38 protein-coding genes, 3 tRNA genes and 1 pseudogene (1 of these 42 cut by a window edge) are annotated in these 40809 nt (G+C 38.2%); 23 read left to right on the top strand and 19 right to left on the bottom strand.

Annotation, left to right across the window (positions count from 1 at the left end):
• Window positions 1–187: 187 nt before the first annotated feature.
• Window positions 188–709 carry a gamma carbonic anhydrase family protein gene (locus AC27IF_RS14990; protein ID WP_487055147.1) on the bottom strand — a complete coding sequence of 174 codons (522 nt, stop codon included), beginning with the start codon at window positions 707–709 and terminating at the stop codon, window positions 188–190.
• 309 nt (window positions 710–1018) lie between these two features.
• Here AC27IF_RS14990 and AC27IF_RS14985 point away from each other — a divergent pair, with 309 nt between their 5' ends.
• The 4 genes from AC27IF_RS14985 (at window position 1019) to AC27IF_RS14970 (ending at window position 3516) form a co-directional block, all read left to right on the top strand.
• Entirely contained in the window at window positions 1019–1771 is a 753-nt protein-coding gene (locus AC27IF_RS14985; protein WP_487055146.1) for a zinc-dependent metalloprotease family protein, read from the top strand.
• A 98-nt stretch (window positions 1772–1869) separates the two neighbouring features.
• Complete coding sequence (locus AC27IF_RS14980; RefSeq protein WP_487055145.1) at window positions 1870–2040, top strand: DUF3545 family protein; 171 nt, start codon at window positions 1870–1872, stop codon at window positions 2038–2040.
• A 202-nt stretch (window positions 2041–2242) separates the two neighbouring features.
• Window positions 2243–3118, top strand: coding sequence for a DMT family transporter (locus AC27IF_RS14975; RefSeq protein ID WP_487055144.1), 876 nt, complete (start codon window positions 2243–2245; stop codon window positions 3116–3118).
• 233 nt (window positions 3119–3351) lie between these two features.
• Window positions 3352–3516 (top strand): hypothetical protein, encoded by a 165-nt coding sequence (locus AC27IF_RS14970; protein WP_487055143.1) that lies wholly within the window; start codon window positions 3352–3354, stop codon window positions 3514–3516.
• A 73-nt stretch (window positions 3517–3589) separates the two neighbouring features.
• On the opposite strand, the gene AC27IF_RS14965 is transcribed toward AC27IF_RS14970, so the two are convergent.
• The 5 genes and pseudogenes from AC27IF_RS14965 to AC27IF_RS14945 all read right to left on the bottom strand — a co-directional run bounded on the left by AC27IF_RS14965 (window position 3590) and on the right by AC27IF_RS14945 (window position 6236).
• Complete coding sequence (locus AC27IF_RS14965) at window positions 3590–4069, bottom strand: aminoacyl-tRNA deacylase (RefSeq protein ID WP_487055142.1); 480 nt, start codon at window positions 4067–4069, stop codon at window positions 3590–3592.
• Window positions 4070–4192: 123 nt separating this feature from the next.
• Window positions 4193–4624 (bottom strand): thioredoxin TrxC, encoded by a 432-nt coding sequence (trxC, locus tag AC27IF_RS14960; RefSeq protein ID WP_487055141.1) that lies wholly within the window; start codon window positions 4622–4624, stop codon window positions 4193–4195.
• A 190-nt stretch (window positions 4625–4814) separates the two neighbouring features.
• A complete protein-coding gene (locus AC27IF_RS14955; RefSeq protein ID WP_487055140.1) occupies window positions 4815–5327 on the bottom strand; it encodes a hypothetical protein in 513 nt (170 codons plus the stop codon).
• A 356-nt stretch (window positions 5328–5683) separates the two neighbouring features.
• A complete protein-coding gene (locus tag AC27IF_RS14950) occupies window positions 5684–5992 on the bottom strand; it encodes a DUF6172 family protein (RefSeq protein ID WP_487055139.1) in 309 nt (102 codons plus the stop codon).
• Window positions 5993–6006: 14 nt separating this feature from the next.
• Window positions 6007–6236: pseudogene (locus tag AC27IF_RS14945) on the bottom strand (hypothetical protein).
• A gap of 236 nt (window positions 6237–6472) precedes the next feature.
• Between AC27IF_RS14945 and AC27IF_RS14940 the strand changes: the two are divergent.
• On the top strand, window positions 6473–7039 hold the full coding sequence (locus AC27IF_RS14940; RefSeq protein WP_487055138.1) for a hypothetical protein: 567 nt from the start codon (window positions 6473–6475) through the stop codon (window positions 7037–7039).
• Window positions 7040–7054: 15 nt separating this feature from the next.
• On the opposite strand, the gene AC27IF_RS14935 is transcribed toward AC27IF_RS14940, so the two are convergent.
• The 4 genes from AC27IF_RS14935 to cysZ form a co-directional block, all read right to left on the bottom strand.
• A complete protein-coding gene (locus AC27IF_RS14935) occupies window positions 7055–7261 on the bottom strand; it encodes a hypothetical protein (RefSeq protein WP_487055137.1) in 207 nt (68 codons plus the stop codon).
• Window positions 7262–7342: 81 nt separating this feature from the next.
• On the bottom strand, window positions 7343–7654 hold the full coding sequence (locus tag AC27IF_RS14930; protein WP_487055136.1) for a hypothetical protein: 312 nt from the start codon (window positions 7652–7654) through the stop codon (window positions 7343–7345).
• A gap of 3 nt (window positions 7655–7657) precedes the next feature.
• On the bottom strand, window positions 7658–8020 hold the full coding sequence (locus AC27IF_RS14925; protein WP_487055135.1) for a hypothetical protein: 363 nt from the start codon (window positions 8018–8020) through the stop codon (window positions 7658–7660).
• A 78-nt stretch (window positions 8021–8098) separates the two neighbouring features.
• Window positions 8099–8866, bottom strand: a complete 768-nt coding sequence (gene cysZ, locus AC27IF_RS14920) for a sulfate transporter CysZ (RefSeq protein WP_487055134.1) — start codon at window positions 8864–8866, stop codon at window positions 8099–8101.
• Window positions 8867–9052: 186 nt separating this feature from the next.
• Between cysZ and zipA the strand changes: the two genes are divergently transcribed.
• The 3 genes from zipA to AC27IF_RS14905 all read left to right on the top strand — a co-directional run bounded on the left by zipA (window position 9053) and on the right by AC27IF_RS14905 (window position 12972).
• Window positions 9053–10138 carry a cell division protein ZipA gene (gene zipA / locus AC27IF_RS14915; protein WP_487055133.1) on the top strand — a complete coding sequence of 362 codons (1086 nt, stop codon included), beginning with the start codon at window positions 9053–9055 and terminating at the stop codon, window positions 10136–10138.
• Window positions 10139–10217: 79 nt separating this feature from the next.
• A complete protein-coding gene (gene ligA, locus AC27IF_RS14910) occupies window positions 10218–12278 on the top strand; it encodes an NAD-dependent DNA ligase LigA (protein WP_487055132.1) in 2061 nt (686 codons plus the stop codon).
• Window positions 12279–12306: 28 nt separating this feature from the next.
• Window positions 12307–12972: a hypothetical protein gene (locus tag AC27IF_RS14905; RefSeq protein WP_487055131.1), complete on the top strand. Its 666-nt coding sequence runs from the start codon at window positions 12307–12309 to the stop codon at window positions 12970–12972.
• Here the strand turns inward: AC27IF_RS14905 and AC27IF_RS14900 are convergent.
• Window positions 12962–14341, bottom strand: coding sequence for a Na+/H+ antiporter NhaC family protein (locus AC27IF_RS14900; RefSeq protein ID WP_487055130.1), 1380 nt, complete (start codon window positions 14339–14341; stop codon window positions 12962–12964). The two genes, AC27IF_RS14905 and AC27IF_RS14900, sit on opposite strands and share 11 nt — an antisense overlap.
• 153 nt (window positions 14342–14494) lie before the next feature.
• Here AC27IF_RS14900 and bamJ point away from each other — a divergent pair, with 153 nt between their 5' ends.
• The 8 genes from bamJ (at window position 14495) to AC27IF_RS14860 (ending at window position 23081) form a co-directional block, all read left to right on the top strand.
• Window positions 14495–15118: a BamJ family beta-barrel-assembly machinery protein gene (bamJ, locus tag AC27IF_RS14895; RefSeq protein WP_487055129.1), complete on the top strand. Its 624-nt coding sequence runs from the start codon at window positions 14495–14497 to the stop codon at window positions 15116–15118.
• A gap of 65 nt (window positions 15119–15183) precedes the next feature.
• Window positions 15184–15624, top strand: coding sequence for a hypothetical protein (locus AC27IF_RS14890; protein ID WP_487055128.1), 441 nt, complete (start codon window positions 15184–15186; stop codon window positions 15622–15624).
• 32 nt (window positions 15625–15656) lie between these two features.
• Window positions 15657–16463 carry a 4-hydroxy-tetrahydrodipicolinate reductase gene (gene dapB, locus AC27IF_RS14885; protein ID WP_487055127.1) on the top strand — a complete coding sequence of 269 codons (807 nt, stop codon included), beginning with the start codon at window positions 15657–15659 and terminating at the stop codon, window positions 16461–16463.
• Window positions 16464–16817: 354 nt separating this feature from the next.
• Entirely contained in the window at window positions 16818–17990 is a 1173-nt protein-coding gene (carA, locus tag AC27IF_RS14880) for a glutamine-hydrolyzing carbamoyl-phosphate synthase small subunit (RefSeq protein ID WP_487055126.1), read from the top strand.
• Between the two features lie 30 nt (window positions 17991–18020).
• Window positions 18021–21239 carry a carbamoyl-phosphate synthase large subunit gene (gene carB / locus AC27IF_RS14875; RefSeq protein ID WP_487055125.1) on the top strand — a complete coding sequence of 1073 codons (3219 nt, stop codon included), beginning with the start codon at window positions 18021–18023 and terminating at the stop codon, window positions 21237–21239.
• A gap of 153 nt (window positions 21240–21392) precedes the next feature.
• Entirely contained in the window at window positions 21393–21869 is a 477-nt protein-coding gene (gene greA / locus AC27IF_RS14870) for a transcription elongation factor GreA (RefSeq protein ID WP_487055124.1), read from the top strand.
• 156 nt (window positions 21870–22025) lie between these two features.
• Window positions 22026–22871, top strand: a complete 846-nt coding sequence (locus AC27IF_RS14865) for an SPFH domain-containing protein (protein ID WP_487055123.1) — start codon at window positions 22026–22028, stop codon at window positions 22869–22871.
• 21 nt (window positions 22872–22892) lie between these two features.
• Window positions 22893–23081 (top strand): type II toxin-antitoxin system antitoxin, encoded by a 189-nt coding sequence (locus AC27IF_RS14860; RefSeq protein ID WP_487055122.1) that lies wholly within the window; start codon window positions 22893–22895, stop codon window positions 23079–23081.
• Window positions 23082–23232: 151 nt separating this feature from the next.
• Here AC27IF_RS14860 and AC27IF_RS14855 read toward each other — a convergent pair whose 3' ends face one another.
• Entirely contained in the window at window positions 23233–24618 is a 1386-nt protein-coding gene (locus tag AC27IF_RS14855; protein ID WP_487055121.1) for a tryptophanase, read from the bottom strand.
• A gap of 596 nt (window positions 24619–25214) precedes the next feature.
• Here AC27IF_RS14855 and AC27IF_RS14850 point away from each other — a divergent pair.
• The 3 genes from AC27IF_RS14850 to AC27IF_RS14840 all read left to right on the top strand — a co-directional run bounded on the left by AC27IF_RS14850 (window position 25215) and on the right by AC27IF_RS14840 (window position 25686).
• Window positions 25215–25291 (top strand) — tRNA-Met (locus AC27IF_RS14850).
• A 118-nt stretch (window positions 25292–25409) separates the two neighbouring features.
• Window positions 25410–25486 (top strand) — tRNA-Met (locus AC27IF_RS14845).
• A gap of 123 nt (window positions 25487–25609) precedes the next feature.
• Window positions 25610–25686: transfer RNA gene (locus tag AC27IF_RS14840), tRNA-Met, on the top strand.
• Window positions 25687–25915: 229 nt separating this feature from the next.
• On the opposite strand, the gene AC27IF_RS14835 is transcribed toward AC27IF_RS14840, so the two are convergent.
• A complete protein-coding gene (locus AC27IF_RS14835) occupies window positions 25916–26908 on the bottom strand; it encodes a 2-hydroxyacid dehydrogenase (protein WP_487055120.1) in 993 nt (330 codons plus the stop codon).
• 150 nt (window positions 26909–27058) lie between these two features.
• On the opposite strand from AC27IF_RS14835, the gene AC27IF_RS14830 reads away from it, so the two are divergent.
• Window positions 27059–28096: a LacI family DNA-binding transcriptional regulator gene (locus AC27IF_RS14830; RefSeq protein WP_487055119.1), complete on the top strand. Its 1038-nt coding sequence runs from the start codon at window positions 27059–27061 to the stop codon at window positions 28094–28096.
• An 8-nt stretch (window positions 28097–28104) separates the two neighbouring features.
• Here the strand turns inward: AC27IF_RS14830 and AC27IF_RS14825 are convergent, their stop codons facing one another.
• Window positions 28105–28995 carry an AraC family transcriptional regulator gene (locus tag AC27IF_RS14825; protein WP_487055118.1) on the bottom strand — a complete coding sequence of 297 codons (891 nt, stop codon included), beginning with the start codon at window positions 28993–28995 and terminating at the stop codon, window positions 28105–28107.
• Between the two features lie 117 nt (window positions 28996–29112).
• Here AC27IF_RS14825 and AC27IF_RS14820 point away from each other — a divergent pair, with 117 nt between their 5' ends.
• The gene (locus tag AC27IF_RS14820) at window positions 29113–30459 is read left to right on the top strand and encodes an MATE family efflux transporter (protein ID WP_487055117.1); all 1347 of its coding nucleotides are present in this window, start codon (window positions 29113–29115) and stop codon (window positions 30457–30459) included.
• A gap of 57 nt (window positions 30460–30516) precedes the next feature.
• Here the strand turns inward: AC27IF_RS14820 and pgi are convergent, their stop codons facing one another.
• The 5 genes from pgi to xylB form a co-directional block, all read right to left on the bottom strand.
• The gene (gene pgi, locus AC27IF_RS14815) at window positions 30517–32163 is read right to left on the bottom strand and encodes a glucose-6-phosphate isomerase (RefSeq protein ID WP_487055116.1); all 1647 of its coding nucleotides are present in this window, start codon (window positions 32161–32163) and stop codon (window positions 30517–30519) included.
• 42 nt (window positions 32164–32205) lie between these two features.
• Window positions 32206–34221 carry a transketolase gene (tkt, locus tag AC27IF_RS14810; protein ID WP_487055115.1) on the bottom strand — a complete coding sequence of 672 codons (2016 nt, stop codon included), beginning with the start codon at window positions 34219–34221 and terminating at the stop codon, window positions 32206–32208.
• A 122-nt stretch (window positions 34222–34343) separates the two neighbouring features.
• Entirely contained in the window at window positions 34344–35291 is a 948-nt protein-coding gene (gene tal, locus AC27IF_RS14805) for a transaldolase (protein ID WP_487055114.1), read from the bottom strand.
• A gap of 63 nt (window positions 35292–35354) precedes the next feature.
• Window positions 35355–36671 carry a xylose isomerase gene (gene xylA, locus AC27IF_RS14800; protein ID WP_487055113.1) on the bottom strand — a complete coding sequence of 439 codons (1317 nt, stop codon included), beginning with the start codon at window positions 36669–36671 and terminating at the stop codon, window positions 35355–35357.
• 48 nt (window positions 36672–36719) lie between these two features.
• Window positions 36720–38177, bottom strand: coding sequence for a xylulokinase (gene xylB / locus AC27IF_RS14795; RefSeq protein WP_487055149.1), 1458 nt, complete (start codon window positions 38175–38177; stop codon window positions 36720–36722).
• A 435-nt stretch (window positions 38178–38612) separates the two neighbouring features.
• On the opposite strand from xylB, the gene AC27IF_RS14790 reads away from it, so the two are divergent.
• The gene (locus AC27IF_RS14790) at window positions 38613–40205 is read left to right on the top strand and encodes a sugar porter family MFS transporter (protein WP_487055112.1); all 1593 of its coding nucleotides are present in this window, start codon (window positions 38613–38615) and stop codon (window positions 40203–40205) included.
• Window positions 40206–40215: 10 nt separating this feature from the next.
• A protein-coding gene (locus AC27IF_RS14785) for a Gfo/Idh/MocA family protein (RefSeq protein WP_487055111.1) crosses the window boundary here: on the top strand, window positions 40216–40809 show its 5' portion. It continues 369 nt past the right edge of the window; 594 of the gene's 963 nt are visible here — the first part of the coding sequence; the start codon lies at window positions 40216–40218; its stop codon lies beyond the right edge, outside the window.

Below are 40809 nucleotides of genomic sequence, written 5' to 3'. Positions count from 1 at the left end.
TCACCGCGACGCCAAGCAAAACATATAAACTCCAAACACTAGCGTTTAATAAAGCTAATATCATCACCACGACGCCAAGCAGAACAATAAACTCCAAGTCATCACAGTTTATCTCAAAAGAAATATCACCACCGCCACACCAAGCAGAACATATAAACTCCAAGCCTATCAATTTACAATCAATAGATTAATCAATAACCTTCAACTCCTCTTTATACCGCCTCCCATTCTCAACATAATGCTCAGCACCACCGGCTATCATCCTTTGCGTCTTATCATCTAACTCCTTCACAATTTTCGCTGGAGATCCCATCACCAAACTCCCATCAGGAATAACCATATTTTCCGTCACCAAAGCATTAGCACCAATCAAACAATGTTTACCTATGCTCGCACCATTTAACACCACAGCATTCATGCCAATTAAACTGCCTTCGCCAATAGTACAACCATGTAACATCACTTTATGCCCAACAGTGACATTGCGATCAATACGAATAGGAAAGCCTTCATCAACGTGCAAAATAGAGCCGTCTTGAATATTTGAGTTCTCAGCAATGGTAACTTTATCCATATCGGCTCGGATCACCACATTAAACCAAACACTGGCATTATCAGCGATGTCGACATTGCCAATAATATTTGCGCTCGGGGCTATAAAGGTGGTTGGGGAGATAGTGGGAGTATGTGTACCTAATTGAAAAATCATAAAGTAATACCTAAATTGAATATTATTATTAAAAGGGAGAGAGGCTCTCATTATTCGTTATTTAGCAATTACTATGACATTAATAACTAACGCTTTCGAGACAAATAAAAATATTAAAGTTCATCTTATCGCCACTATTAGGGCGCGAAACAATTCAAAACTTCAAAATAGATTTTAAAGAATAAGTCATAATAAATAGTTTATCTTAACTTGTAGATAGCTAATTATTTAGGTAGGCTAAAAAACAACCAAAATTTATTGGCTCTGTTGTACTGCTAAACAAAAATTACATCATAAAAGGGAATTTTAATGATTTATCTATTAAAACTATTCAATGTTTTACTTATCACAGTGCTATTTAACACAGCAAATGCTGCGTTTATCACGCATGAACTTACTGTTAACCCTTATCAAGTTTGCTTCAATGGCGTTGATTGCTCCGATACCAGCATGATAGAAAATGGGGATTTAGAAAGATACTCTGATGATTTCTTTAGTGCTGTTGGCTTAGATATTCAGTTCGGTGAAATAAGCGTTTTAAACTTTGATACTTCAGGAGGAGATAATTCTTATGAACGTTTTGATTTGTATCCAGCGTTAGCAGGCTTAGGAGCTGATCATCAAAGTTACACGAGTGTTCCTGCTTTTTTTGAGTATTCAGACATAGATTCTATATATGGTTTAGGTTGGTTAGGTAGTGCTGGTATATCAGTAAACCTTATCAGTGATTATATTGATAATATGGTGACGTTTATTCATGAAATTGGACATAATTTAGGGCTCGATCATTATTTCGACTTTGGTATTGGAGCAACGAATAATTTCATGGATTACACTGCTTGTGGTCATGAATGTACGATTGCTGATACGCAAATAGAACAAATTAGGGCAAGTTTTGCACAAGGAGAGTTTGCTTTTGTTCATGAAATAGCGGTTGATGATAGTTCAGCTCAAATCCCTGAGCCATCAAGCATATTGTTATTTTTAATTGCTTTGTTGTTTTTACTGGCTCGTTATCTATTTTGGGGTAGAGCAAAAGTATCGCCTTTTTTATTCAATTAAATTTATGAAAGTTCATCGTATTGTCATCTACAGGTAAGAAAAATGTCATAAATATTATTTACATTGTTTAAAGCAAATTATTAACAAGAGTATTTATTATGCAAGATAGCAACTGGTTAGAATTAGACTTTGATGAATTTGAAGAGCACTATGAAAAAAAGAAAAGTACTAAGCAGAAAAAACGTACTTGGCGTGACATAGAGGCTTATAAAGAAAAGCAACGTGAGCGCAGAGAGCTTGATATGAATGAACATTATTATTCAATGTAATTGAGCTAAAGTATGTGCTGCATACTTATTACAGTATTAATGTCTACTAGATAACTGCATCCTATTATTAGTGCCTATTCAGGCTTTAAGATGGCTAGTTGCAGTTATCAGTAACGCATTTCATGTTTTTTACCCGCTTTACTTTCATTTCTCTACTGCCCCGTTAGAATACACCTCTAGATCACCCAACAAAAATCACCTTATGTTCGTTTGGTTAAAAAATACGGTTCCAACCAGTGCTGCTTATATGCTTTTATCGGCATTGGGTTTTGCTTTAATGTCTGCCTGCGTTAAGTCGGTGAGCACTTATGGTATCCCGGTATTAGAAATTGTAGCCGCAAGGGCTGTCGTTTCAGGGTTTATTAGTTATATAGATATTAAACGTAAAAAACTTTCTCCGTGGGGAAACAATAAGCCTATGCTTATTGCTAGGGGAGGCGTTGGCGCTGTGGCATTATTTTTTGTTTATTATGCCGTTACGACGTTACCTCTGGCAGAAGCGACGATATTACAATATTTACATCCCGTATTTACAGCTTTTCTGGCACTGCTGTTTTTAAATGAAATCATTCAACGTTCAACAATTTCTTGTATTGCGTTAAGTTTATTAGGATTGGTGGTTATGGTAGCGCCGAATCTTCAAGAGGAGATAGTTCACTTTTCTTGGTTAAGTATTGGGGCCGGAATACTTGGTGCTTTTGGTAGTGCTGTCGCTTATATCATTATTAAGAAGTTAACGAAAACGGATGACAGCTCAGTAATTATTTTTTACTTTCCCTTAATAGCCTTTCCTCTATCTATGTTGTTACTGGGAAGTGATTTTGTTGTCCCTTCTTTACCGGCATTATTATTATTACTGTTAATTGGAATATTTACCCAAGTTGGACAGGTGGGGCTCACTAAAGCGTTACACTGTGCAGATGCAAGTAAAGCTACTGCTTACTCATACGTACAAGTATTATTTTCTATCGTGATTGGTTGGTTAGCGTTTAATGAAATGGCCTCAATTACAACATTGATAGGTGGTGGCTTAATTGTGATGGGCGCAATGGTAAACATGCTATACAAAAACAAATAGTAAAAGACTTTATTAATCTGTTCTTTGAACACTTTTCTGAGAATTAGCCCCTATTGTTTTGGTTTGCGTATTCATTTGCAATTTGCAATATGAGAATGATGGTATAACTTGATTTTAGTCTAAGGCGACTGTGAAAACCTTCTTTAAATCAGTGTGTTGTGCGGTATTTTTAATCTTGGCATTATTGATGCTTTTGTAACTATGCGAGCACATTTTTTAAAGAGGGTAGTAATATGCTTAATCATTATCATGAAAAAAATAGACGCCTAGTTTACTCAAGTGAGCAATTAAATATATTGCTACAGCAACGTACAGAATATCCAAAATACTTATTTGAAGATTTAGAAGCTGAACGAGAAAAAGAGGATAATAAAGTTTTTGAGCTTGGCTACAATTAATCGAACTTGCTAGCAGAGTGTCACTTAATGGCTTTGAGATTAACAAAGCCATTAATTTTACTCACCAATAATGCTAATGAATTAATTCACTGCTAAACCTAAGATGTTTGCTTTTAGCAGAGATGGTTTTATAACCTTGATGGTTAATTCGCAATAGCCTTCGGTGATCGCCTGCTTCAATAAAGACATAATCTAATGTGTCTAGCACCTCGTCACAAATCATCTGCATATTAAATGCTTCACCAACTGGTGGAATGGCACCATGTTCACAGTCATTGAACATTTGATATACTTCTCGCTCTTTTAGCAAAGTATATTGGCCCCTTAAGTTATCATTGATGGCAGATAAACTAATTTTATTTTTAGCCGGTAACACAGCCATTAATTTTCTGTCCTCATGATCTTTGAGTATGACGGCTTTTGCGATTTGATTTAAGGGGATTTTAGCCATAATGGCTGTACCTACGGAGCTAGAACTATGCTCATGTTCAATGACTTGGTAGGGGATCTGGTTTACAGTTAAATAGGAATCAAGCCGAGTAGAAATAGTCATAATAACCTCCACGTTAAATTGGGCTCATTTAAAGTATAGTGGTTACCGATGTTTTGACCAGTCAGTTAAGCTTATCTATTTCAGGCTAGCATCTCTTATGTGTCAATAGTTTTAAACATTTCACTAAGATATTTTCTGAACGCAGCTGATAATCCATTGCTTCATCTGCCCTTCATTTAACGCTCCTGATATTCTGTCTATCTCTTTACCTTGATGGAAAAATACCAAGGTCGGCAAACTGCGAATGCCGGCGTCAGCCGATATTTGCTGATATTTTTCGGTATCTAGTTTAGTAAATAATAGTGAAGGTGATGATTGAGCAACCTTTGAATACACCGGCGCCATGTTTTGACAAGGGCCACACCATGCTGCCCAAAAATCGACAATAATAGGTAAGTCATTACGTTCAATAGAAGGGTAAAAAGTATTATTTGCTAACTCAAGTGGTTTAGCTGTGTAAATAGCTTGTTGGCATTTACCACACTTGGCTAGTTTATAGTCTTTGTCTTCAGGAATTCGGTTGGTGGTAAAGCAGTTTGAACAGACGATTTTCATTACGAGTCTCAATAGGTAGTCAATTTACATAGTAGTTAGCATGCTCAAGTGGTGCGGTATTAGCCATGCTATTTCTACTCTATAATAAAGGCAGCTAGAGCCTTTATCAACAATCAGTATTAAGTCGTAGACTCATTGAAGATTGAGTAACAAGGAATCATTAATGCAAAAGATGATAGAAGAGTGTTACTTAAACATTTTCGTCTTGAGTAAATGTTTTCTCAGCAACCTCTCTAATTTCAATACTTTCTTCTATGATTTTTTCTCTAATTTCTTCTAGTTGTTTAAGTGCTTTTTCCTTTTCTTCGGGGCTCATATTTTCATTCTCAGCAATCTCTTTCATCATAGCATTGATTTCTTCAAGCTTTTCACGGTCTATCCCTAGTCGTTGATCTAAAATATTTTGCATTAATTCAGCAAAACGATCATCTTTGATTGGAGAGTTTTCAACTGAATTAGCTGCTTGGCTTTTTTCAAGTAAGGCGTTTGCAGTTTCAGGTTTTACATAAGTAGGAGCCGTCTCTTCAATCACCCCTCCATTCATCAAAGCTTTGGCTTGTTCAGATAATGTGAAGGTGTCTTTTTCACCTTTGATTGCCGGCACCGGAGAAACTTCTTGAACACTCGGCTCAAAGTTTACAATGGAAGCACCACTTGCTCTTGCTTTAGAGACAAGTTCAGCATAATTATTGTTTATCATCATAGAACACTTCCTTGGTTATAACTTTTGATGTCTTTATCGTATTAAGTAACACGAGATTTTTGCACATTAGATAAAACGGATTTGCACACTACATGCCAAGTATCAATTTTATTAAGAAGAGTCCAAACGAGCGGTGTTTGTAGGTAATAAGTGACTGTTTTGTTGTCGTAGTTCGATGAGATTTTTACAAGGGTGATTAATAATTAATTTTTTGCCAAGAGGGCGGCAATTCATTGCCGAAATAAAAGCGAAAGCAGTAGAGGAATATAATTATAAAAAGCTAAATATTCATACATTATTATCTTGTTGAACACATCAGGAGAAGTATGAACCCCTGATGTGAAATGATATAGATTTTATTCTTCTTCTAAATCATCAAGTGGTTTTTGGCTTCTATAACCGGGTTTGGCCAAAATCTCTAGGTAAAAGCTAGCAAGCTCATGCTGGGCGGCATCATCAATGCTTTTATTAAGGGCTGAGACGTGGATAACTTCAGCTGCTTCTTCAGTATGACCATATTTACAATCAAAGTCCCAAAAATCAACAGCTTCAGGCAATTGTTTGTTACGTTCTCTTTTAAGGTATTTTTTTACTTCATGCTTAATCGAATCGATAAGTCGTGGCGTTTTAATTTTTTTATGGGTTAGTGAAAATGTTTTTTTCATAGGGTTACCTTACATTAATTTGTCATAACGCGATTAGGGGCTGTTGATCTTTCGAGATTGTTTTTGCAGCGAATTGTTGGGTATTTATACAAGGTAGAGCCTTTGTCATGTGGTTGTTCAGGATAATTGCTCCTGCATTATCTAATAAGTCACATCCATGTGACGTCACATAAAAAGGCGATAACGCCGTAAAAATGTCCAACAAACGCTGTCCGAAGGATTCGGCTAAAAGCGCTTTACTCATTGTTGAGTAGTCTTTGCTTAGAATGACTAGGCTAAAAACTACTCGCCGCGATTAAAACGCTTTTATCTCGAACAAAATTTAACCGCGAAAGATCAACAGCCCCTAGTTAGAGCGCAGCAGTACAGTTATTTATGGCGCTAGTTTAACACAGCATAAAGTTGCTTTTTACTTTATCTTGTCACGAGAGTAGAATAAATTTATCTTATGTCGTACACACCCAAGAAAAGGATTTTCTCATGAGAATAACAACACTATTAATTTCGAGTGTATTTTTACTACTGCCTCTATTAAGTCAAGCTGAACAAGCCCTGAGTAAAGAGTTAATTGTTTCATTTGAACAACTATCAAGGCAATGGCAGTCGTTTGATGAACATTACCCTGAAGTCAGTGCCTCACTAGAGAATATAGATTTATCTCAAGTAGAAAAAGTAGCTGAAACCATTAAGAAATCGAAAGCATATCCTGAAGTTAAAGCCATGTTGGCTGATTCTGAGTTTAATTCAATTGAAGAGTATTATCGTGTTGCGATGAGAATTATGGGAGGCATGATGGCGTATCAAATGCAAAATATGCCCGATGGTATGAATGTTGATTCAATGTCGAAAATGCTAGAAAGCAATATAGAGCAAATGAAAGGCAGTAATGCATCGACTGAAATTATCACTGAAATGGAAAAACAACTAGCCGAAATGAAAAAAAGCATGAACATGATGAAGCAAGCGATGGCGAATGCTAGTCAGGCTGATAAAGTTTTTATCAGCAACAATGCGCAATGGGTCATGTCAATTTTGGATAATGAGTAACTCTCAGCTTATAAATTATGGCGAAGGAATTGATTTTCTAGACACTTGGTAGCCGTGCTTTTGAAAAAAGTCTATTAAGTGTCTAGCCGAGACTATATTAGAAAGAGAGCTTTCAAATTGCTGAGCATTTGGCAAACTTCTATATAACCGACAGCCAAAATGGCGAGCCGCTTTTTTGGCTATTTTAATATCTACTAATTTTTCTACTTTAATTAAAATCACCACTATTCCTAGTTGGATAATGTTGATTTATATTTTATTTTGCTTGGGTGATGATAAGTAGGAGAGAAGTGTTGTTGCTTGTTAGGATTTGTAATTACTTTTTCTAAATTCAAAAGCTTTTACACAGGCAGGTAACTCATAGAACATTGGTGCCCCATTAATTCTATTGCCATTATAGGCATTAGCTTCTTCTGAGCATACTTTTTCGCTTTTCTTAAATTTAGAGAGGCACTCTTGATAAATCTCTTTTTTTCTAGGCTTTAATGCTTTTTGGCGTGCACTTTCACAGGCTTTATCTAACAACGCTTGTTTATCTGCGCTGTTATGAGAAAACACGTTACTACTTGTCAGCGTAAGGAGTAAGAAAGCAAGTGAACAGAAAATCGTTTTCACTTGTTACCCCTGAGATTTTTCAACAATTACATCAACTTGACGTTTATTGTTTTGCTGAGAAATAACCACACGCATTAATTTGTTTTCTTGTTGAAAAGAAAGCGTTAAACGGCCTCGTTTCCTTTCTTGAGAAATGATTTCACCATAGGCCTGCATATAAAAATCAATAACTTGCTCTTCTGTTGCGGTAGTGAAGTAATTTAAAACTGCGGGTATATCATCGGTAAAATCAGCGAATACTTGTGCGTTATCAAGCATAGGAATTGAAACAACTTCATCGGCATTTTTTGCTAAGGTCATTGAACTTAGGGTGAATAAAGCTGCACTAGCTAATAATGCGAATTTACTAGGTTGTGTTGTCGTCATTTCATCAATTCCTGTTGTATTTTCTTAACTACATTAAATATATACGATTTTTAATCATAGTGCGACATTCAATCATTATCATAGGTAATCTTCGCGATATTGATCTATCCATAAGGCCGTTGCACCACATATTGCTACAGGCATAATAACTAAGTTAATTATCGGGATCATGGCAAACAGGGCAACTGTAACACCAAAACTATAACTCAACCCTTGGCGCTGTTTTAGGGCTTGTTTCATAATATGAAAGGGCACTTTATGATTATCAAAAGGATAATCTAGATACTGTATGGCCATCATCCAAGCAATAAACAAGAACCAAATGATTTGTCCAATGACGGGTAATATCCACAGAATAATAAAAAAGCCGATTGCTCTGGGTAAGTAGTAACTTAATTTTCGCCACTCTCTTCCTAATGTTCTAGGAATATCTTTCATGACATCAACCATATTACCGTTTTGTGTCGTTCGCCCTAAAAGGATATTTTCAACTTTTTCTGATAATAATCCATTAAAAGGAGCGGCTAACCAGTTAGCGGCCGTGCTAAATACAAATGAAAATATCACCAGAATTGTAATAACCGCCAGTGGCCATAAAATAGTACTTAGCCATGTTAACCAGTCAGGCAACCAACCCATTAGTATTGCCATATAATGTTCAAGTTCAATAAACATCCAATAAAATGCGCCGCTAAATAGTAGTAAATTAATCAGTAAAGGGATTAAAACAAATCGACGAATTCCTTTTAGTTGAACGAGTTCAAATCCCTTGAATAAATAGCCAGCGCCACTCTGGGCTAATGGCTGATTTGGTGGAGATAAATTATTTTTAGAAGATTGAGACATTTTTTACAGTAACCTATTGATATTAATAGACAGATTGTATAGTTTGTTAAAATATAATTACAGCACTAACTTGTTACAAAATACCACTGTTTCTGTTAGAGTTAGCTTTGTTATAATTTTTCCATGCTTGGTATAAAATACCAAGCAAAAAAACAATAAAAATCTCGAAATACACAGGCATAATAAATGGAAGATAACTTTAGAAACGCATTAATCATAATCAGTGGTGTAGTCATTGCGGCTATTTTCATTCATGGATTATGGACAATTAGAAAGCAAAAAAATCCCTACAAATTAAAAACCAGTAAAGAGCAAGTTAAGCCATTAAGCCGTGACTTTGATGGCAAAGGCTTTGATCAAGATGGCGTTGGGCAAGTAAAAGTATTAAAGCAAGACAACGAACCAGAAGTAAATAGTGAAGAAGATTTTGAGCAAGCCATTAGTCTTGAAGAAATTAGCCACTTAGAGTCAGGGCAAGATGAAGAGTCATACCCAGATTTGACCTCGCAAGAGCAGATACCCGATCATGAAGTGTCGGTGGAAACTGAGCAAGAGCTAAGTGAGCCTAAGCCAGAGCTTGAAGAAATCACCCTGGAGCCAATCTATCAACAACCAGTCACTCAAGCTAAGCCTGAGAAGAAAATCAAAAAGGCACCAGTGAGAAAAAAAGTAGTCAAAGCTAAGTCATCGCAAGCTGAAATCAAGCGAAACCAAATGGAAATCAATTTTGGTGATGGCATTGCAGCAGATGACAGCAGCCAAAATATTAAAGAAGATAAGGCAACTGTTGCACAAAGCAGTGATACTCAACCATCAAAACCCAAGAGGGCTGATATTGAGCCTCAAATTATTGTGTTAAGTGTTGTCATGCCTGCAAATCAGTTAATGTCAGGCGCTGCTTTATTGCCAAGTTTATTAACCTTAGGTTTGAAGTATGGCGAAATGGATATATTTCACCGTCATCAAGACAGCGCTGGTAATGGTGGTGTTAGTTTTAGTTTAGCTAATATGCTTAACCCAGGCTCTTTCGATTTGGACGCGATGGAAACTTTTGCAACCCAAGGTATTAGCTTGTTTATGGCATTGCCTAATGCCGTTGATCCCTTTACCGCGTTTGAACAAATGCTAGCAGCCGCTAAGCAATTAGCCACTGAATTTAATGCTCAAGTACTTGATGACAAACGTAACCTCCTCACTAAACAAGCTGAGCAACATTATGTCAGTAAAATTCGTGAGTTTGATAGACAATATCGTCTAGCAAGTGTTGAATAGCAAATAATCACTATCCACGCCATAGCGCTAAGCTGTGGCTCTATTAAGACTGTTGTCGCCTGTTTTGAGTTAATTATCCATGTCTACTATTGAATCATCAGCAAGCCTAACTGAGCAAGTTAAAGAGCTTCACCGTCAAATTAACCAGTACAACCATCAGTACTATGTTCTAGATGAGCCAAGTGTTCCTGATGCAGAATATGACAGGTTAATGCAAGCTCTGATTCAGTTAGAGCAAAATAACCCTGAGCTAAAAACGGTTGACTCGCCAAGTCAGAAAGTTGGCGGGCAGGCGCTTAAATCATTCAGTCAAGTTACTCATCAAGTGCCCATGCTTTCACTTGATAATGTTTTCTCAGAAGATGAATGGCACGCTTTTGTAAAACGTATTCAAGATAGATTAAACAGTGATAAATCTATCACCATCTGTGCAGAGCCTAAACTTGATGGTTTAGCCGTAAGTTTACGCTATGAAAACGGTATTTTGGTGCAAGCAGCCACACGTGGTGATGGTAGCACGGGGGAAAATATCACTGAAAATATACGTACGATAAAATCTATCCCGTTGAAACTAATTGGTGAAAGCGGCGTAGATTACCCCGCAGTATTAGAAGTACGCGGTGAAGTTTTTATGCCAAAAGCGAGTTTTGAACAACTTAATATCACTGCCAAAAAGAAAGGTGATAAAGCTTTTGCTAACCCACGTAACGCTGCTGCTGGAAGCTTGCGTCAACTAGACTCTAAAATTACCGCTAAACGTAACCTTGCGTTTTATGCCTATGGTTTGGGATTTGTTGGTGATTTATCCGCGGCGCAATCAACATACTTAAAAGCATCTCATTATCAACGTTTATGTCAGGTAAAAGCACTAGGTTTACCTATGTGTCCAGAAGTGCGTCTGTTGGAAAATCAGCAACAAGTTGCAGCATTTTATCAAGATATTTTGACTAAACGAGATGGCTTAAGTTATGAAATAGATGGCACGGTATTAAAAGTTGATGATATCTCGTTACAAGAAAAGCTTGGCTTTGTCGCTCGAGCTCCACGTTGGGCTATTGCCTATAAATTTCCTGCCCAAGAAGAGTTAACACGTGTTGAAGAGGTTGAATTTCAAGTGGGCAGAACTGGCGCAATAACGCCTGTTGCTCGTTTGAAGCCTATTTTTGTAGGCGGTGTTACTGTCTCTAATGCGACCTTGCACAATCAAGATGAAATTGAACGTTTAGGTTTGAAAATTGGCGATACTGTCGTTATCCGCAGAGCTGGTGACGTGATTCCGCAAATTGTTTCAGTGGTTTTAGATAAACGTGATGATAGTGCTGTTGATGTTGTTTTTCCTAAAACTTGCCCTGTATGTGATTCTAGAGTTGCCAAAGCTGAAGGTGAAGCAGTGCTACGTTGTACTGCCGGACTTTTTTGTCAGGCACAGCGAAAAGAAGCGATTAAACACTTTTCTTCTCGTAAAGCCCATGATGTTGACGGATTAGGCGATAAACTCGTTGAACAATTAGTGGATGAAAACTTAATTACCACTCCTGCGGATTTATTTACGCTAACAGAAATTCAAATTAGTACCATGGATCGCATGGGGGCTAAGTCGGCAAAAAATTTAATTACCGCATTGGAAAATGCTAAAAGTACTACGTTAGCTAAGTTTATTTATGGCCTAGGTATTCGAGAAGTAGGTGAGGCAACTGCGGCTAATTTAGCTAATCATTTTTGTACCTTGTCAGCGGTGCAAACAGCCAGTTTTGAAGCGTTACAAACCGTAGATGATGTTGGCGAAATCGTAGCAAAAAATATTGTCAGCTTCTTTAAAGAAGATCATAACCTTAGTGTTGTCTCGGCACTTGATGCATTAATGACTTGGCCTGATATTGTGGTGAAATCGGCTGATGAGCTTCCTCTTTTGGATCAAACTTTTGTTTTAACGGGTACCTTGAGTCAAATGGGGCGCAGTGAAGCAAAAGCACAATTGCAATTATTAGGGGCAAAAGTTTCTGGCAGTGTTTCAGCGAAAACAAACTATCTAGTGGCTGGTGAAAAGGCCGGCTCAAAATTAACTAAAGCACAAGGTTTAGGCGTTGAAGTATTAACAGAAGATGAGTTAGTCGATTTATTAGCAAAACATAATGGCTAAAGTACACTTATTATAGGGGTGAATAACTATGTCTCAGCTCATTGAGAAGCAAGTAAGCAAGGTTGTTTTTTATTTTGTTGTTTTTAGCGTTTGTATAATGACATGGTTAAATTCGAGTCAAGCTAGTGAAAGCTTGCCCGCTATTACTGAACAGCAAGCGAGAGCGTTAAAGATGCTAAATCAACCACAGTCAGACACGCAGCAAGTTAAAAATCTTCGTTTACAGTTGAGTAAGCTTTCAGACAGTCAGGGGCAAGAGTATTTAGGCGCTTTAGTAAGTCGAGCTGAGCTCTTGCCTTATCTAACACAATTAAAAACCATTCTAAAAGATGATTTTGATAACTTTCGCGCTAATCAAGCAGCCCGTGATCATCAAAGTTTTCATATGACATTAATTAACCCTATTGAGTATCAACATGTTGATAAGCAATTGGTTGAAAAGTTATTAAGTCCGACAGTTAATGTTAACTTTTCGTCACAACTACAGGTGAAATTAATAGGGCTAGGAAAAGCAGAGCAGGGCAATAAATCGACTTATTTTGTTGTTGCTCAAAGTAATGATGCACAGCTTATTCGTCAACGATTTTTACTGAGTAATAAAGACTTTCATGTAACGCTAGGCTTTAAACCTAGCGATATTTATGGTGTCAAAAAAGATGCTTCTAGCTTAATTGACCTAACGATTAAGCCTTAGTCATACGCCAAAATGCAAATCCCGCAGCAAAGAATAAGATAGCTGGGTAAAAAGCATGAGAAACAACGGCTAATGGCGATATGCCTAATGTGGTGCCGAGTAATAAAGCTTGAGCACCATAGGGAAGTAAGCCTTGGTTTATACAGGCAAAAATATCTAATAAACTCGCTGATTGCGCAGGTGTTAATTCACCGTCAGTCGCCAAATCTTTTGCAGTCTCACCGGTCACAATAATTGAAACGGTATTGTTGGCGGTAAAAAAGTTACAGCAAAAAGCTAAGCTTGCGATGCCAAAACCAGCTGCACGTTTGTTATTGTTTGGACTGAGTTTTCTAGCCAATGACTCTATAGAATTAGTGAGTGCAGCTAATCCCCCTTGATACCTGATTAATTCACTTAAGCCGCCAATAAAGAGTGATAAAATAAAGATGTCTTGCATACTAGAAAAACCGGCATTGATATCACTGATCCAAGTGGAAAGTTGGTAATCATTACTTAACATGCCAATAACTGCAGCAAGAACAATTCCTAACGATAAGACAACAAAAACGTTCACTCCAGATAAAGCTAAAACTAATATAACGATGTAAGGGATCAGACCAATAAATGCTGACTCGGTCGCCATGTCATAATTGATATCTTGCCCCATGAACGCAAAAATAATTAGGCAAATAATGGCTGCTGGTACAGCAAATTTAAAGTTTACTTTAAACTTATCTTTCATGTGGGCACCTTGGCTTCGTGTTGAGGCAATGGTGGTGTCTGAGATTATTGATAAGTTATCACCAAAGATGGCCCCCGAGATTAAACAGCCAGCCACAAGCGCGGAGTCTAACCCTGCTGACTCAATAAACCCTAAAGCAATTGGTGCAATAGCCGCAATTGTTCCCATTGAAGTACCCATCGCAGTGGATAAAAATGCTGCTACTAAGAATAATCCGGGTAACAACAAATAACTTGGAAAAATGGCTAATCCCAATTGCACACTTGCATCAACACTGCCGGTTGCTTTGGCTACAGTTGCAAAAGCGCCGGCAAGTAAATAAATGACACACATGGTAATTATATTAGCGTGACCAGCACCACTAATGAATTGGCTGATTTGTTTATCAATCGCTGTTTTGTTTCTTACTTTCCCTAAATAGATGGCAACAAAGATAGCTGGAATAATAGCGATACTGGCTGGTAACTGGTAAAAAGCAAAATCAGCCCCTTGCAGGGTAAGGATCACTCCTGTTCCTAAGAATATGCCGAGAAAAACAGCAAAAGGAAGTAAAGCCAGTAGTGAACTTTTGGGTAAAGTGGGTTCAGTAACAACAGTGTCTGTCATGTTGAAAATTCCTATCTCTTTATTAAGCGTGAAGAGCATTATTATTTTCCGATAGCCTACCGCATTATATAGGCAAATAACAGGTTGTTTATGTAGATGTTTAGATGGCTAAATACAAGGTGATCTTGCTAACCACTTATGCTAGAATTGCGCAAAATTTTTAACCGCTCCATTTTTATATAAGTGATAGATATGTCTGAGACTAAATTTGAAACAATTGAACAACGTGTTAGCTACGGTGTAGGTCGCCAATTAGGTGATCAACTACGTAACAACCCTTTTAAAGAATTTGATATTACTGCTGTTCAAGCAGGTATTGCTGATGCACTAGTAAATGCTGAAAGCCAAGTATCTGATGAAGACTTAAATGCAGCATTCTCTGTAGTATCTAAAAAGCTACAAGAGCAAGAGCAAGCTATCGCTAAAGAAAAAGCAGCTGAAGGCGAAGCATTTTTAGCTGAAAATGCTAAGCGTGATGAAGTAACTGTTACTGAGTCTGGATTACAATACGAAGTGATTGCTACAGGTGAAGGTGAAAAACCTAGCGCTGATAGCACTGTACGTGTTCATTATCACGGTACTTTTGCAAACGGTGAAGTATTCGATAGCTCAGTTGACCGTGGTCAACCGGCTGAGTTCCCAGTAGGCGGCGTTATTGCTGGTTGGACTGAAGCTTTACAGTTAATGACTGAAGGAAGTAAGTGGAAATTAACTATCCCTTATAACTTAGCTTACGGTGAGCAAGGCTCACAAGGTGCTATTCCTCCTTATGCAACGTTAGTATTTGATGTTGAGTTACTAAGCATCGCTAGCTAATGATATTATTTTTAAAAGCCCTCAATTGAGGGCTTTTTTTTAACAGTTAATTACTGAGTGACAGTGTGACAATTAAAGTAACCGCAATAGAAAACTTATTTAATAATTACCTTGATGCTTTTAAAAGCTACAATGTGGATGGCGTGGTTAATTGCTATCACTTACCTTGTACCTTAAATACTCCTGATAAAGTTGTATTAATTAAAACTCAAGAAGATTGCCAGCAAGAGTTCACTGATATTTTCACTCAACTTAAACAGGCGAATACCGGTAATATTATTGCTAGCAAAGCCAGTTACCTTGCCATTAACGAAAATCTGTTGCTAGCATGTGTTAACTGGGACTTTATCGATGAACAGGAGCAAGTGTTTGCTGACTTTTGTGCTTATTATCATATACAAAAGTTTGATGACCCCAAGCAGTCTTTGAAAATAATTAACGTAAGCTCTCATGAGTTAACGAATTCGCAGACATTGACAACTCCTTTCTTAATTGGCAATAGATAAAAGCTTAAGTAATAGATAAAAGAGATAAATAAATGAAAGTTAAAGTAGCTATTTTAGGCTGTAGTGGCCGAATGGGACGTAACCTTATTCAAGCAGCTCATGAGCACGAAAGTATCGAGCTTGTTGGTGGCAGTGTTCGAGCCAATTCTTCATTTTCTGGTTTTGATTTAGGTGAGCTTGCCGGAATTGGTGCCATTGGTTTAAGTACATCAACTGAACTTGAACAATTATCAACAGCCGATGTATATATTGATTTTACCTCAATTGAAACCACATTAGAAAATATAAGCTGGTGTCAAAAAAATAATAAAGCCTTGGTCATTGGTACAACAGGCTTTAGTGATGATCAAGTTCAAGTCATAGAAAAAGCAGGTGAATCAATGCCTGTCGTTTTAGCACCTAATACCTCAGTAGGGGTTAATTTATTATTTAAGTTACTTGAAGTAACGGCAAAAGCAATTGGCGACTATACTGATATAGAAATTTTTGAAGCGCACCACAGATTTAAAAAAGATGCGCCTTCAGGTACCGCCGTTAAGATGGGGCAAGTTATTGCTGATACGCTAGGACGCGATCTTAATAAGGTAGCCGTATATGGACGTGAAGGTATTACCGATGAACGTAGCCGAGAAACCATAGGGTTTGCAACTGTCAGAGCCGGCGATATTGTCGGTGAGCACACAGCATTTTTTGCTGATATAGGTGAGCGTATTGAGCTGACACATAAAGCTAGCTCTCGAATGACTTTTGCATTGGGGGCAATGCGAGCAGCATTTTGGTTAAGTAATGCCGATAATGGCTTTTACGATATGCAAGATGTATTAGGTCTTAAAGACTAACCAAAATTCAGCTTGTCGCTGTATAACATCAATTTTGGTGTCAAAAGCACTTACTGGCTAACGCTAAACCGTGCTTATTAAAGATGAAAATATGAATAAAATATTCATATATGTTATTTGTTTTTATTTTGGATAACTGCTGTTTTTGAGGGTTTGATAGTTAAAACTAATTAAATCACATAAAAGAACAGGTTTTTACAATTTTTACTAGACGAAAGAAGCCTACAAGCGTAAAATAAGTGGATTTTGTCAAAAATTTCGCGAAAAGCAGGTTTTTGGCATTTTTTATGTGCAATTTTTGTGGCGATTTTACGAAAAAAAATTTGCGTTTCTTTCTTCTCTTTGGAGGTTACATTGGCTATATCTGCTATTTTGGTACTACAAGACGGTACCGTATTTAAAGGCACCGCAATCGGTGCACAGGGAACGGCTGTTGGTGAGGTAGTATTTAATACTTCAATGACAGGTTATCAAGAAATTCTTACCGATCCTTCTTATGCAGAGCAAATCATCACCCTGACTTACCCGCATATTGGTAACACAGGAACTAACTGTGAAGATAAGGAGTCAGATTCAATTTTTGCTAAAGGTTTAGTGATTCGTGACTTACCGTTACTAGCTAGTAATTTCAGAAGTGAACAAAGTTTAGGCGACTACCTAAAAGCAAATAATATTTTAGGTATTGCCGACATTGATACACGTAAATTAACACGTGTTTTACGTGAGAAAGGCGCACAAAATGGCTGTATATTCACACTTGATGATGACAGCTCTGAAAGCTTACAAGCAGCACAAGATAAAGCTTTAGCACAAGCTAAAGACTTCCCTGGTCTAAAAGGAATGGACTTAGCTAAGGTTGTTTCTACTAAAGAGCAATATCAGTGGACTTCAGGTAGTTGGGCATTAGGAAGTGCGATGGGTGAAGGATTTTCACAACCAGAAAACTTTGACTTTCACGTGGTTGCCTATGATTTTGGTGCCAAAAGTAATATTTTACGCATGTTGGTTGACCGCGGCTGTAAACTTACCGTAGTACCAGCACAAACATCAGCAAGTGAAGTGCTTGCTATGCAACCAGATGGTATCTTCTTATCAAATGGCCCTGGAGACCCTGAGCCGTGTGATTATGCCATTGCAGCAATTAAAGAATTTTTAACAACAGATATCCCAGTGTTTGGTATTTGTTTAGGTCACCAATTACTTGGTTTAGCTAGTGGTGCGAAAACCATCAAAATGAAATTTGGTCATCATGGTGCTAACCACCCAGTGAAAGATATTGACCGTGATGTTGTGATGATAACTTCACAAAACCATGGTTTTGCTGTAGATGAAAGTAACCTACCAGAAAACCTTCGCGCAACGCATAAATCATTGTTTGATGGTTCTTTACAAGGAATCCATCGTACAGATAAGCCAGCGTTTAGTTTTCAAGGCCATCCTGAAGCAAGCCCAGGTCCGCATGATGCTGCCCCGTTATTCGATCATTTCATCGATTTAATTAACGAATATAAAGCAACTCAAGCTTAACGCTAACGACAAGATAAGAGAGAAGAGAACATGGCAAAGAGAACAGATTTAAAAAGTATCTTGATCTTAGGTGCAGGTCCAATAGTTATTGGCCAAGCGTGTGAATTTGATTATTCAGGTGCACAAGCCTGTAAAGCATTACGTGAAGAAGGTTATCGAGTTATTTTAGTAAACTCTAACCCAGCCACTATCATGACTGACCCTGACATGGCAGATGCAACATACATCGAGCCTATTCATTGGGAAGTTGTACGTAAAATAATTGAGAAAGAGCGTCCTTGTGCTGTATTACCTACTATGGGTGGCCAAACAGCGCTTAACTGTGCATTAGAGTTAGAAGCTAAAGGCGTATTAGAAGAGTTTAATGTTGAAATGATTGGTGCAACTGCTGATGCGATTGATAAAGCAGAAGACAGAAGTCGTTTTGATAAAGCAATGAAAGCCATTGGTTTAGAAACACCACGTGCTGAAATTGTTCATACCCTTGAAGAAGCTCATGAAGCCAGTAAGCGTTTAGGCTTTCCGTGTATTATTCGTCCATCATTCACCATGGGTGGAACAGGTGGCGGTATTGCTTATAATATCGAAGAGTACACAGAGATTTGTACACGTGGTTTAGACTTATCACCAACGTCAGAATTATTGATTGATGAATCATTAATTGGTTGGAAAGAGTATGAAATGGAAGTGGTTCGCGACAAAAATGATAACTGTATCATTATTTGTTCTATCGAAAACTTCGACCCTATGGGTATTCATACTGGTGACTCTATTACTGTAGCGCCAGCACAAACTCTAACAGATAAAGAATACCAAATAATGCGTAATGCCTCATTGGCAGTATTACGTGAAATTGGTGTAGAAACTGGTGGTTCAAACGTTCAGTTTGGCATTTGTCCTGATACTGGCCGTATGGTGATTATTGAGATGAACCCACGTGTTTCTCGTTCATCAGCACTAGCTTCTAAAGCAACGGGTTTCCCTATTGCTAAAATTGCCGCTAAGTTAGCGGTAGGTTACACACTTGATGAATTAACTAATGATATTACTGGTGGTAAAACTCCAGCATCATTTGAACCAACCATTGATTACGTTGTTACTAAGATACCGCGTTTTAACTTTGAAAAATTCGCTGGTTGTGAAGATAGATTAACGACGCAAATGAAGTCTGTTGGTGAAGTGATGGCGATAGGCCGTAACCAACAAGAATCTATGCAAAAAGCTTTACGTGGCTTAGAAGTTGGCGTGAATGGTTTTGACCCTATGGTTGATGTTACTCAGCCGGGCGCTAAAACAAGAATCATGCATGAATTACAAGAAGCTGGTGCTGATCGTATTTGGTATGTTGCTGATGCTTTCCGTTTAGGATTAAGTGTTGATGATATATTCCGCTTAACTAAAATAGATCGCTGGTTCTTAGTTCAAATCGAAGACATCATATTAGAAGAGAAAAATGTTTCTGAAGGTGGCTTAAAAGTACTAAACGCGGATTATCTTCGTAAGTTAAAGCGTAAGGGTTTCGCCGATGCACGTCTTGCTGATGTGATTGGTGTTTCAGAAGCTGAAATTCGTAAAAAACGTCATAACGCCGATATCTACCCAGTTTATAAACGCGTAGATACCTGTGCTGCTGAATTTAGCTCAGATACTGCTTACATGTACTCAACGTATGATGAAGAGTGTGAAGCGGCGCCAACGAACAAAGACTCCATCATGATTTTAGGTGGTGGCCCTAACCGTATTGGTCAAGGTATTGAATTTGACTACTGTTGTGTTCATGCGGCATTAGCGCTTCGTGAAGACGGTTATGAAACTATCATGGTTAACTGTAACCCTGAAACGGTTTCTACCGATTATGATACCTCTGACAGATTATATTTCGAATCGATTACTTTTGAAGATGTATTAGAAATTGTTCGTATTGAAAAGCCAAAAGGCGTTATTGTTCAATACGGTGGTCAAACACCTCTGAAACTAGCACGCGCACTTGAAGCGGCTGGTGTTCCAATTATCGGTACTTCTCCAGATGCTATCGATAGAGCCGAAGACAGAGAGCGCTTCCAACAAGCGGTTGACCGTTTAGGTTTATTACAACCTGAAAATGCTACGGTAACTTCACTTGATGAAGCGATGGCAAAAGCTGAAACAATCGGCTTCCCACTTGTAGTTCGTCCATCTTATGTTCTAGGTGGTCGTGCGATGGAAATCGTTTATGATTTAGATGATTTACGCCGCTACATGACAGAAGCTGTAAGTGTATCAAACGATTCTCCGGTATTACTTGACCATTTCCTTGATGACGCTATTGAAGTTGATATCGATGTGATTTGTGACGGCGAGAAAGTGGTTGTCGGTGGTATAATGCAACACATCGAACAAGCGGGTGTTCACTCTGGTGACAGCGCCTGTTCACTTCCTGCCTATAGCTTAAGTCAAGAAATTCAAGATGTAATGCGTAAGCAGGTAACTGATTTAGCCTTTGAGTTAGGTGTTATTGGTTTAATGAATACTCAAATGGCTGTTAAAGATGGCAAGGTTTATCTTATTGAAGTTAACCCACGTGCCGCACGTACAGTACCATTTGTTTCTAAAGCCACATCAGTGCCACTAGCAAAAATTGGTGCACGTGTTATGGCAGGTCGTTCATTAGCAGACCAAGGCATCACTAAAGAAATGATCCCACCATTCTTCTCAGTAAAAGAAGTGGTTATTCCTTTTAACAAGTTCCACGGAAGTGATCCATTAGTTGGCCCAGAAATGCGCTCAACTGGTGAAGTGATGGGTGTTGGCGAAACGTTTGAAGAAGCTTATGCTAAAGCTAACTTAGGTGCTGGAGAGTCAGTACCTAAAGATGGTAGAGCATTAATTTCTGTACGTAATTCAGATAAAGTACGTGTGGTTGAATTAGCTAAGAAAATGGTTGAATTAGGCTATGACTTAGATGCGACACATGGCACAGCGATTATTTTAGGTGAAGCGAATATTCCAGTACGTTTAGTGAATAAAGTACACGAAGGTCGCCCACATATTCTTGATAGAATTAAAAACAGCGAGTATAGCTACATAATCAATACTACCGAAGGTCGTAAGGCTATTGAAGATTCAAAAGTATTGCGTGGTGGTGCATTGCGTTATAAAGTTGCCTATACTACAACGCTTAATGCTGCGTTTGCTGCTTGTCAGGCACATGCTGCGGATGATAGAAACACGGTAACTTCTATCCAAGAATTGCATAATAAATGTAAATAAGGCAACTAACTTGCTATTTTTAGCACTAGCTTTGTTGGAAGTACTCATTGACGTTCGTCAACTCCGTGCTTCCGCCTAGCTAGTACATAAACTAGCTTCGCTATTTACACTTATTTTGTAAAAATATAGATTATAAACAGAAAGAAAATTATTATGAGTCAATACCCAATGACAGTTCATGGCGCCGATGTGTTGCGTGAAGAGCTAAATCATTTAAAAACCGTTAAACGCCCTGAGATTGTTGCTTCAATTGCTGAAGCCAGAGAACATGGTGATTTGAAGGAAAATGCTGAGTACCATGCTGCACGTGAACAGCAGGGTTTCTGTGAAGGTCGAATTCAAGACATTGAAGGTAAGTTGGGCAATGCGCAAATTATTGATGTTTCAAAAATTCCTAATACAGGCAAAGTTATTTTTGGTGTTACTGTTACGCTGTTAAATATTGATACAGAAGTAGAAGTGAAATATCAAATAGTAGGCGATGATGAAGCCGATATTAAGCAAAACCGTATCTCTATTAATTCACCAATTGCACGTGGATTAATAGGTAAAGAGGTAGATAGTGAAATTGAAATCTCTACGCCAGGCGGTTTAGTAGAATATGAAATTATGGCTGTTGATCATATTTAAGGCATTAATTGCCGAGCATTACTAATCCTTATTTATAAAAACCTCAAAGTTCATTGGCTTTGAGGTTTTTTTATGCCCTAGATTTGACATGTAACATTAATAATGTATATTTAAATGATATCAATTTGATGTCACATGTTGTTTTAGGGAGTTATTATGCAAGAGAAAAATGGTTTTTCATTTAACGGCTATGGAATGTTCATCGCTGTGTTGTTATTAATCGCGTTTGTTGTTAGTCAAATAATCAATCAAGATGTTAGTGCATTATTTTTTTCAGCTATAGCGTTAATTATTTGTATATTGCCTGGTTTTTTTATGGTGCAGCCAAATCAGGCTAAGGTGATGACATTTTTCGGTAGCTATGTGGGAACAGTAAAAGATAATGGTTTACGTTGGACAATTCCCCTTTTTGTATTAAGAACTATTTCATTAAGAATTCGAAACTTTGAATCAAGCCAGATGAAGGTTAATGATCATCATGGTAACCCGATAGAAATAGCAACGGTTGTTGTGTGGTCTGTTGATGACACAGCAGAGGCCGTATTTGAGGTTGATGACTATGTTAGCTACGTTCATATTCAAAGTGAATCAGCGCTTCGTAATATGGCTACCAGCTATCCGTATGAGCAACACGAAGGAGATGGTGTTGCACTAAGAAGTCATCCTCAAGAAGTTTCAGAAGCTTTGAAAATTGAAATTCAAGAAAGACTCGCTAAAGCAGGTGTTAAAGTACATGAAGCACGCATAAGTCATTTAGCTTACTCACCAGAAATAGCCAATGCCATGTTACAAAGACAACAAGCATCCGCTATTATTGCCGCCCGAAGTAAGATTGTTGATGGTGCAGTAGGTATGGTTGAAATGGCATTAAGTCAGTTATCAGAAAAAAGTATTGTTGATCTTGATGAAGAGCGTAAAGCGGCTATGGTGAGTAACTTATTGGTCGTATTATGTGGTGATCAAAATACTCAGCCGGTGGTGAATGCTGGCAGTCTTTATTAATAATGTACCTTAGGAACTATCATGGCAGCTAAAAAAAGCTTTCCACTGCGTATTAGTCCTGATGTATTGGCTGCAATGCAGCGTTGGTCAGATGATGAATTGCGTAGCGTCAATGCGCAAATTGAATATGTACTTAGGCAAGCATTGGTTGAATCGGGTCGTGTTAAGTTAACGCAAAAAACGATTACGCTAGTGGAAGATAACGATTAAAACGGTTAAGTACTTAGTGTAATAGCATAACGAATAAAATGACAAACAGATCATTGTTTGTCATTTTTGAAACTAAAGCTTATGGAATATACACACCAATGAAACTGAACTATCGGCAGCTCATTGACACGAGTGTGCATTAGCGCACACTTTATTTAGGAGCGAAGTGACAAGTAAAGTGTCTTAACATTGGTGGCTGCCAGCTAATTGAAACTCCGCGTAGTCGATGCTTATTTTCATTAACCTCAGCTAAACATTCAATACAATAATCAATATGAGATTGCGTATAAACGCGTCTTGGTATTGCCATACGCACTAAGTCCATCGCAGCAAGATTTTCACTACCATCAGGTTGTTGTCCGAACATGACAGTACCTATTTCACAGCCCCTAATACCGCCTACACGATACATTTCAATGGCAAGTGCTTGGCCAGGGTAATTTCTAGGATCAATATGTGGCAGCATAGCTCTGGCATCAATATAGACAGCATGACCACCAACCGGTTTAACAATAGGGATACCGAGTTTATCTAAAGCATTGCCAAAATATGCAGTTGAGCTAATACGGTAGTTTAAATAGTCTTCTTCCACTATTTCTTCAAGACCAACAGCCATGGCTTCTAGATCACGGCCAGATAAGCCACCGTATGTAGGGAATCCTTCAGTTAAAATCAATACATTACGTGCCTTCATTGCTAAGTCATCGTTATTAAGAGCTAACCAGCCACCCATATTTACTAAAGCGTCTTTTTTTGCACTCATGGTCATGCCATCAGCGTAACTAAAAATTTCCTGTACTATTTCTTTAGGTGTTTTGTCTTGGTATCCATGCTCTCTTTGTTTAATAAAGTAGGCATTCTCAGCAAATCGACAGGCATCAAGAAACAAAGGCTTGTTAAACTCATCACATAAAGCTTTTGTTTGTCTGATATTCGCCATTGAAACAGGTTGTCCACCTCCCGAGTTATTGGTGATAGTTAACATAACAATTGGGACTTGCTCTGCTTGAGTTTCGAGTAAATCGCGTAAACGCTTTAAATCCATATCACCTTTAAAAGGTAAATCTGCTTGAGGATCGAGACCTTGTTGTTTGACAAGGTCTAAAGCATGGCTACCAGTTGCTTCTATATTTGCTCTGGTGGTATCAAAGTGGGTATTGTTGGGAATAATTAATGATTCATCAGCTTCTAAAGAAGCGTTATTCGCTAAAATCGAGAAAAGGATCTTTTCTGCGGCTCGTCCTTGATGAGTAGGAATAATATGCTTAAAAGGGGCTAATTCTTTTAATGCTTTTTCAAACCGATAAAATGATGGTGAGCCTGCGTAGCTTTCATCTCCCATTTGAATGCCTGCCCATTGTCTGGTACTCATGGCTGAAGTTCCAGAATCAGTGAGCAAGTCAATCAGTACGTCGTCAGACTTCAATGAAAATAGATTATAGTTCGCATGTTGTAATAACTGCTCTCTTTCACTGACGCTAGTCATTCTCAAAGGCTCTACGGATTTAATTCGAAACGGTTCTATTATAGTTTTCATGGCGTTCTCTTCATTTATATTGGGGCATACGATTGCTCCATATAACATTAAGTTAAGAATAGAGCAGGGAGATAATCAATATAGAGGAGGGGTTAGTAACAAAAACGCGCAAAGGCCAGACGAAAGTCTTGGTTATACCATTTACTAAAATGCAAAGTGCTGCTTGAAATATTTATCTTCATCAATTGATTATGCAAACAAATTTTTAACTTTGTCAATGCCCTAAATATACCTCGCAGAGACATAGATTGATTATATTTAGGACTCAATGTAGAACTATTGAACGAAAAGGTGTTTATTTTAAAAAAGCGCTTGCTTTATGGCGGTGCTATCCTTACTATACGCATCGTTTTCAGGGATAACCTTTTCTGAAGATATTAATACAACAATTTATACTCTGTTGTAGCTTAACTTCAATAGAAGTTCATTCGGCGCGGGATGGAACAGCTTAAAGTTCAACCTCGTCGGGCTGCTCTAATAAACGAATAGCCGAAGGTCGTTGTTTTTGTTTTCAAATCCAATTACCGCATCAATTCTTTAATAACAAGAATTAAAACAGTTATTAGCTTCCTTGTTATTTTAAAGGAACATTCGGACGCGGGATGGAGCAGCTTGGTAGCTCGTCGGGCTCATAACCCGAAGGTCGTTGGTTCAAATCCAGCTCCCGCAACCAATTCGAATATTGTAAAGGTCGTTGTTTTTGTTTTCAAATCCAGCTGCCGCACCAATTCTTTAATAACAAGAATTAAAACAGTTATTAGCTTCCTTGATATTTTAAGGGAACATTCGGACGCGGGATGGAGCAGCTTGGTAGCTCGTCGGGCTCATAACCCGAAGGTCGTAGGTTCAAATCCTGCTCCCGCAACCAATTCGAATATTGTAAAGGTCGTAGGTTCACTTTTCATAAGTCAGTGCTCCCATAACCAATTCTTAAATTTAGAATTTAAACTAATTTAGCTTTCTCTTTAATTTCTTAAAGAGTTCATTCGGACGCGGGATGGAGCAGCTTGGTAGCTCGTCGGGCTCATAACCCGAAGGTCGTAGGTTCAAATCCTGCTCCCGCAACCAATTAAAATATAAAAAAGTCGTAGGTTCACTCTTCATAAGTCAGTGCACCCGAAAACAATTCAAATATAATAAATCGTAGGTTCACTCTTCATAAGTCAGTGCTCTCGCAATCAACCCAAATATAGTAAAAGTCGTAGATTCAGTCTTCATAAGTCAGTGCACCCGAAAACAATTCCAATATAAAAATTACTACTAATCAAGTATATACGATTGTTTAATGTTTATATTTTTAATGATCAACCAAACATGCCTTTGCCAAATTGTTTTGCTCTAGTGCGGTTAAGTTATTGATGGTAACGGTGGCAATTGCATTGAGTGCTTCTTTAGTGAAGAATGCTTGATGACCGGTAACCACTACGTTGGGAAACGTTAATAAACGGGCAAATATATCATCTTGTAATATACTGCTTGAGAAATCTTCAAAAAACAACTCTGTTTCCTCTTCATAAACATCTAAACCTAAATGGCCAACTTGTCCTGATTTTAGACCTTCAATCACTTGTGCGGTGTCAATTAATGCTCCTCTACTGGTATTAATGATCATCACCCCTTGTTTCATTTTTGCTAGGGTGTCTTGATTAATAAGATGGTGGGTGTCTTTCGTTAATGGACAATGTAGTGAAATGATATCAGCAACAGCAAATAACTCATCGAGGCTTTTATAGTCTACACCTAAGGCTTTCACTTCTTCACTTTCATAGGTGTCATAAGCAACTACTTTGCAGCCAAAGCCTAGTAAAATGTTAATTAAGCAGACGCCAATTTTACCTGTACCTATTATGCCAACGGTTTTACCGTGCATATCAAAACCCATTAAACCATCGAGTAAATAATAATTCTCTCTCACTCGAGCATAGGCACGGTGGATATTTCTGTTTAAATCCATTATTAAAGCGACAGCATGCTCAGCAACAGCATAAGGCGAGTATTCAGGCACGCGGACAATTTTTATATCATATTTTTTACAACTGGCTAAATGGACATTGTTATAGCCAGCACAGCGCATGGCAATAAATTTTACTCCTTGCTTTGCAAGTAACTCGATGCACTCAGCATCCAACTGGTCGTTGACGAAACAGCAAACTGCGTTATAGCCAACAGCTAACGAGGCTGTTTGTGGTGATAATCTAGCGCTAATAAAATCCAGTTGATGTTGGTTGTTGTTAAATTTTTCTAAATGAGATTGATCGTAGGGCTTACTACTAAATACAGCGACCTTCATGTTAATTTCCCTATTGGTTAATAAATATCGATAAAATATAACTTTACGATTTTATCTGGCTTATCAAAGACTAATTACGATAAAAGATAATGATATCGCTAACAGTTTTTGCTAAAGTAATGCTAATTAAATTTGTTAAAGATAGGTTATATGGCAACAGCAAAAAGAGCAAGGATACAGGATGTAGCAGAGAAAGCAGGTGTGTCAAATATGACAGTATCTCGCGTGCTTAATCAAGACGGTAAAGTTAGTGATGCTAAGCGAGAATTAGTGATGAAGGCGGTGAAAGCCTTAAACTATCGCCCAAACGTTGCAGCGCGCCGATTAGCCAGTAATAAGTCTTTTTTTATCGGTTTACTTTATGTGGACTTAGATACTTCCTATGTCAGCAAGTTCTTATTGCGTGGTTTAAAAAGTTGTCGCTCTACAGGTCATCATTTAGTGGTGGATGAAATAGATGATGATATTGATAAGTCTATTGCTTCGGTTAAGGATCTTATTGATGTCACTCGTGTTGATGGTGTTATTTTATTACCGCCAATTTGTAATGAGCCTAAATTATTAGCAACCCTACAAGAAGCTAATGTTACCTTCGTTCGTATTGCTCCTGATACACAGTTGAGCTTGTCACCTTATATTTGTATGGATGATTATCAAGCGAGCTTTGAAATTACCGAGCGCTTAATTGCTCAAGGTCACACTAAAATTGGCCATATTATTGGTAACCCGAATCAAGGGGTAAGTCGATTACGCTATCAAGGTTACCTTGATGCCTTACGCTCAAACCAGATAAATGTTCCGCCTGAATATATAGAACAAGGCTTATTTACCTATGATTCAGGCTTAAAGGCAGCGCAAAAAATATTATCTTTAGACGATAGGCCGACTGCTATTGTTGCAGCTAATGACGAGATGGCCGCAGCGGTAATTTCAGCAGCGCATATCAATCGAATTTTAGTACCAGAAGAGTTGTCAGTCACTGGCTTTGATGATGGTCATCTAGCGGTATCGGTTTCACCCAACTTAACTACCGTAAGGCAACCAATTCAAGAAATGGCTGATCTGGCTATAGATATCATTGCTTCAGGTAAGTTCTCAGATTTATCAAAAGCGAACAGTAGAGAGTTTAGAAACGTACTTGATTTTGAAATAATTGAGAGGAACTCTACTAAAAAGTTTCAAGATTAATTAACCATTTACCCAATAATTTGATCTTTTTTGACCATACGCCATCTCCCAGGACTGACACCATAAAATAATTTAAACCGGTGAGCAAAACTAATACTGTCTGCATAGCCAATACAGGTGGCTATTTGCGTTAAGTTATAGTTAGTGTGTCTTAATAAGTTACATGCGTATTCTAATCGATATTTAGTGATGAGCTTTAACGGCGATAAACCGGTTTCTTTTTTACATAATCTAAAAAACTGTGGCTCAGATAAATACATTTTTTCTGCTAGCATAGTGACTGTCCATGGCACTTGTAGCTGCTTTTTAACCGATTGAATTAATCCCCTGAATTTATATTGCTGAACACTAAGGTTAGGGGACTTATTTGTCGCTTGTTCTATTTGGTAAATTAATACGTCAATTAAGCCACTAATTATTTCAGTTTGGTTTTGACCACTGACATGGTTTAGCTCCCGTAATAGTGACATAGTGCTATAAAGTGGCTCTGCTTTATCGGATTGAAAGACTGTCGCGGCTAATTCATGTAGGTATTGAAACTGTGGGCAGTCGTGTAAAAGTAACCAACACATACTCCAGTGCTCTTCAACTAATTCATAAATAAAAGGCGTACCAACGGGTAGCACTACTATGCTTGACGGTGGAATTAAGTACTCTTTTCCTTCTAATTGAAGTTTGCCACCACCTGAATGAGTGGCTAATACATAATGCACTTGTGTTCTATCATTACTATTTTGCTCAAGTATTTCGCCTACACCTGTTTTGCCAATCTGATATTCAGTTCTTAGCGTTGAGATACCTGCACAGGCAATAACCGAATTTGCACCACCTGGCATTTGCTCAAAGTTGAGGAAATATTCCTCACAATCTAGGTGGATGTTAATGATATCTTGCCACATAAAATACTCGTAGTGATAGTTTTAGACATAATGAATGATATTCGCAATTATCGTCATAGTCACGACTATTAGCTAAAATACAGCTTTTATTGTAGAACACCTTTGTAAGCTTTAACGATGTTTAATCTTGAATTTATTAAAAAAACCTGCCAATTAGCTTGGCCTATCTCTCTACAAAGTGTCTTGGTTACTTTACTTGGCATGATAGATATTATTATGGTCTCTCACTTAGGTGATAGTGCTGTTGCCTCTGTAGGTATTAGTAATAGAGTATTTTTTGTTGTGTTGATCATCGTAACGGGTGTTGCCTCGGGTGTTGGTGTCTTGTCAGCTCAATACTACGGCGCGGGTAAGGTTAAAAAAATTCAAAATATTGTCATGATGGCGATTATTTTTTCCTTTGCTGTTTTATTGCCTATCGTCATCCTTAATATTTTCTATGCTGGCAATGTATTAGAGCTTGCTAGCCAAGATAGTTTAGTGATTGCTACCGGTGAAACCTATTTATGGATAACCGTACCAAGTTTATTTTTTATTGCTGTTATTATTATATTTGAAAATGCATTGCGAGCGACAGGGCAAGTAAAGTTACCAATGTTATTTAGTATTTTAGCGATAGTCGTTAATGTTATTTTAAACTACTGGTTAATTAATGGTGGTTTAGGTGTTGATGCTATGGGCGTGGTGGGCGCTGCATGGGCAACAACAATTTCCCGATTATTTCACCTTGTTATTATGTTGATGAGCTTACGTAAATCATCACAAGCCATTTTTCCAACCCGCGATAGTTTTAGTGAGCTAACTGATAAAATTAAATGGCTAAAGTTTACTAACTTAATTTGGCCTATGATGGTGAGTTTTGGTGTCTGGTCATTAGGAACATTTGTATATCAATTAATTTTTGGCCGTATGGGTACGCAAGAGTTAGCGGTAATGAGTATGTTAACGCCAATCGAAGGAGTGCTTATCGCGTCTTTCTTTGGCTTTTCTTCTGCTTGCTCTATTTTAGTGGGCCAACAGCTAGGTAAAAGTGATTACACGGGGGCGTGGAATACAGGAAAGTTCTTTAGTTTTAGTGCACCTGTTGTTACTTTTGTATTAGCGATAATATTACTTATTTTTGAAGACGCTATATTTTTACCGTTTCAGTCCTTAGCAGATAACACACTAGAATTAGCATCAGAAGTCTTTGTACTTATTATTTTTGGAACCTGTATTAAGGTATTAAACATGACGATCTCTATGGGAGTTCTTCGTGCAGGCGGCGATAATAAATATTGCTTGGTAATCGACTCTGTTGGTATGTGGTTTATTAGTATTCCGTTAACGTTTACCGCCGCTTTTTATTTTCAGTGGCCGCTATTTTGGGTGGTGGTAACTGCTTTTTCAGAGGAAATATGTAAAGTATTAATGTTTGTTTTAAGAATGAGAAAAAAAGTGTGGTTAAGAAACTTAACCACATAAAAAAAGAGGTTATGTTAACCATAACCTCTTTAGTACTTAAGATTACTAATTGATTTATTAACTCGACTTACTGTCTTGAAAGAAACTCATTAAGCCTTTAGTAGAGCTATCATGAGAGTCACTTATAGTATTGGCAGCTAATTCAGCTTGAATATTGTTAGCTAAACCTTTGCCTAACTCTACGCCCCATTGATCGAATGAGCATATCTGTAACAAGATCCCTTGAGTAAATATTTTATGCTCATAAAGCGCTATTAAACTACCAATTGAGCGAGGTGATATACGCTCCATTAAAATAGTGTTGGTAGGGCGGTTACCTTTATGAACTTTATGAGGTGCTACTTTATCAATATATTCAGCCGTTCTGCCTTTCATTTTTAAGTCTTCACGTACTTGCTGCTCATTAACCCCTTGCATAAGTGCTTGAGTTTGAGCAAAGAAGTTAGCCATTAAGGTTTCATGATGGCCTTTAACAGGTGTTACACTCTCAACTGAGCCAATAAAATCTGCAGGAACAACATTATTACTTTGATGTAAGTACTGATAGAAAGCATGTTGACCATTAATACCTAACTCACCCCAAATAGAAGGGACAGTAGGGTAATCAATTGATTCTCCTTCCCAGTTCACAGATTTACCATTACTTTCCATTTCAGCTTGCTGTAAGTACGCAGAAAGCATATGCAATGATTGATCATAAGGTAAAATAGCTTGTGACTGTGAGCCTAAGAAAGTGCAGTTCCACAAACTAAGTAAAGCGAGAATAACAGGAGCATTTTTTTCTAATGGTGCTTCGCAAAAGTGCTTGTCTATTTCATGGGCACCTTCTAGTAATTCAATAAATCGCTCAAAGCCTAAATCAAGAGCAATGGGTAATCCTATCGCTGACCATAATGAAAATCGGCCGCCAACCCAGTCCCACATGTCAAAAATATTCTCTTCTTTAATACCAAACTCAGTGGCATTTTTTTTGTTTGAAGAAACAGCAACAAAATGTTTAGCAATAGCAGAATCATCAAACGAAGCAGAGACTAACCAACGCATAGCAGTTTGGGCGTTAGTCATGGTTTCTGTAGTGGTAAAGGTTTTACTCGAAACAATAAATAATGTTTTTTCAGGGTTTAATGGCCTTAAAACATTAGCTATTTGCGTGCCATCCACATTAGAAACATAGTGCACATTAACACTGCTATCACTGTATTGTTTTAATGCTTCAGTCACCATTTGAGGGCCAAGGTTTGAGCCGCCAACACCAATATTTACTACATCGGTGATGCGTTTACCAGAATAACCTTTCCAGTGTCCTTGACGTACTTTGTCGGAGAAGTCTTTCATCTGATTTAATGCACGTTGAACATCTTCATTAATGTCTTTGCCATCGATACTGATTGGAGATTGTGAGCGGTTACGTAAGGCAACATGTAATACTGCTCTATCTTCAGTAGAGTTAATGCGCTCACCTGAAAACATTTTTTCACGCCAAGCTTCTACATCACACTCTTTCGCTAGTGAAAGGAGTTTTTCCATGGTGTCGTTAGCAATTAAGTTTTTAGAGTAATCGAGCAAAAATGGCGTTAGCTTGATAGAAAATTGTTCAAAACGTTGCGGGTTATTTTTAAATAACTCACTCATGTGCAGTTGCTTCATCTCGCTTGCGTGATTAACTAATGCCTGCCAACTGGCTAATGATGTTCTAGATTGCATTTTTAATATTCCAACTTTACTCGATTAATGATGGTACGCTTATTAAGCGTTATTTTTCTCTATTACTTTTAAGGTTGTCGTGATTACGTTATCGGTGGTAAATCCAAAGTGAGTTAATAAATCAGCACCGGGTGCTGACTCACCAAAAGTTGTCATGCCGATAACAGTACCGGTTTTCCCCACATATTTATGCCAAAAATCAACATGCGCTGTTTCAATAGCAATGATGGATTTTACCTCATTAGATAATACGCTTTCTTGGTAATCATTTGCTTGTTGATCAAAAATATTGGTGCATGGCATTGAGACAACACGAATATTTTTTCCTTGTGCATTTAAAGCTTTTGCCGCTTCAATAGCAATAGCTACTTCAGACCCTGTGGCAATCAAAATTGCATCAGGTGTTCCAGAACAGTCTAATAAAGTATAGCCACCTTTTTCAATGCAGCTTACTTGTGCTGATCTCCGCTCTTGATGAGGCAAGTTTTGACGACTGAATATTAGGGCACTCGGACCATTTTGTTTTTGTACCGCTGCTTTCCATGCAACTGCCGACTCAACGGCATCACAAGGTCGCCATGTAGTTAAATTAGGCGTCATACGTAAATTGGCTATTTGCTCAATAGGTTGATGAGTAGGACCATCTTCCCCTTGGCCGATAGAGTCGTGAGTATATACAAAAATGTTTTGAATGCCCATCAATGCTGACATTCGCACAGCATTGCGCGCGTACTCCATAAACATTAAAAAAGTAGCGCCGTAATTAATAAAACCGCCATGAAGGGAGATACCATTCATAATACCACTCATACCAAATTCACGAACTCCGTAGAATAAATAGTTTCCATCAGCGTCTTCGGCCGAAATACCTTTAGAGCCAGACCATAGTGTTAAATTTGAACCGGCTAAATCAGCTGAACCACCTAATAATTCAGGTAAAGCCGCACCGAACACTTCAATAGTATTTTGTGACGCTTTACGTGAGGCAATATTACTACCAGCGCTTTGACATGATTGAATATAGTCATCAGCGATTTGCTCGAAATTCTCCGGTAAGTCATTGTTAATTACACGTCTTATATATTCAGCAGCAAGCTCAGGATGTTGCTGTTGGTATTGTGAAAACAGCTCATTCCAGTTTGATTCATTGTTAGTGCCTTTTTCTTTAGCATCCCACCCTTGATATACCTCGCTAGGAATATCAAAAGGAGCGTGTGACCAATTTAAGAATTCACGCGCCGCAGCAATTTCTTCATCGCCTAAAGGAGCGCCATGGCAATCATGAGAGCCAGATTTATTAGGCGAGCCAAAACCAATAGTGGTTTTACAACAAATCATAGTGGGTTTGTCGGTAATGCTTTTAGCGAGTGTTATTGCGTTGTTAAGTGCAATAGGATCATGGCCATCAACATCTGAAATTACATGCCAGCCATAAGCTTTAAAACGGGCAGGGGTGTTATCGGTAAACCAGCCTTCAACTTCTCCGTCAATGGAAATACCATTGTCATCCCAAAATGCAATCAACTTGCCTAAACCCAGTGTGCCAGCTAAAGAGCAAACTTCATGAGAAATACCTTCCATTAAACAACCATCACCTAAAAAGCAATAAGTGAAGTGATCAACAATATCTAAATTAGGACGATTAAAATGTGCTGCTAACGTTTTTTCTGCGATAGCCATACCAACAGCATTTGATATACCAGCACCTAAAGGCCCTGTCGTAGTTTCTACCCCGACGGTGTAACCATACTCAGGGTGGCCAGGGGTTTTTGAATGCAACTGTCTAAAACGTTTTAATTCACCAATTGGTAAGTCATAACCACTTAAATGTAATAATGAATAAACTAACATTGAACCATGACCATTACTTAATACAAAGCGATCTCTATCGGTCCAATTAGGGTTAGTAGGATTGTGTTTCAAGTGATCATTCCATAACACCTCTGCAATATCAGCCATGCCCATTGGTGCGCCCGGATGACCTGATTTTGCTTGTTGCACGGCATCCATTGTTAATACACGGATAGCATTCGCTAACTGCTGTCTTGAAGACGTCATGATGTTTTCCTTTAAATTGGTATTTATTGAATTGTTTTATAAATTAAGTGGCATTAACACCTAACGCACGTTAATAAATATCGCTCGGTACGTCAGATGAACTAGGTTTTTAAATTTTGAGTCTATAAAAGTGCAGACACCATGTTATCCAGGGTGTTTTGGTCTTTAGCAAAGTTTCTAATGCCTTCAGATAGTTTCTCTGATGCCATGGCGTCTTCATTATGTTGCCATGCAAAACTATTTTCTGTTAATGGCGTTATTGCTTCTCTCGATTTAACGTCAATAGATTTTGCACTAAGCTTGGTAGCTAAAACGCCTTCAGTTGCTTGCAGTTCATTGAGCAAAACCGGAGAAATAGTTAACAAATCACAGCCAGCTAACTCTACTATTTCGCTCGTGTTTCTAAAGCTTGCGCCCATTACAACCGTGTTGTAATCGTAAGTTTTATAATACTGATAAATACGCGTCACAGATTGCACACCTGGATCGTCGCTGCCAACAAAGTCTTTTCCTTCTTTTGCTTTGTACCAATCTAAGATACGGCCAACAAAAGGAGAGATCAGCGTTACATTAGCTTCTGCACAGGCAACAGCTTGTGCCATGCTAAACAGTAAAGTTAAGTTACACGCTATACCTTCTTTTTCTAGCTGTTCAGCGGCTTTAATACCTTGCCATGTTGAAGCTAATTTAATTAATACACGTTCTTTTTTAATGCCTGATTTTTCATAAAGGCTAATAAGTTTACGACCTTTTTCAATGCTTGCTTGAGTATCGAAAGAAAGGCGGGCATCAACTTCAGAAGAAATTCGCCCAGGTACGTGTTTTAAAATTTCACAGCCAAAGTTTACAATTAGCTGATCACAGACATCATCGATATCTGCATTACCATTCACTTTACTTTTTTCGATGGCATCATCAATAAGGTGTTTATATTGTGGCAATTTAGCTGCTTGTAAAATAAGTGAAGGGTTGGTGGTGGCATCGACGGGGTTTAACGCTTTAATTGAATCCACATCACCGCTATCGGCAACCACTTTTGTTACTAGTTTTAGTTGTTCTAATAGGTTCATCTTTTAATAGCCAACGCTAACAGTGAATGTAAACGTTGGCTTTCCTCGAGTTTAGAGAGTTAATTAAACGTAACGGTTAACAATATTTTCAAGTAGCTCTTGACGACCAGACTCTTGCTTAGGGTTAATATTATTGTCTAATACTAATTTAGATAAGCTTTCTAAGCTGTGATCACCAGACATAATGCTTTGACCTAATTGACCTTTCCAACCAGCGTAACGCTCTTCAACGAAATCAGATAAAGGTGCATCTTTAATTAATTTAGCTGCGTTTAATAACGCTTTAGCCATAGTGTCCATACCACCGATGTGACCGATGAATAAATCTTCACGTTCACATGATTGACGACGTAATTTAGTATCGAAGTTAAAACCACCTGTGTCTAAGCCACCATTTTTTAAGATTTCATACATGACTAAAGTACATTCAGCTACATCGTTAGGGAATTGATCCGTATCCCAACCGTTTTGCATATCACCACGGTTAGCATCGATACTACCCATAACACCTTCAGCACATGCTACAGCCACCTCATGATGGAAACTATGGCCAGCAAGTGTTGCATGGTTAGCTTCTATGTTTACGTGTACTTCACCAGCAATACCGTGCTTGTGTAGGAAACCAGCAACAGTTGCTGTATCGTAATCATATTGATGCTTAGTAGGCTCTTGGGGCTTAGGCTCAATTAATAACTTACCTTTGAAACCAATTTTGTGTTTATGTTCAATAACCATTTTAAGGAAGCGTGCATATTGTTCGCCTTCTTGCTCAAGGTTAGTATTTAATAAAGTATCGTAACCTTCACGACCACCCCAAAGAACGTAGTTTTCACCACCTAAACGGTGGGTAACATCCATTGCATGCTTAACTTGTGCCGCTGCGTAAGCATATAAATCAGGGTTAGGGTTAGTAGAGCCACCAGCACAAAAGCGTGCATTTGAGAAAAGGTTAGCAGTACCCCATAAAAGTTTAATACCAGTACGCTTCATTTCTTTTTCAAATATACCAACAATGTGATCTACATTGTCGTGAAACTCTTGTAATGTTTCACCTTCAGGTGCTATATCTGCATCATGGAAACAGAAGTAAGGCGCACCTAATTTTTCGAAAAATTCAAAAGCAACTTTTGCTTTTTGTTCAGCAAGTTCAAGTTGATTACCTGTTGCTTGCATCCAAGGACGTTCAAACGTGCCTGCACCGAAGATGTCTGAGCCAGCCCAACAAAAATTGTGCCAGTAACAAGCAGCAAAACGTAAGTGTTCTTTCATGGTTTTACCCAATACTACTTGGTTTTCGTCATAGTAACGAAACGCTAATGGGTTAGTACTTTCAGGACCTTCATATTGAATTTTATCTACATTTTCAAAAAATTGGCTCATGTTATTCTCCTAGTTAATACGGTTTAAATTGAATGTTGTTTTGAAAGCTTAAAAATGTGCCTTTAAGCTTTGATAAAGTTGTTGATATTTAAGGTGTTGTGCAGGGTAATAGTTAACCATGTCTTGCTGAGGTTCGATGACATGATCAACCTCACTGGCAATACAAACATCACTTGCATTAAGATTGTTGACGCCGATCTTAGCTAAACGTGCTGCACCTAATGCTGGGCCTACTTCACCACCTTTGCGGTAAGTTAGTGGTTTATTAAGTACACTGGCGAGTATTCTGCCCCACAGTGCGCTACGAGAACCACCACCAATTACAGAGACTTGATCTATGATTGTACCGGCAGCAACTAGTGCTTGCTGGCCGTCTGCAAAGGCAAATGCAATACCCTCTAATACCGCACGCCCTAATTCTGCAGCATCAGTGTTATGACCTAAGCCAAAGAAAACACCTTGAGCGTTAGGGTTATTATGCGGGGTTCTTTCACCAGATAAATACGGTAAGAAAATAAGTGAAGAAGGTGTTGAAAAATCGAGTTTATCTACTTCGTCTAATAAACTTTTCTCGTCTTTAAAACCTGTTAGTTTAGTAACCCAAGTCAAACAACTTGCTGCGCTTAGCACAACAGCCATTTGATGCCAGGTGTTAGGTACACAATGACAAAAAGTATGAACAGCACTGTCTGGATTTGGGTTGTAAGTTTCATTAGCAACAAAATAAACGCCTGAAGTGCCTAGCGACAGAAACGCTTCGTTGGGTTTAATAACACCAATACCTGCTGCGCCAGCTGCATTGTCACCGGCACCAGCAATCACTGGCACATTATTCATGCCCCATTGCTTGGCTATATCATCACTAAGGTAGCCGGTAATCTCAGTACCTTCATAAAGCGTAGGCATCTGTTCAAGTGTTAAGTTAGTTGCGGTTAACATCTCAATCGACCATTGTCTTTTTTCAACATCTAGCCATAAAGTGCCAGCACTGTCGGACATATCGGAAGCAAAATCACCCGTCATTAAAAAGCGTAAGTAATCTTTCGGTAATAAGACTTTGGCTACTTTTTCGAAATTGTCAGGCTCATTTTCTTTTAACCACACAAGTTTCGGTGCCGTAAAACCAGGCATAGCGATATTACCCGTGATAGCACGAGTTTTTTTTTCGCTTGTTTCGATGGTTTTACATTGTGCTTCGCTGCGTCCATCGTTCCACAAAATAGCGGGGCGGATCACTTGGTTAGCGTTATCAAGTAAAGTAGCGCCGTGCATTTGACCTGACAAACCAATAGCTGAAACAGATGAAAGCGCTTTCTTATTGTTTTCTTTTAATTCCTTAATCGCCTCATTAGTTGCTTGCCACCAATGCGATGGATCTTGCTCAGACCAAAGAGGGGCAGGACGACTTACCTCAAGAGAACAAGAGGCTTGAGCGATGAGTTGATCTTTCTCATCTAGTATTATTACTTTTACACCTGAGGTGCCTAAATCAATGCCTAAATACATAATTATGCTTACTTGATAAATTGTTAGCGCTAACATTATCATCGTAATTTTATTTTGGCAATAGTTTTGAGACTTTTTATTTTTATCTCTGGTATAAAAGGGGTAATTCTATTAAGGGATAGTAATTAATTAGGTAAAGTAATTAATGGTGTTTGATCTGCTTTTATCGGTTGTTATTTATTTTATTTTCACTTTAAGTGTTTGTTAATATTTGTTTTTATTTGTTTCTGGTTGGCTGCTTGGTTAACTTTTTGGGTAATGAAAATTGATTGGGTTTTAATTAGTTACTTGATAGACTCTGATCTAAATTATTGTTAATTAACGATACAAGTTACCAATGTGTTTTATTTATATAAATCGCTTAAATTACTTGTGTTAGCGTTACCAATGTGTTTTATTGGTGTCATTATAAAAATAGAGTGTAAGAGTTGTAATATGTCAGGAAGTTTTGCAAATAGTGTCTTTATCGCTGTAGTGGTCGCCTTAGGCGGCTTCATATTTGGTTTTGATGCCTCGGTGATCTCAGGAGTTGTCGGTTTTGTAACAACAGAGTTTCAATTAAATGAATGGCAACAAGGTTTTGTTGTCAGCTCGCCGACACTAGGTGCGGTTATAGGCTCGTTAATTGCTGGGCCGGCTGCGGATCAATTTGGTCGCAAAAAAATTCTTATCACTATTGCTGCGTTGTATGTAGTTTCGGCAATACTTTCTGCGCTCGCTGTTAATTACTATATGCTTGTTGCGGCTCGGATTATTGGTGGCCTAGCGTTTGCCTCTCTCGTATTAGCGCCTATGTACATAGCTGAAATTTCGCCGGCAAAATATCGCGGTAAAATGATCTCAATTAATCAATTAAATATAGTCGTTGGCCTCTCTGCGGCTTATTTTGCAAATTATTATTTATTACAGTTAAGTGGTGGAACAAGTGAGCTGGCATTAAGTCTAGGTATTAACGAGAATGTCTGGCGATGGATGTTAGGTTTAGAAATTATCCCTGCTCTAGCGTATTTATGTTTATTGTTTATTATTCCGGAAAGTCCGCGCTGGTTAGTATGTAATGGCCATATTGAAAAAGCCAAGACTGTGTTGAAAAAGCTATTCCCACACCAAAATGCTGATGATTTAGTCTCAGACATTCAGCAACAGCAGCAAGATAAATTACCACCAATAAAGCAACGTTTATCCTTGTTGTTTTCTGGGAAAATGCGTTTGGTGCTTGCGGTTGGCCTAACCGTTGGTATTTGTCAGCAAATTACCGGTGTTAATGCTATTTATTTTTATGCTCCAAGTATTTTTGAACAAAGTGGTGTAGGTCAAGACGCTGCTTTTTCGCAAGCTATTTGGGTAGGTATTATTAATATCATCTTTACCATTATTGCCATGTTGCTAATAGATAAACTGGGCCGTAAACCTCTTATGCTAATAGGTTTAGCGGGTGTATTTATTAGTATGACTATCGCAGCATATGGTTTTCACCAAGCAACTTATTCATTAACACAGGAGTCAGTAGCTAAGATCAGTTCGGCTGAGGTTAAAGCGCAAGTTGCACCATTGATAGGTAAGACTTTTGACAGTGATATTGCTTTTAAAGCAGCCTTAATAGAGCTACTTGGTGAGCAACAAGCACGTGAAAACCAGGCAGAGTTAATTCAAGCTGCGGCTAAAATGAATGCCTTGTTAATTATGATGGGGATTCTGGGCTTTGTTGCCTCATTTGCAGTTTCATTAGGACCCGTTATGTGGGTGCTACTAGCAGAAATTTTCCCTAATCATCTTCGCGGAGTTGGTATTGCGTTTACGGGATTAATTAATAGTATTGTTAGTTTTTCTGTGCAGCTAGTATTCCCATGGGAGCTGGCTACTATAGGTACCGCCGCAACCTTTATGATTTATGGAGTATTTGCCTTACTTGGTTTGGCATTGGTATATAAATTACTGCCTGAAACTAAAGGAAAGTCATTAGAAGAGCTTGAGCAGGTTTTTGACAGTGCAAAGCAAGATAATAATGAAAAAGCACAACTAGCTTAGAGGAAGAGTCATGACTAATAAAAAAATACGTTGGGGTATTGTTAGTACAGGGCGAATTGCCGAACAGTTTTGTCAAGACATGGCTCTATCACAGTATGGTGAGCTTGTTGGCGTAGCGGCTAGAAATGTAAATAATGCTCAGGAGTTTGCTAATAAATATGGTATTGAAAAAGCATACCAAGGTTACCAAGCACTATTTGATGACCGTGATATTGATGTTGTTTATGTAGCAACGCCACATACTTTTCATTACCAGCATGTGCATGACGCGCTAATGGCGGGTAAATCAGTACTGTGTGAAAAGCCTATAACTGTCAGTAGTGAAGAAAGTAAAAAATTAGCTGCATTAGCAAAAGAGAAAAGCTTATTCCTGATGGAAGCCATGTGGACTTATTTTTTACCAGCCATTCTTAAAGCAAAACAATGGGTTGACGAAGGTAGAATTGGTAAAATAAAGCACATAAAAGCCGATTTCGGTTATCCATTACCCTATGATGAAGACCGACGTGAATATAATGCAGAGCTAGCCGGTGGCTGTTTACTCGAGATGGGCATATACCCTTTAGCGATTGCGTTATATTTTGTTGCTACTCCCATGAGTAAT

Source organism: Colwellia sp. KS18-150 (assembly GCF_057551365.1).
This window is presented reverse-complemented; position numbering and strand designations above follow the sequence as displayed.

What these genes read in the sequence shown, in the direction of transcription:
- AC27IF_RS14835 (WP_487055120.1), bottom strand. Translation starts at nt 26,908, where the DNA reads ATGAAGGTCGCTGTATTTAGTAGTAAGCCCTACGATCAATCTCATTTA.
- AC27IF_RS14970 (WP_487055143.1), top strand. Translation starts at nt 3,352, where the DNA reads ATGCTTAATCATTATCATGAAAAAAATAGACGCCTAGTTTACTCAAGT.
- trxC (WP_487055141.1), bottom strand. Translation starts at nt 4,624, where the DNA reads ATGAAAATCGTCTGTTCAAACTGCTTTACCACCAACCGAATTCCTGAA.
- xylA (WP_487055113.1), bottom strand. Translation starts at nt 36,671, where the DNA reads ATGAGCCAATTTTTTGAAAATGTAGATAAAATTCAATATGAAGGTCCT.
- AC27IF_RS14990 (WP_487055147.1), bottom strand. Translation starts at nt 709, where the DNA reads ATGATTTTTCAATTAGGTACACATACTCCCACTATCTCCCCAACCACC.
- AC27IF_RS14955 (WP_487055140.1), bottom strand. Translation starts at nt 5,327, where the DNA reads ATGATGATAAACAATAATTATGCTGAACTTGTCTCTAAAGCAAGAGCA.
- AC27IF_RS14855 (WP_487055121.1), bottom strand. Translation starts at nt 24,618, where the DNA reads ATGAAAACTATAATAGAACCGTTTCGAATTAAATCCGTAGAGCCTTTG.
- AC27IF_RS14790 (WP_487055112.1), top strand. Translation starts at nt 38,613, where the DNA reads ATGTCAGGAAGTTTTGCAAATAGTGTCTTTATCGCTGTAGTGGTCGCC.
- AC27IF_RS14975 (WP_487055144.1), top strand. Translation starts at nt 2,243, where the DNA reads ATGTTCGTTTGGTTAAAAAATACGGTTCCAACCAGTGCTGCTTATATG.
- AC27IF_RS14950 (WP_487055139.1), bottom strand. Translation starts at nt 5,992, where the DNA reads ATGAAAAAAACATTTTCACTAACCCATAAAAAAATTAAAACGCCACGA.
- AC27IF_RS14825 (WP_487055118.1), bottom strand. Translation starts at nt 28,995, where the DNA reads ATGTGGCAAGATATCATTAACATCCACCTAGATTGTGAGGAATATTTC.
- AC27IF_RS14965 (WP_487055142.1), bottom strand. Translation starts at nt 4,069, where the DNA reads ATGACTATTTCTACTCGGCTTGATTCCTATTTAACTGTAAACCAGATC.
- carB (WP_487055125.1), top strand. Translation starts at nt 18,021, where the DNA reads ATGGCAAAGAGAACAGATTTAAAAAGTATCTTGATCTTAGGTGCAGGT.
- xylB (WP_487055149.1), bottom strand. Translation starts at nt 38,177, where the DNA reads ATGTATTTAGGCATTGATTTAGGCACCTCAGGTGTAAAAGTAATAATA.
- AC27IF_RS14860 (WP_487055122.1), top strand. Translation starts at nt 22,893, where the DNA reads ATGGCAGCTAAAAAAAGCTTTCCACTGCGTATTAGTCCTGATGTATTG.
- zipA (WP_487055133.1), top strand. Translation starts at nt 9,053, where the DNA reads ATGGAAGATAACTTTAGAAACGCATTAATCATAATCAGTGGTGTAGTC.
- dapB (WP_487055127.1), top strand. Translation starts at nt 15,657, where the DNA reads ATGAAAGTTAAAGTAGCTATTTTAGGCTGTAGTGGCCGAATGGGACGT.
- AC27IF_RS14905 (WP_487055131.1), top strand. Translation starts at nt 12,307, where the DNA reads ATGTCTCAGCTCATTGAGAAGCAAGTAAGCAAGGTTGTTTTTTATTTT.
- AC27IF_RS14985 (WP_487055146.1), top strand. Translation starts at nt 1,019, where the DNA reads ATGATTTATCTATTAAAACTATTCAATGTTTTACTTATCACAGTGCTA.
- AC27IF_RS14940 (WP_487055138.1), top strand. Translation starts at nt 6,473, where the DNA reads ATGAGAATAACAACACTATTAATTTCGAGTGTATTTTTACTACTGCCT.
- tal (WP_487055114.1), bottom strand. Translation starts at nt 35,291, where the DNA reads ATGAACCTATTAGAACAACTAAAACTAGTAACAAAAGTGGTTGCCGAT.
- tkt (WP_487055115.1), bottom strand. Translation starts at nt 34,221, where the DNA reads ATGACGTCTTCAAGACAGCAGTTAGCGAATGCTATCCGTGTATTAACA.
- bamJ (WP_487055129.1), top strand. Translation starts at nt 14,495, where the DNA reads ATGTCTGAGACTAAATTTGAAACAATTGAACAACGTGTTAGCTACGGT.
- pgi (WP_487055116.1), bottom strand. Translation starts at nt 32,163, where the DNA reads ATGCAATCTAGAACATCATTAGCCAGTTGGCAGGCATTAGTTAATCAC.
- AC27IF_RS14865 (WP_487055123.1), top strand. Translation starts at nt 22,026, where the DNA reads ATGCAAGAGAAAAATGGTTTTTCATTTAACGGCTATGGAATGTTCATC.
- AC27IF_RS14925 (WP_487055135.1), bottom strand. Translation starts at nt 8,020, where the DNA reads ATGACGACAACACAACCTAGTAAATTCGCATTATTAGCTAGTGCAGCT.
- AC27IF_RS14980 (WP_487055145.1), top strand. Translation starts at nt 1,870, where the DNA reads ATGCAAGATAGCAACTGGTTAGAATTAGACTTTGATGAATTTGAAGAG.
- ligA (WP_487055132.1), top strand. Translation starts at nt 10,218, where the DNA reads ATGTCTACTATTGAATCATCAGCAAGCCTAACTGAGCAAGTTAAAGAG.
- AC27IF_RS14830 (WP_487055119.1), top strand. Translation starts at nt 27,059, where the DNA reads ATGGCAACAGCAAAAAGAGCAAGGATACAGGATGTAGCAGAGAAAGCA.
- cysZ (WP_487055134.1), bottom strand. Translation starts at nt 8,866, where the DNA reads ATGTCTCAATCTTCTAAAAATAATTTATCTCCACCAAATCAGCCATTA.
- AC27IF_RS14820 (WP_487055117.1), top strand. Translation starts at nt 29,113, where the DNA reads ATGTTTAATCTTGAATTTATTAAAAAAACCTGCCAATTAGCTTGGCCT.
- greA (WP_487055124.1), top strand. Translation starts at nt 21,393, where the DNA reads ATGAGTCAATACCCAATGACAGTTCATGGCGCCGATGTGTTGCGTGAA.
- AC27IF_RS14900 (WP_487055130.1), bottom strand. Translation starts at nt 14,341, where the DNA reads ATGCTCTTCACGCTTAATAAAGAGATAGGAATTTTCAACATGACAGAC.